Raw genomic sequence first — 57,671 nt, 5'->3', positions numbered from 1 at the left:
GCAGTGGAGGTATCCCCACACCGAGCGGCGCTGATTGAAAAGACAGTTAGCGATTTGCCCGTGGACGTCCATGTGGCAGATGGCCGCAATCCCGGCGTGGGAGAGGGCTTTGACCGCGTGCTTGTCGATGCCCCCTGTTCCGGTCTCGGCGCCCTCCGTCGCCGCCCCGAGGCGCGGTGGCGCAAGGCCGAGTCTGACATCACCGAGCTCAACCAGCTGCAATTCGAGCTCTTGTCTTCCGCATTAAACCTGGTGCGTCCAGGTGGCGTGGTCATCTACTCCACGTGTTCGCCAGATCTGCGCGAAACCCGGGGCATCGTTGACCGCGCCGTGCGCGAACTCGGCGCCGAAGAACTCGACGCACATGCTCTCATTCCTGATATGGGCGATGTGGGCCATGAGAAGTCCGTGCAGATGTGGCCGCATCGCCACGGTACCGACGCCATGTTCTTTGCGGCCCTTCGCCGCGCAGCCAACTAATCGCGATAGACTGGTGGGCATGTCCGCACCGATTATTTCCCCTTCCATCTTGGCCGCTGATTTTTCTCGCTTGGGCGAGGAGTTAGCGGCGATTGATACCGCAGACTGGGTCCATGTGGACATTATGGATGGGCACTTTGTGCCCAACCTGTCTTTCGGCCCAGATATCACGGCCACGGTCCATAGCAACACCGATAAGCCACTAGATGTCCACCTCATGATTGAGGAACCCGAAAAGTGGGTTGAGACCTATGCCAAGGCCGGCGCGCATACGATTATCTTCCACGTGGAGGCCGTCGCCGATGACCAGGCGGCAGTGGACTTGGCCCAGCGCATCCGCGATTTGGGCGTGCGTGCGGCCTTTTCCATCAAGCCAGGCACCGCCATCGAGCCGTGGTTGGATAAGCTGCACCATTTCGATGAGGTGCTCGTGATGTCTGTGGAGCCTGGCTTCGGCGGGCAAAAGTTCATGCCAGAAATGCTAGACAAGGTCCATAAGCTGCGCCGCAGCATTGATGAGCAGGGCCTTGACACCATCATCGAGATTGATGGCGGCATTTCACCAGAGACCATCGAGGCAGCCGCCGAGGCGGGCTGCGACGCTTTCGTGGCAGGCTCAGCCGTATTCAAATCGGACGACCCAGCCGGCATCGTGCAGCAGCTGCGTGATCTGGCGGCTGGTGGCTGATGAGCGCGGAGCTACAAGACAGCACCATCTCCGCAGCGCTGTTGCGCGCGATGGCCGCGGGTGCTGAAGTCCGTGGAACCACGAGCCCTAATCCACCGGTAGGCGCGGTCATTGTGTCCCCAGCTGGGGAGATTGTGGGTGTTGGCGCCACCCAGCCCGTGGGAGGCGCGCATGCCGAGGTCATGGCGTTGCAGGAGGCCGGAGATAAGGCGCGCGGGGCCACGGTCGTGGTCACCTTGGAACCCTGCGCGCATACCGGCCGCACGGGTCCCTGCGCGCAGGCGCTTATCGATGTCGGCGTGGCTCGCGTGTACTACCTCCACGCCGATCCCACTCCGCAGGCAGCGGGTGGCGCAGAAGTGTTGGCGGAGGCTGGAGTGGAAGTCGCCAAGCTAGAAAAGCCCCCGCACGTCGAGGATGCTTTGGTGCCATGGCTATTCGCCGTGCGCACCCAACGGCCCCACGTCACCTTGAAGTTCGCGCAAACGCTGGACGGTTTCACGGCCGCGGCCGATGGAACCAGCCAATGGATTACGGGCGAGGCAGCGCGCGACTGGGTGCATGCCGATAGGGCGCACCGCGATGCCATCGTGGTAGGTACCGGCACGGCGCTGGCTGATAATCCCTCGCTCACCGCGCGCTTTAGCGACGGCAGCTTGCGCGCGCACCAGCCACGCCGGGTGGTCATTGGCAAGCGTGATTTGGCATCGGCGGGCGATGCAGCAAGCCACCTGCGCGAGTTGGGGTACGAGCAGTACGACAGCATCGAAGAAGCTCTCTACGAGCTTTACGCCACCGGTGCCCGCGACATCCTCGTGGAAGGAGGCGCAGGCCTGGCTAGCAGCTTCCTCAAGGCCGACTTGGTGGATGCCATTTCCGCTTATATTGCGCCACTTTTGCTGGGCGAGGGCCGTGGTGTGCTCGCGCACCCCGTGACCCAGACACTGGCAGAGGCCACCCGTTTCCACAGGGTGGGAATGAAGGCGCTGGGTGACGACGTTCTTATTGAGTACGTGCGCTAGACGCTGGACATAGTAGTGAGCGAGAAAGGTTGGAAGTGTTTACTGGGCTAGTACAAGAGTTGGGCACCGTGGATGCAATGGAGCCGCACGCAGACGCGCTTCGCCTGAGCATTCGTGCTCCGCGTACCGTTGCGGGGGCCGCACTGGGCGATTCCATTGCCATTAACGGCGTATGCCTTACCGTGGCGGATCTGTCGGCGGATACTTTTTGTGCGGATGTGATGCAGGAGTCCCTCGACCGCACTGCACTGGGGCGCCTTGCCGAGGGCGATCCGGTCAATGTCGAACCGGCACTGCTTCCCACCACCCGGCTGGGCGGGCACATTATGCAAGGCCACGTGGACGGCACCGCTACGCTGCAGAGCCGAACTAACTCCGAGAACTGGGATGTGCTGCGGTTTAGCTTGCCGTCGGAGCTTTCCCGATACGTCGTGGAAAAGGGCTCCATTTCCGTGAGCGGCACCTCGCTGACCGTGAGCGCCGTGGGCCCAGACTGGTTCGAGGTATCTCTTATCCCCACCACTTTGCGCGATACCATTCATGGCGCCTTGCCGGTGGGAGGAGAGGTAAATCTCGAGGTGGATGTGCTGGCCAAGTATGTAGAAAAGATGCTTCACCCCGAAGCTCAACCCCCTGAGGCTAAGGACTAGACTGCTAGCTTATGAGCGCGAGTGATAATTCCATCCGTCTAGATTCCATCGACCAGGCCATCGCGGATATCGCCGCTGGTAAGCCGGTTGTTGTCATCGATGATGAGGATCGCGAAAATGAAGGCGATCTGATTTTCGCCGCGGAGCTAGCCACCCCGGAACTCGTGGCCTTCATGGTGCGCTATTCCTCTGGATATATCTGCGCACCCTTATTGCCAGACGATTGCAATCGGCTGAACCTACCGCCGATGCTGGCGGTCAACCAAGATGTACGCGGCACCGCCTACACGGTGACCGTGGATGCAGCAACAGGTAGTACCGGTATTTCTGCCACCTCGCGCGCAGAAACCATCCGCCGCCTGGCAGACCCCAGCACCATTCCAGGAGAGTTCACCCGCCCTGGCCACGTGGTACCGCTGTGTGCTCGCCCGGGCGGCGTACTGGAGCGTGACGGTCATACGGAGGCATCCATTGATCTCGCCCGATTGGCGGGCCTGCGTCCGGCCGGTGTGCTGTGCGAGATCGTCTCCGAGGATGACCCCACGGATATGGCGCGCTCGCCAGAGTTGCGTCGCTTTGCCGATACGCATGGGCTCTCCATGATCTCTATCGCGCAGCTCATCGAGTGGCGCCGCCATAATGAAACGCAGGTCACCCGCCAGGTCGCCACTGAGCTACCCACCGAATATGGTCACTTCACCGCCTTCGGCTACCGCCATGAGGTAGACGGGCAGGAACACGTTGCGTTGGTCGCAGGGGAACCTTCCGAACTGCGCGGCGCACGCGACGTCATGGTGCGTGTCCATTCCGAATGCCTAACCGGTGATGCCTTTGGCTCACGGCGCTGCGATTGCGGGCCCCAACTGCATGAGTCCATGCGCCTTATCAGCCAGGAGGGCCGCGGTGTGGTCATTTACCTGCGCGGTCAGGAAGGCCGTGGCATCGGCCTTTTGCATAAGTTGGAGGCCTACCGCCTGCAGGATTCAGGCATGGACACCGTCGACGCCAACCTGGAGCAGGGACTGCCCGAGGACGCCCGCGAGTATTCCGTGGCCGGGCAGATCCTTCGCGATCTCGGCATAGAATCCGCAAACCTCTTAACCAATAATCCGCATAAGGGCGAGGGGCTAAGTGGCTTTGGGGTGGACGCCAGCCACCACACGCCGCTGGCAACCCCTGCCCACGCGGATAATATTGACTACTTGCGTACTAAGCGCGACCGCATGGGCCACGACCTTCCGCAGGTTGCCCAGTGGGACGCCGAACATAAGTAGAACTTTAACGTGCGATTGAAAGGATAGCGATGAGTAAAGAAGGCCTGCCTGATATTGCCCAGGTTGATGGCAGTGGACTGCGCGTTGCTGTGGTTACTGCTACGTGGAACGCAGAAATCTGCGACCAGCTCCATGCCCAGGCGGTGCAGACTGCTACCGATAATGGTGCCGAGGTTGCTGAATACCGAGTGGTAGGTGCCCTGGAACTTGGCGTTGTGGTCCAAGCAGCAGCCCGCTCCTACGATGCCGTGGTGGCACTAGGCTGCGTTATCCGTGGCGGCACCCCCCACTTTGACTACGTATGCGACTCCGTCACCCAGGCGCTGACTCGTATCTCACTCGATGAATCCACCCCGGTAGCTAATGGCGTTTTGACCGTTAACGACCAGCAGCAGGCTATCGACCGCGCCGGTTTTGCAGATTCGGTAGAAAACAAGGGCGCCGAAGCTATGATCGCGGCTTTAGACACCGCACTGCAGTTGCGTACACTAAACGCAGCACAAAAATAACCTCTAGCAATGCGTCAGCGCCCAACGTTTGACCACTAATGTGGCCGGCGGGGCGCACCCCAAAGGAGTATGCACATGAACGAGGCGCAGGCCCCAAAGAATCCGCAGCACAGCCGCCAGCTTAGCGACGCCGAAGTATTGGCCTATACCAGCGCCGATCCCTTCGCACAGACCACGTCTAAACCGTGGGAGTTCACGGCGACCTCGCCCTTCCTGCGCAAGGTGGCTATCGCCTGGGTGATTCTCGTTCTGGCCATCCATATCTTCATGGGAGTCACCTTGGATGTGTCTTTTACCGGTGCGCACGTGACCACCATCGACAAATTCGCCTTCCCTGGCGTTGGTGTTCTCATTTCCGTTCTCTCCTGGATCGCTTTTAACCGTCCCCGCTTGCGTGCCAATGAGGATGGGGTAGAAGTCCGCAATATCGTGGGCACCCGCTTTTATCCGTGGCAGGTGGTCTACGGACTTTCCTTCCCCGTGGGCCAACGTATGGCACGCCTTGAGCTGCCCGAGTTCGAGTTCGTTCCCATCTGGGCGTTGCAGTCCGGCGATAAGGACACCGTCATTGACAACGTCCGCCGCTTCCGCGACGTGGAAGCCAAGTACATGCCCCAGGATTAACAATTGGCTGACCCCACCACCTACCGCCCGGCTCCGGGGACCATTCCCACCGACCCAGGCGTCTATAAGTTCCGCGATGAAAACCGCCGCGTTATCTACGTGGGCAAAGCCAAGAACCTGCGCGCTCGGCTGTCTAACTATTTCCAGGACATCACGCAACTGCACCCGCGTACTCGCCAAATGGTCCTCACCGCCAACTCGGTGGAGTGGACGGTAGTTGCCAGCGAGGTGGAAGCCTTGCAGTTGGAGTACACGTGGATCAAGCGCTTTGATCCACACTTCAACGTCATGTACCGCGACGATAAGACCTATCCTATGCTCGCGGTTTCGGTCGGAGAGACGGTCCCTCGCGCCTTCTTCTACCGTGGACCGCGGCGCAAGGGCGTACGCTATTTCGGCCCCTATTCCCATGCTTGGGCCGTGCGCGAAAGCTTGGACTTGCTTACCCGTGTCTTTCCTATGCGTACTTGCTCCAAGGGAGTATATAACCGGCATGAGCGGCTAGGGCGTCCGTGCCTTTTGGGATACATCGGCAAATGCGATGCACCCTGCATTGGCCGAGTAAGCAAGGAAGACCACCGCGAGACGGTCAACGATCTCGTGTCCTTCATGAACGGCAACACCGGTTCAGTACGCCGCAAACTTACCCAGGACATGGAGCAGGCCGCCGAGAACCTAGAGTTCGAGCGCGCGGCGCGCCTGCGCGATGATTTGGGCGCTATTGACAAGATTATGGAACAGCAGGCCGTGGTCTTCACAGACGGCACAGATGCTGATCTCATTGCTTTTAACTCCGATGAACTTGAGGCAGCGGTCCAGATTTTCCACGTTCGCGATGGGCGCATTCGCGGTCAGCGCGGTTGGGTAGTCGAACGCGCCGGCGATCAGGCGAGTTCAGAGCCTTTGGAAGAAGGAAAACCTGATCCCGCGCTGCCCGCGTTGGTTCAAAACTTCCTCATCCAGTTCTATTCCGATGCAGTAGAGCGCGAGAAACAAGAGGCGCGCGAAGATGCTGCGCTTGCCGCGGACGTGAAGCGGCGCGGGGTGGACCAAGAATCGCACATGAAATCCCGCCGCGTGCAGGTTATTCCACGCCAGATTTTGGTTCAGACCCTGCCGGATGAGCCGGAGCAGGTCATCGAGTTGTTGGAGGAGCTGCGCGGTGCCCAGGTGGACCTGCGTGTTCCCCAGCGCGGCGATAAAAAGCAGCTTTTGGCCACGGTGGAGAAAAACGCCAAGGAGCAGTTGCGTCAGCATAAGCTCAAGCGGGTAGGAGACCTCACCGCACGTTCGGCGGCATTGCAGGATATTCAAGAAGCCCTAGGTATGGAGCAAGCCCCATTGCGCATCGAATGTACCGATATCTCGCATATTCAAGGCACAGATGTGGTTGCTTCCCTGGTGGTCTTTGAAGATGGTTTGCCCAAGAAGTCGGACTATAGGCGCTACCGCATCAAGGAGGCGGCAGGTGATGGCCGCTCGGATGACGTCGGTTCTATCGCAGAGATCACGCGGCGTCGCTTTAAGCGCCATAAGCAAGATAAGCTGGCCCATCCGGATGAGGAAGTAGAAGAGTCTACCTTTGCAGAGGAGAAGGTGGCGGAAGAATCTGCCGAAGCGGGGCGCCGCTTTGCGTATCCACCGCAGCTTTTTATCGTGGATGGCGGTGCGCCCCAGGTGGCCGCGGCTCAAGAGGTATTTGATGAGTTAGGCATCGTGGATGTAACTCTAGTGGGCTTGGCCAAGCGCCTCGAGGAAATCTGGGTTCCCGGCGATGATGAGCCGGTGATTTTGCCGCGAAACTCGCAAGCACTCTTCCTCCTGCAGCAAGTTCGTGATGAAGCCCACCGCTTCGCCATTACTTACCACCGGCAGCAGCGCTCGAAGCGGCTGCGTTCCTCGGTACTCGATTCCGTTCCGGGATTGGGTCCGCAACGGCGCACCGATCTGGTCAAGCATTTCGGTTCGGTGAAAAAGCTCAAGGCCGCCACTGTGGAAGAGATCTGTGAGGTAAACGGTTTTGGTCCCAAACTGGCCCAGACCGTGTACGAGAGTTTGCATGATTCTGCGGGCAATTAAGTGGCATTCTCCTAGAGGCAGCGAATCTTGAAGCGCTAGACTGAAGAGCATGACGCATTTCGAAACTCCACCCATTTTGATAACCGGTATGTCCGGCGGCGGGTTGAGTTCCGCTGCCAAAGTGTTTGAGGACAAGGGCTACTACGTGGCCCACAATATTCCGCCTCGCGCCATTGTTGACCTGCTCAAGCTGTGCAACCAAGAGGAAACTCCAGTGGGCAAGGTAGCAGCCGTAACGGATGTGCGCTCGCGCATGTTCCCAGGGTCTCTGTTAGAGATTATGAATGAGCTTACGGAACTAAATATGAAGCCCACGGTGCTCTTTTTGGATGCTCGCGATGATGTGCTTATCCGCCGGTTCGATTCGGTGCGGCGCACCCACCCGCTGCAGGAGGGGGACACGCTCAAAGTAGGAATCCAACGCGAGCGCCGGGCAGTGGCAGATGTGCGTTCCCATGCGGATATCATTATCGATACGACGAACCTATCCATTCATGATCTCCGCCGTGCCATTGAGGCCGCCTTTGGTGAGATGCAAAATGAAAAGCAGCATGTCACTGTTGAATCCTTTGGATTTAAAAATGGCTCGCCCCGCGATGCCGACTTAGTGGTAGACGTGCGGTTCCTGCCCAACCCCTATTGGGTTCCAGAACTGCGAGGATATCGCGGCACGGATGAACCGGTTGCCCACTATGTGCTCTCGCAGCCAGCGGCGGAGGAATTCGTGGACAATTTCTTGCAGATGTTTTCTACCATGCTGGATGGCTACCGCCATGAGGGCAAGAACTTCATCACGGTTGGCGTCGGTTGCACGGGCGGTCACCACCGGTCCGTTGCCGTCGCAGAGGCTATTGCGGCGCGCCTGCGGGACAATGACACATTAGACGTCAGCACCTTGCATAGGGATATCGCTCGAGGCTAGAGCACAGGAGTTTTAACGCTTTTATGACCAAACCTTCACACATGGTTTGCCTTGGCGGCGGCCATGGACTTTATCAAACCCTTCTGTCCGCACGCTTTAGCGAGGCGGTCGATATTTCTGCCATTGTTACGGTCGCGGATGATGGCGGCTCCTCTGGTCGTTTGCGCCGCGAGCTGGAAATCATTCCACCGGGTGACTTGCGCATGGCGCTGGCCGCCTTGGCTAATAGTGACCCAGTGGGGGACTTGTGGGCACGAACCTTGCAACACCGTTTCGGTGGCAATGGCGCGATGGCAGGGCATGCGGTAGGCAATCTGATGATTGCGGGATTGACGGATGTGCTCGGTGATTATCAAGCTGCCCTGGATACCATCGCAGAACTTACTAATTCACAGGGGCGAGTCTTCCCAGTAGTCAACCAGGCCTTAGAGATTGAAGCTGACGTAGCCGGGCTTGACGACGACCCCCGTGTTATGCGCCAGGTCCGCGGCCAGGTTGCCGTCGCTTCCACGCCGGGCCAGGTGCGTCGCGTGCGCATCGTGCCCGAACGGCCCAAAGCGAATCCTGATGCCCTCGATGCCATCCAGCACGCGGATCTCATTACTATCGGACCAGGCTCATGGTTTAGTTCGGTTTTGCCGCATACTCTCGTGCCGCAGGTAGTGGATGCGATTTCTGCTTCCGATGCGCTGCGCGTCGTCGTATTGAACCTTTCGCCCGAGCCGGGCGAAACTCATGGCTTCTCCGCAGAGCGTCACTTGCATGTGCTCGCTCAACACGCCCCTGATCTGCGAATTGACCGCATTTTGGTGGACGAGACGGCTTTGCCTACCGATAGTGAGCGCGTCTATATTCAGCGTGCCGCGCAGTCCCTTGGCGCTCGCGCTACCTTCGCGGACGTAAGCCAAGTTGATGCCAATGGTCGCAGTATCAATAAGCACGACCCTGAAAAGCTGTCTACAGCACTTCTGGACCTATATTCGGACTATCGCAGCACTAGCGATTAGAACTGGCACCTACTCTTCAGGCTAGCGTGCGGCCGCTCGCGCTCGACCGACTGCGCGGTGACCAAGCGTGCGCGGTATGATGTCAGAAATCCTTTCACCGCACTGGGCTGGGAGCAATGGCTCTAGCCGGTATGCGTACTTTGTGACTGTGAGAATAGAAATGGGGCGAACTAGGTGACCACACCATTGACCGACCAGGTCAAAGAAGAATTGACGGCTGTCGTTGTGCCACGCCAGTCCGCTCGCGCTGCCGAACTCGCGGCGATGTTGCGATTCGCCGGCGAGCTAGATATTTCCGGTGACAGCATGTCCTATGAGTTAGAGCTAGAAAGCCACGCCATTGCGCGGCGCTTCATGAACGCTCTCGATGACCTCTATGGGATTACTGCCGATAGCCATGTAGTCGGCCCGGCAGGAACCACCAAGAAGACTCGCGTAACGGTTCGCATCTCCACGGGCGCGAAAGAGCTGACCCGTCGGCTGGGGCTTATCACCCGCTCGGGCCATGCGGTAGTAGGGCTGCCGCCGCAGGTCATCTCCGGCACCGTGGCCGATAGCGAAGCAGCATGGCGCGGAGCCTTCCTTGCCCATGGCAGCCTCACGGAGCCAGGCCGCTCTTCCGCGCTGGAAGTTACCTGCCCGTGCCAAGAGGCTGCGTTGGCACTGGTGGGCTGCGCCCGCCGCCTTGGTATCTCTGCGAAGACTAAGGAGACTCGCGGTGAAGATCGCGTCGTTGTACGCGATGGTGATGCTATCGGGGCGCTTCTTACGCGTATGGGCGCTCAGGAGACTCGATTGAGCTGGGAAAAGAAGCGAGTTAAGCGGGAGGCGCACGATACGTCTCGGCGCTTGGACAATTTTGATGACGCCAATCTTCGGCGCTCTGCCCGCGCCGCGGTTACCGCGGCAGCACGCGTTGACCGCGCCATGGAGATATTAGGTGACGATGTTCCTGAGCACTTGGCAGACGCGGGCCGTTTGCGAGTTCAGCACCGCGAGGCTTCGCTCGAAGAGTTGGGCCGCTTGGCTGAGCCTCCTATGACCAAGGACGCAGTAGCCGGGCGTATTCGCCGCTTGCTGTCGATGGCCGATAAACGAGCCGAGGAGCTCGATATCCCCGATACCAACCAAGCGATTACAGATGACCTCTTCAACGAATCCTGACGCTCGGAATCACCTACATTAAAAGAACTCCCCGCAGTGCGGATACCAAAGCGGTAGGCGCAGCTGCGGGGAGATTTTTACTGTCTTCCTGGCGGCTAGCAGGTACGCAACCGGCTAGCCAGAAGCGTTAAAGAACTAGGGAACTAGGAACCCTAGGACGTTGGTCATCAAGAACACGATGACACAGACAAAAGCCAGGAAGGCCACGGAGTAGCCCACTACGTTCTTCAGGATGACAGATTCCTTGCCCTCCATATTGACGGCGGTAGCCGCAATTGCAAGGGACTGCGGGGAGATCATCTTGCCCACGACGCCGCCTGCGGTATTGGCCGCGAGCATGAGGTCAGGGTTTACGCTGATTCGTTCTGCCGCTGCTACCTGCAGGTTGGCAAAGAGGGCATTAGCAGATGTATCGGATCCAGTAACCGCGGTACCAATCCAGCCCAGGACTGGGGCGAAGAGCGCAAAGATGCTGCCGGCAGAAGAGACGAACTCACCAATAGCAATAGTCTGGCCGGAGTAGTTCATCGTATAGGCCAAGGCCAGCACCAGGATGATGGTAAGAGCTGAGAACTTCATGCGGCTGACGACGTTCCCAAAAGCGCTCACTGGTTGCCCAAAGCTTAGGCTGTAGCGGCCATTTTCATTGAAGAAGTGGTAGACAACCGCAACGATAATGCCCGAGAGCAGCAGGAGCGTACCTGGGTTGCCAAAGACATTGAAGCTGAAGCTGGTATCCATGAGGTTGCCGTCGGCGTCGACAATTGCGTCATCAAGCAAAGGCCAGGCAAAGTGGAGCTTAAGGAATCCGAAGATAGCGGGGGCAGCGGTTGCCACAGCAAAGACAACGGTCACTACGGCGTAGGGAAGTAGCGCCATCCAGATACGGCGTCCGTTGAGATCGGTGGTGGACTCGGCGGCAGGCAGCTCGAGACGCTCGCGCAACTCCTTGACGCCCTTCGGCTTCCATACCCGGAGGAAGGCGAAAGCACAGCCCAAGGAGACGATGCAGGCGATGACGTTGGTGAGCTGGTACGCAAAGAAAGTCGCGGCCAACCACTGAGCGAACGCGAAGGAAATGCCAATCACGGCAGCGGCTGGGGCAGTTTCCTTGACACCGCGGAAGCCGTCCAAGATGAAGGCGATAAGGAATGGCACGATGGCGGCGATGAGCAGCACTTGCAAGGAAATAAGCGCTGCGATGTCGTGAGTTTGCTCGGCGCTGCGACCGGCTACCTCGCCAGCAGTGGTTACCGGGATACCAACCGCGCCAAAAGCAACCGGAGCGGTATTAGCAATCAGAACTACTGTTGCCGCGCGCAGTGGCTTCACGCCAAGGGCCATGATCATGGTCGCGGTAATGGCTACGGGGGCGCCGAAGCCAGCGAGGGCCTCCAACAAACCGCCAAAACAGAAGGCAATGAGGATAGCCTGAATGCGAATATCGCCATCACCCAGAAGATCAAAGGTCTTGCGCAGGTCCTCGAAGCGCCCGGAAGCTACGGTGATTTCATAGAACCAAATTGCAGTAATGATGACCCAGACGATGGGCAGGAGTCCGAATAGACCGCCACGTACGGCGGAGGACAAGGCCATATCTACCGGCATGGAGAAGCCGACGATGGCAATAATGAGAGATACTGCCAGGGCAACGGCGCCAGAAGTATGCGCGCGTGCCTTAACGCCTAGCAGCATGATAAAGAATGCAATGAGCGGGAGAATCGCCACCAGAGCGGTAAGCCCGAGGCTGTCACCCACAGCAGAGGTATTTATTTCGAACAAGAGAAGTCCTTGATTTCTACGGTGGTCTTGCCCGTAGGAAATTACGGGCACATGAAGCATTCTCACGGTGACCAACGGTGGCGCTAGAGCAGGCAGGGTTGCCTTAAACGCTTTGTGAGCCAGTGAGTAAGGAAAGCATATCGTGCGGTGGGCGTCACGGAAACAATACGGTCGTCTTGATAGGGGTTAGCGGCAGCATTTCTCAATGTCCGATCGGACAGAGGCGGACGCAACTCCTGAAGCTGCACAGTGATATATCTCACGTTAACGGGGTAAACCCAACACAAACCCACGTGTTCGGGCCTATCCAGCGGGTTTGTATGTGGGAAATAAAAAGGATCGGAAAGAGTGTACGCGCTTTTGGATATTCTGTCATCCACTAGTTCATACGGCCGCTGGGAGCCTGCGCTGACAAAAAACGCTCGGTAGTATCGGCAATGTAAGGGAAAACGCTCGGGCGCTTCTCAAACAGAGACTTCATTGAAGAACCCGCGCACATGCCCGTACACACATTTACTCGACTCTTTGAGGAGAAATACAGTGACTATCCGCGTAGGTATCAATGGCTTTGGCCGCATCGGCCGCAACTTTTTCCGTGCAGTCGCTCAGGGTGACAACAACCTCGAAGTTGTTGCAGTAAACGACCTGACCGACAACGCCTCGCTGGCTAACCTGCTGAAGTACGACTCCGTACTGGGCCGCTTCGATGGCGAAATTACTCACGACGATGAGTCCATTACTGTTAACGGCCACCGCATCGTGGTAACCGCAGAGAAGGACCCGAAGCAGCTCAAGTGGGGTGAGTACAACGTAGACCTCGTCATCGAGTCCACCGGCCGCTTCACTAACGGCAACGACGCTAAGGCTCACCTCGAGGCTGGCGCCAAGAAGGTCATCATCTCCGCTCCGGGCAAGGAAGTAGACGCCACCTTCGTCTATGGCGTCAACTCTGACACCTATGATCCGGCAAACCACAACGTCATCTCCGCAGCATCCTGCACCACTAACTGCCTGGCACCGATGGCAAAGGTTCTCAATGACAAGTTCGGCATTGAAAAGGGCCTGATGACCACCGTTCACGCTTACACCGGCGACCAGCGCATCCAGGACGCTCCGCACAAGGATCCGCGCCGCGCCCGTGCCGCTGCAGTAAACATGGTGCCTACCTCCACTGGCGCTGCTAAGGCCGTATCCCTGGTTCTGCCTGAGCTGGACGGCAAGCTGGATGGTTACGCAATGCGCGTCCCGGTTATCACCGGCTCCGCTACCGACCTGACCTTCACCGCTTCCCGCGATGTCACCGCCGAGGAAATCAACGCCGCCCTGAAGGAAGCTGCTGAGGGCGAGCTCAAGGACACGCTCGCATACACCGAGGATCCGCTGGTTTCCACTGACATTGTTACCTCCCCGCACGGCTGCATCTTCGACTCCGGCATGACCAAGGTTTCCAACGGCAACCTGGTCAAGGTTCTGGGCTGGTACGACAACGAGTGGGGCTACACCTCCCAGCTCGTACGCCTGACCAACCTGGTGGCAGACAAGCTCTAAACTAGAGTTCTAGCAATGACGAACCGGCCTGATGCAAGCCTTCACGGCGCTGCGTCGCGGCCGGTATTCTTATATCTATAGCCTTTTAACCCGTCCGAATTATTTAAGGAGTAATTAATGGCTTTCCAGACACTTGACGATCTTCTCAAGGAGGGCGTTGAATCCCGCCACGTCCTCGTCCGCTCTGACTTCAATGTTCCACTTGATGAAGAGGGAAACATTACCGATCCCGGACGTATTAACGCTTCTCTTCCGACCATCAAGGCACTGGTAGAAGGTGGCGCAAAGGTCATTCTTTCCGCACACCTGGGTCGTCCAAAGGGTGAGGTAAACTCTAAGTTCTCTTTGGCTCCAGTAGCTAAAGCGCTGTCTGAGGCGCTTGACCAGTACGTTGCCCTAGCCGGCGACGTCACCGGAGAAGACGCACATGAGCGCGCCAACGGCCTCAACGACGGTGACGTGATGTTGGTTGAAAACGTCCGCTTCGACCCCCGTGAGACCTCCAAGGACGAGGCTGAACGCGGCCAGTTCGCTGACGAGCTCGTTGCTCTGGCAGCCGATAACGGCGCTTTTGTTTCTGATGGCTTTGGCGTTGTCCACCGTGCGCAGGCATCTGTGTATGACGTCGCTAAGCGCCTACCGGCTTACGCAGGCAAGCTCGTAGAGAAGGAACTTTCGGTTCTTTCCACCGTGGCTAAGGAGCCGGAGCACCCGTACGTGGTTGTCCTTGGCGGTGCCAAGGTTTCGGATAAGCTCGGCGTGATTGAAGCACTGGCCGGCAAGGCAGACAAGGTCATCATTGGTGGTGGCATGTGCTACACCCTGCTGGCCGCCAAGGGCTATAACGTCCAAGAGTCCCTGCTTCAAGAAGACCAGATCGAAAACTGCAAGGACCTGCTCGAGCGCTTTGGCGACAAGCTGGTGCTTCCGGTTGATCTCACTGCTGCAAGCAAGTTCGCGGCGGATGCAGAGACCCAGGTAGTCGAGCTCGATAGCATCCCTGAGGGCTGGATGTCCCTGGATATTGGACCAAAGTCCGTGGAAAAGTTTGCAGAGGTTCTTGCTTCTTCCAAGACCGTCTTCTGGAATGGCCCGATGGGCGTATTCGAAATGGAAGCTTTCTCCAAGGGCACTGCTGGTGTAGCGCAGGCTATTATCGACGCCACCGCAAACAACGGTTCTTTCTCCGTCGTCGGTGGCGGCGACTCCGCTGCCTCCGTGCGCATGCTTGGCTTGGACGAGGACGGCTTCAGCCACATCTCCACCGGTGGCGGCGCCTCCCTCGAGTACCTCGAGGGCAAGGAGCTTCCGGGAGTCTCTGTCCTGGAAGCCTAAAACTGCCTGATCAACTTGCCAAAAAAGAGAGGAAAAATTCATGGCACGTACCCCACTTATTGCAGGTAACTGGAAGATGAACCTCGACCACGTCGAGGCCATCGGCTCCGTTCAAAAGTTCGCCTTCTCCCTGCCAAAGGACTACTACGAGAAGGTCGACGTGGCCTACATGGTCCCGTTTACTGATATTCGCACCATCCAGACGTTGGTGGAAGGCGACAAGCTGCAGGTCACCTACGGTGCGCAGGACATTTCTAAGCACGAGTCCGGCGCATTCACTGGTGAAGTATCTGGCAAGATGCTCGCCAAGCTCGGCTGCAGCTGGGTGGTCGTGGGCCACTCGGAGCGCCGTCAGTACCACGGCGAGACCGATAAGCTAGTTGCAGAGAAGGCAGCCGCAGCATTGGACAATGGCATCAGCCCCATCGTGTGCGTAGGCGAGCCGTTGGCTGTACGCGAGGCCGGTACCCACGTGGACTACGTGGTTAACCAGACCCGCGATTCTTTGGCTGGCCTGAGCGCAGACCAGCTTGCCAAGACTGTTATCGCCTACGAGCCAGTGTGGGCGATTGGCACCGGCAAGGTTGCTTCCGCAGACGATGCCCAGGAAGTCTGCGCCGCCATCCGCGAGCTCGTAAAGGAGCTCGCAGGTGAGGAGGTTGCTGCAGGTATCCGCATTCTCTACGGTGGTTCCGTCAAAGTTGATTCCGTTGCAGAGATCGTCAGCAAGCCTGACGTCGACGGCGGCCTGATCGGTGGCGCCTCCTTGGTCGGTGAGGAGTTTGCCAAGTTGGCTGCCAACGCAGCTAATGCCCTGAGCTAACAGGAATTATCACCTGTCACAGGTTGGCGCTAAGGCGCGGGTTGGAATGGTTCCAGCCCGCGCCATCGTGTAGAGTGGGCCGATGTGATTGCTTTGCTGTACGCGAAGCCTAAAAGTACGATTCCGCGCTAGAGGGTGGCGAGAGCTACCCGCAGGGCGCACGTTAGAAATAAGGATTGTCCTCATGGTCTTGGCACTGGAAATCATCTTGGTCATCGCAGCTATTTTGATGTCCATCTTCGTGCTGCTGCACAAGGGTAAAGGTGGTGGCCTGTCCAGCCTCTTCGGCGGTGGCGTGCAGTCGAACCTTTCCGGCTCGACCGTCGTGGAAAAGAACTTGGACCGTTACACCGTGGTCATGGTAATTATCTGGCTTGCGTGCATCGTAGGCCTCAACCTCATCCAGGCATTCGCTTAAGCCACCAGCTAGAATAGCGAAAGCGCCGGTATCGGCTTCCAACCTTCTGGTTCCCTGTGGGAACTGGCGGTGGGGAAGCGGTACCGGCGCTTTTTTGCGTGGCGCCGAGCCACAAGTTCAGCTCGGCTGCGCACTAGGCTGACGTGACTACAGCTCGGAGGCAGCGTCATCGGCAAGGAAGAGGATGGTTTCTTCCTTCCCGTGCACGCCTGCAGCCGGCCATTCTTCGGGCTCAGCGCCTTCAACTACGTGCTTGGCAGCTTCCGCCTTGGCCTCGCCTGCAACAAGAAGCCAGATACGATTAGACTTGTTGACTGCGGGAAGAGTAAGGGTAATGCGCTCGCTCGGCGGCTTGGGAGAGTCGTGAACGGGAACAGCTAGCTCTTCTTGCTCCCGAACCGCCTCAGAATGGGGGAACAAGGAATTGATATGACCCTCTTCGCCCATGCCCAGCAGGTGGAGGTCGAATCCGTTCGGGGCAAATTCCTTCAGCTCTGGCTCATACGCACTCGCCGCGGCTTCCATGGACACCGCGCCCAGATCAAAACCGTGAATATTCTGGTCCGGAATATCTACGTGATTGAGCAGGGCACTGCGTGCTTGACCCTCATTAGAATCTGCGTCAGAGACGGGCACATTACGCTCGTCGCCGAAAAAGACGTGAACGCGCGACCAATCGATGCGCTGGGCTGGAAAATTCTCGCCTTGCTGCTGTGCCGCGAAATCCAAACGAGCTAGCTCGTGGAGAACGCCAATTCCAGCGCCACCGCCGGTTAGGACAACTCGCGCGACCCCATCGTGGTGGAGCCCGCCACCGGCGGCCTGGATGCGGGCTACGGTATCCACGAATTTCAGCGCGGCCTGGGAGATAAGTTCATCCACATCGCTTACGCGGTGAAGAGTTACCATGAGGTATCGCTATCCTTTGCAAAGAATCGGAGTTAAGCCGTTTTAGTGCTTACTGTAGTCTACTTGGGCGAGCGCACGGAGCGCTTGCGCATAAGTCTTATCGGCATCCAGATGGCGCAATTCTTCAGAGAGAACCTCAGCTTGGGAGCGCTTGCTAAGGCTCACCAACGAATCCGGGGAACCTGGAACGCACACACGCACCGTGCGCTCGTCGACGACATCAACGTCGACGTGGCTCGTTTCCCGATTAAACCGCAAGTGGGTCACTGGGAAGTGCGGCTCCTGAGAGTCGGTCACAGTGCGGTGGACGGGGACTGCCAAACGATCGAGGAGCCATCCGGCCGCGAAGTCTGGAGCTGGGTGGCCCGCAGGGCCCGCCACCTCGACGGACTGCACGGGCTCGTGAGGATGGCGGTCCAATGCGGAGGCCACGACGCCGCGCCACAAAGTGATGGCGGCCCAGGACATATCGGAATCGCCCGGCGTGTAACCGGCGGATAAGGTGCGCAGATCTTCGCCCGTGACGCGTCCGTCATAGGCAACGTTGGTGATGCGGCGTTGAGCCAGTTTACCCACCGAGCTGGAAGCTGGGTCAGGCGGGCACAAGGTAGGCCACCAGGCGACCAAAGGGGTGTCGGGAAGCAGCAGTGGAGTAACGACTGCCTCGTCCTGGTTTGCCAAAGCGCCGTGCAACTTCATGATGACCATCTCAGAAGCACCCGCTTCACCGCCCACGCGAAGCTGCGCATCTAAGTGGGTATCTGCCTGCGGGTCGCCCGTCACAACGACCAGAACGCGCGACGGGTGCTCGTGGGAGGCATCGCGCACGGAGGCCAAGATGTTTTCCAGATCATCGTCCTCGCGGGCAGCCACGATGAGGGTGAGTACTCGGCCGGTAGTAAGGGTGTAGTGCTCTTGGGCCTCTACTAGCTTTTTGGAGATTTCACGAGTAGTGGTGTTGGGCAATGGAATAATCATTGTCTGCGTCCCTCCTATGGGCGGCGCCAGGAGTGCCCCCGGCGGCGCAACATTCTATCGGCGGATTCTGGGCCCCACGTGCCAGCGCGGTATTCCTCCGGTTGGCCTGCTTCGGACCAGTAATCGATAATGGGATCCAAAATCGACCAGGAAAGTTCCACCTCTTCGTTGGTGGGGAAGAGCGAGGACTCATCGAGGAGGGCATCCAAAATCAGGCGCTCGTATGCTTCCGGAGATTCCTCGGTAAAGGCCTCAGCATAAGCAAAATCCATATTGACGTCGCGGACCTCCATGGTGGAGCCGGGCACCTTGGAGCCAAAGCGCATGGTGACACCTTCATCCGGCTGCACGCGGATGACTACGGCGTTTCGTCCCAGCGCATCGGTCTGGCCATCAACGAATGGTTGATTTGGCGCTGCCTTGAATACCAGCGCAATCTCGGTCACGCGGCGGCCCAAGCGCTTGCCCGTGCGCAGGTAGAAGGGCACTCCTCCCCAGCGGCGGGAGTTTACTTCCAAGGTGCAGGCTGCATAGGTCTCCGTCGTGGACTCCGGGTCGAAGCCTTCTTCTTCGCGCAAGCCCTTGACAAACTCGGAGCCTTGCCAGCCGGCGGAGTACTGGCCGCGAGCAGTCGTTTTATTGAGTGGATGCACGGCGTGGGTAGCGCGCAGTACCTTGACCTTTTCTGCCTGCAGGGCCTCAGGCTCGAAGGAGGACGGTTCTTCCATCGCAACTAGAGCCAAAAGCTGCAGCAGGTGGTTTTGGATGACGTCTCGAGCCGCACCGATGCCGTCATAATAGCCAGCGCGGCCGCCCAGGCCAATATCTTCGGCCATGGTGATTTGGACGTGATCGATGTAGTGAGCGTTCCACATGGGCTCAAAAATTTGATTCGCAAAGCGCAAAGCCATGATGTTTTGCACCGTTTCTTTGCCCAAATAATGGTCAATGCGGAAGACCGCGGACTCGGGGAAGACGGCGTTGACAATCTCATTGAGCTTGCGGGCCGACTCTTGATCGTGACCGAAGGGCTTCTCAATGATTACTCGGCGCCACGAGTCTTCGACGGAGTTGGCCATGCCCACCCGCTCCAGCTGGTGGCAGATATTGGAGAAGAATTCCGGGGGAACCGAAAGGTAGTATGCCCAGTTGCTGCCGGTGCCGCGCTCGCGATCTAGCTCGCCCAAACGCGCCGAGAGGCGATCGAATCCAGCATCGTCGAAAGAGCCTTGCACAAATTCGATTCCCTGGGATAAATGCTGCCAGACATCTTCATTGAACTCGGTACGTGAGCTAGCGATGACGGCTGAGCGAACGTAGTCACAGAATGCGACCTTGTCCCAGTCACGGCGACCATAACCCACAAGGGTAAAGCCAGCGGGTAGGAGGCCACGGCTCGCTAGGTCGTAGATTGCGGGCAGTAGCTTTTTATATGCTAGGTCACCGGTAACGCCGAAGATGACCATGCCCGCGGGTCCTGCGATTCGCGGTAATCGCTTGTCGCTGGCATTGCGCAAGGGGTTGACCCAAGCGGCTGAGTCGGTCACGAAGAATCCTTCCTGAGTTTATGGGCTTTAAGCTCGCTAATATTCTAGCGGCAGAATGCCCCGCCGAATTCTCGGCGGGGCACAAGTCACACGGCTAGTTTACGCGAGTCGCTCCTTAATGGAAGCAAGCAGTTCCTCCCACGCAGCGACAAACTTATCAACGCCCTCGCGCTCCAGCACTGCAAAGACATCATCGAAATCAATGCCGACCTCTTCTAGCTGGGCAAAAACGCCTTCTGCAGCCTCGCGGCTATCAGATAGGGCGTCGCCGTGGAGGTTGCCCTCGGAGAGAACCGCATCGATGGTCTTTTCCGGCATGGTGTTGACCGTGTGCGGGCCAGCCAGTTCCGATACGTACAAGGTGGCTGGGTACTTCGGATTCTTTACACCGGTAGAAGCCCACAGTGGACGCTGGAGGTAGGCGCCTTCGGGCAAGTCGGCGTCGTTAAGCAAGGCATCCTGGAAGAGAGCATAGGCGCGCTGTGCATTGGCGACGCCCGCCTTACCGCGCAGCGCCAGAGCACTCTCGCTGCCAATAGCTTCCAAGCGCTTATCCACTTCGGTGTCCAACCGGGAAACAAAGAAGGAAGCCACGGAGTGAATGGTGGAGACGTCCTTGCCTGCCTCGGCGGCACGCTTGAGACCGGTACGGAAAGCCTCAATGACATCGCGGTAGCGATCGACGGAGAAAATAAGAGTGACGTTGACGCTGATTCCCTCCGCCAAGGCATCTTCGATGGCCGGAAGGGAACCGGTGGTGGCCGGAATCTTGATCATCACGTTGGGACGATCAACCTTGGACCACAACTCACGCGCTTGTTTAAGGGTGGCAGTAGCATCATCAGAAATGCGTGGGTCGACCTCGATGGACACGCGGCCATCTGCACCGTTAGTAGAGGAGTAGATATCTGCAAAGAGGTCGCAGGCATTCTTGACATCCTCGATGGCCAATGCGTACACCGCTTCATCGGCGGTGGCCTTGGTCTCCTTCAACGTGGAAAGCTCGGCATCGTAGGCGGTGCCGTTGGTCATCGCCGCGGCGAAAATTGCCGGGTTGGTGGTAACTCCCACGATGGACTTAGCGGAAATTATCTCCTTGAGATTGCCCGAAACTAGGCGCTCGCGAGAAAGGTCATCGAGCCAGGTTGAGGTTCCCAGCTGGCCAAGTTCGGAAATGTGGTTCATGATTACTCCTTATCCAGTGTTGGAGGTTTACTTCTTCGCGGCAGCCAGCGATTCCTGCGCCGCTTCAACAACCGCTGCAGTGGTGAAGCCAAATTTCTCAAAGAGTTCGCCCGCAGGAGCAGAGGCGCCGTAGTGCTCGATGGAAATGGTCCGGCCGAAAGAACCGGTGTACTTGTGCCACGGCATAGCGATGCCGGCTTCAATGGAGACGCGGGCCTGCACCTCGCTAGGCAGCACGGACTCGCGGTATGCGTCATCCTGCTCATCAAACCACTCAAGGCACGGTGCGGAGACAACGCGGGTGGCTGTTCCGGCGGCCTCCAGTTCCTTCGCGGCGGCGACGGCAAGCTGCACCTCAGAGCCGGTAGCGAGGAGGATCACGTCCGGCGTTTCCTTGGATTCTTCCACGAGAACATAAGCGCCGCGGCGCACACCATCATGAGCCTTTTCCTTGGTGCCTTCCAGCACCGGAAGTCCCTGGCGACTCAGTGCCAGGCCCTTTGGTGCGGCCTTGTACTCGAGAGCTGCGGCCCAAGCCTGTGCGGTTTCGTTGGCATCGGCCGGGCGAATAACGGACAGGTTCGGGATAGCGCGAAGGGCAGACAGGGTTTCTACCGGCTGGTGGGTTGGGCCATCTTCGCCTAGGCCGATGGAGTCGTGGGTCCAGACATAGTAGGTATCGGTAGACATTAACGAGCCCAGGCGGACAGCCGGGTACTGGTATTCGGAGAAAATAAGGAAGGTGCCGCCGTAAACGCGGGTATTGCCGTGCAGAGCAATACCGTTCATGATCGCAGACATCGCGTGCTCGCGAATGCCAAAGTGGAGGTTGCGGCCATATGGCTGAGCCGACCACATATTGGTGGTAATGGCTGCGGGGCCGAAGGAGTCCGCGCCCTTAATCACGGTGTTATTGGAGCCGGCAAGGTCAGCAGAGCCACCCCACATCTCAGGAAGAGAAGCGGCCAATGCTTGGATGGTGGCCTCAGAAGCCTTGCGGGTGGCCAAAGACTCGCCTGGTTCCCACACTGGCAATTCAGCGTCGAAATCTTGAGGTAGTTCGCGCGCCTGCATGCGGTCAAAGAGTGCCTTATTCTCCGGATTAGCTGCAGCCCATTCGTCGAACTTCTTCTGCCACGCGGCGTGCTTCTCGGCGCCGCGCTCGCGCAGCTTGCGGGTGTGCGCGATGACCTCGTCGTCGATGTGGAAGCTGCGTTCCGCATCGAAGCCTAAGACCTCCTTAGTGGCAGCGACCTCGTCGTCGCCCAGTGCAGCGCCATGAACGCCGCCGGTATTCATCTTATTCGGGGCCGGGTAGCCAATGACGGTCTTCACGCGGATAAAGGACGGGCGCTCGGTCTCTGCCTGGGCTTCCTTGACGGCCTCCTCAATGGCTACGACGTCTTCGCCGGATTCGACCGTTTGGACGTGCCAGCCGTAGGCCGCGTAGCGGGCGACCACGTCTTCGTTGAAAGCAATATTCGTATCGTCCTCAATAGAGATGCGGTTATCGTCCCAGAAGACAATCAAGTTGCCCAGCTTTTGAGTACCCGCCAGGGAAGAAGCCTCAGCGGTAACGCCCTCCTGCAGGTCACCATCGGAAGCAATGGTGTAGACGTAGTGGTCGAAGGGAGATTCGCCGGCCGGTGCCTCTGGATCGAAAAGGCCGCGCTCTTTCCGTGCCGCCATGGCCATGCCAACGGAGGAAGCAAGGCCTTGGCCAAGGGGGCCAGTGGTGATTTCCACGCCATCGGTGTGGTGCACCTCAGGGTGGCCAGGCGTGCGCGATCCCCACGTGCGCAGCTGCTGGAGATCGTCCATCTCCAAGCCAAAGCCGCCCAGGTAGAGCTGGATGTACTGGGTGAGGGAAGAGTGACCAACCGATAGAACGAAGCGGTCGCGGCCGGCCCAGTGCACATCGGCGGGATCGTGGTTAATGACGCGCTGATACAAGGTGTAGGCGAGGGGAGCGAGGGACATTGCGGTGCCTGGGTGGCCGGAACCGCATTTTTGTACAGCATCTGCGGCTAGTACTCGCACGGTGTCGACGGCGCGGGTGTCAAACTCCGACCAATCCTCCGGGTAACGGCGCTCGACCATAGTTTGGAGTTCTGGGGACAACTTATCTTTCGACACTGGAAAGCCTCGCTTACGTCTAGGCAAAAAGTACTTAACTTTATTTAGTCTAGTAATTTTTTAACCGGCGGTGCGTAATTATAGAAAGCTAGGCATAAACGGTATGCTGGCATGGCTAAGTGGAGTGCGCGTAGGCGCTAGAGCGCGCACTGAATCTAGCGGCCATAGGCCTGTTTTCTTTCGCCCCGGCGCCGAAAACTGTGAGTGAGAGAACTGGAACTTTTTCAAGGGCATGTGCGACCGCTAGGGGTGACCGCGCGCAGGAAGTGCGCGGGACACAGTTCACCAACGTTCAGATAGTGGAGGAATCCCTTGGAGACCATCAAGGCCTATTTTGCGCTAACGAAACCGAGGATCATTGAACTCCTCCTCGTGGCCGCAATCCCGGCGATGCTCCAAGCGCAACGCGGCGTGGAGGCCGTTTCAGACAATATCTGGCTTATCGTGTCGACTATTTTCGGCGGTTGGATGGGCGCTGCTGCCGCCCACACGTTTAATAACGTCGTGGACTACGAGCTGGATCAAAAAATGCAGCGCACGAGAGCCCGCCCGTTGGTAAGGGCCAAGATTTCTAAGCGAAACGCAGCAATTTTCGCTTGGGTAATGCTCATCCTTTCCGTGCTGTGGTTGGGCGTCCTAGCTCATTCCTGGCTGGCGGCCTTCTTCGTGATTTTGACGAACTTTTTCTATGTCTTCGTCTACACCAAATTTTTGAAGATGCGCAATGCTCAAAATATCGTCTGGGGCGGTTTGGCCGGCTGCATGCCGGCGATGGTCGGCTGGGCGGTTATCCGGGATAACGCTCCTGCTGGAGAGCCTGACCGCTGGTGGCAGGCAATCGTGCTCTTCCTCATCATCTTCTTCTGGACTCCCCCACACACGTGGGCGCTGGCCATGAAGTACAAGGAGGACTACCGCAAGGCCGGCGTGCCGATGTTGCCCGTAGTGGCTGATGAGAAGGAAGTCACTCGACAGATCGTGTGGTATACCGTGGGCACGGTTATCGTGACCCTACTTATCGTCCCCGCTGCATCGTGGATTTACTTGGTTGCAGCTCTTGCCTCCGGCGCGGTATTCTTGTGGCTGGCTATACGCCTGCACAAGGGAGTCAAGAACGGTGCCAGGGTTAAGCCGATGCGCCTGTTCATTTACTCTAATAACTATCTGTCGGTGCTCTTTATCGGGTTGTCTATCGATGCAGTATTGGGTTGGGAGCCACTAGGCAGGATGCTCGGCTGGTCGGCCACGTTATTCTAACTGCGCCTAGATACCCAAGGATAAGAAGGCGAAAGCGCGGGAAGGCAAAATGCGTTCCCGCGCTTTCGGCGTTTGTGGGCCGGTTTAGGCTTTGTCGCCAGCTTGGACGCGCAGCACGATGGAACCGGTAGTCTTGCGCTCTTGGAGGTCGCGGTGAGCCGCAGCGGCATCTTCCAGTGGGTAGGAGGCCGTGACGTTGAAGCTCAGATCGCCGTCGATAACAGCTTGGACGACCGCCTGGGCACGCATTTGGAACTCGCCTTCTTGGGCTGTCCATGCGCCGATGGAAGGCCGAGTGAGGAAGATAGACCCATGCTTGTTTAACAGCTGCGGGTCGATAGGCTCAACTGGGCCAGAGGCGGCGCCGAATAGCGCGACGGTGCCACGGGGGCGTACTGCTTCGAGGGACTCGTGGAAGGTCGCCTTGCCGACGCCGTCATAAACCACGTCAACACCCCTATCACCGTTGTAGTGACGGACCTGCTCGGCGAGTCCGTCGCCATAGCGAAATACCTTATCCGCACCGGCTGCGTAGGAGAGTTCCTCCTTTTCGTCCGTGGACACCACCGTATAGACGGTAGCACCGAGCGACGATGCCATTTGGGTGAGGATCTGGCCTACACCGCCGGCGCCGGCAGTAATCAGGCAGGAAGCGCCTTCACCCAGTTGATAAACGCCATGCGCCAAATAGTGTGCGGTAATGCCCTGCAGCAACATAGAGGCAGCGACTTTTGGCTGGAAATCATCCGGGACCGCCACTAGTCCCTCGCGTGGGACGCAGACCTGTTCGGCGTAGGAGCCAAAAGCCTGGTTCCAGGCCACCATTGTGCCCTCGGCAATTTCCCCCTTGGGGTCGTGGACAACGCGTCCGGTGCCTTCGAATCCGGGAATGAACGGGGTGGCCGCGTTATAGATACCCTCACGATAATAGGTATCGATGTAGTTGACGCCAGCCATGATGACGTCCACCAAAACCTCGTCGTCATTAGGGGTGGGGGCGGGAACTTCGGTATAGCGAAGTACTTCTGGTCCGCCGGTTTCTGTGACCTGAATTGCGTGCATATAGCCAGGCTAGCGCAAAAAGCCGGCCGAGTGCAGTGCCTCGGCCGGCCGTAAGCATTATGGGCTAAGCAGTCGCTCGCTCTTGTTCAAGAGAGGTTTGGCGCGCCGCGTACTTCTCATCGCCGCTGGGAGAGCCGGTGATGAGATCCGCGGTGCCGTCGGTGCGGCGTACACCGTGTGCCCATAGCAGGGCGGTATACGCGGTGACGAAGGAGGAGAGGCCAATATGGAAAGGGACAGTCCAGCGCGGAATGCTCATGTAGAACTGGTAAACGCCTACTGCCCACTGAATGAGGATGCATACAACGAGGACCCAGCCAGCCTTCTTAGCGTCTTGAGGTGCGCGGTTCTTGTAAAGAAGGAAGACGGTAATAACCGTAAGCGTCAGGTAGATGTACATGCACATGGCGTGGGTGACGGCCATGGCTTCGGTATCTACCTGCAGGCGGCCTTCCATTCCCACCCCGGAATCGCCAGAGTGAACGCCCGAACCGGTAACCATCGTGCCGGTGATGAGCACAATGCTCAGGGCAACGGTAGCGACCGCTGCGAGGACGCGAATCGCTTGAGGGAAGCGAGCGCGTGGCGTTCCGTCATCGGGTTCCACAATGCGGGAATAAAGCATTGCCGCCAGCCATACCAAGAGCATCGAAGGTAGGAAGTGCAACGCCACGGACCACCAGCGGAGGTCTAGGTGGACAGAGATACCGCCGATGACCGCTTGCAGTACGATGCCAGCGACGTTGAGCCATGCGTACACCTTGAGCTCTGCGCGGCGACGCGCCATGCGCATGGCAACGACGGCGGCGATAGCCGCTGCGGTTACGACGAAAGTAAGCAGGCGGTTACCAAACTCGATGGCCTGGTGGAGAGCAGGCGCAGCGCCTTCCATAGGGACAAGGGAGCCTGGTTGGCATTCCGGCCAGGTGGGACAACCCAATCCCGAGCCGGTCACGCGGACAATGGAACCAGACACGGTGATGCCACCCTGGCACAAGAGGAGGATGAGCGCGATGAGGCGCTGCTGTTGCAGTGTAGGGGCGGCTTCCTTAAAGAAGCGCTTGATCTTTGTCCAGTAATTCACGCATAGCATCCTACTAGTCGGGAGATTTCGGGCATAAAAATTTCTCTCGTTTCGAAAGGAACCGGACAAAAGTCACATTTAGCCATCGAAGCGGAACCATCGGACCGCAGCGAACGACGCCACCGCAAGCCACGCCAACAAGGATAGGAGCTCGAGGCCAGGGAAGACGGAATTAGAGGCGTCGGTAAGCGCGCCTGCTAGGGCGACGGTCGGCACCGCGTTGAGGATGCCATTATCGCCCAGTCCCTGGGAGTAGAGGGTCCATCCGACTACGCCGAGGAGCAGGAACCAGATGAGATTGGCCAGTGCGAGCACCACCTCAGAGCTGAGGGTGCCGCCGAGCAGCAGCCCCATGGCGGTAAAAGCCGCAACGCCAAAAAATAGCGAAAGCATCATGAGCAGCACCCCGCCCAGGCTGATACGGAGACCCAGGATATAGGCAGCTATGCCCAAAACGAGGATTTGGAATACCACCATGGTGAGCACGCCGAGGATCTTGCCGCCAATAATGGCCCATGCGGGCACACCGGACGCGCCGGTGCGTTTAAGGGCCCCGTAGCGCCGGTCAAAGGCAAGTGAAATGGCCTGACCTGTAAAGCCTGCGGAGGTGGCCGCTACTGCAAGCACCATGGGAAAAACCTCGTGCAAGCCATGTCCGGTGAGCGACTCTAGGTGGGCCGCGCCAATGAGCAGGGCCAGCGGTATGATGACGCTCAGCAATTGCTGTTCGCCGTGGCGCAGCATGAGTTTTGCTTCCATCTTTCCTTGCGCGAGCAACATGGCGCCGGCACTAGCCCGTTTGGGGGCCGGGGTAAAGGTTCCAGTGTTAAATGTAGTGCTCATGTGGTGGCTTCTTTCCGCAACGCAGTTGATTGAATTCGATCCTGGCGGAGGGCGCAGCTAGCTGCGCAAATGGCGCCCGGTAAGGTCAAGGAAGACCTCCTCTAAGTTGCGGTGGGCTGCGTCTAAGCGCCGCAGCAGGACTCCTTGGCGGGCAAGTTCGGCGCTCAGCGCGGCAATCGTCTCGGGTGTGCCGGCTTGGGTCAAGCGGTAATGCAGCGGCCGGGATTTGGTCGCTGGAATTCCAGCCTCAGCCAAAGCCTCCATATCAACATCGATATCGGTGCTGAAACTAAGCCCTGCCGAGTCCGACTGGGCGGTAAGTTCCGCGGGGGAGCCGTGGGCTACCAGCTCGCCATGATCCATGATTGCCACTCGGTCCGCTAGTGACTCCGCTTCATCCATGAGGTGGGTGGTAAGAACAATGGTGACGCCATCGCGCCTCAGGGCTCGAACAAGGTCCCAGACCGCCAAACGGGATTGTGCATCCATGCCAGCGGTGGGCTCATCGAGAAAAACTAGCTCGGGCCGACCGATGATTGCTAGGGCGAGGGAAAGTCGTTGCTGCTGCCCGCCGGAGAGTCTGCGATAGGGAGTCCGGGCTACTCCTTCCAGCCCGAGCGTTTCCAGTAGCCAGTGCGGGGAGAGGGGATGGGTGCTGTAGCTAGCGGAAAGTTCTAGCATTTCCAGAACACGGATGCCGGAGTAGGAACCGCCACCCTGCAACATTATCCCAACCTTTTCGCGCACCTTGTCCGGTGCGGAACTCGGGTCTAGCCCGAGGACGTCGATTGTGCCGCTGGTGGGGTGGATAAAACCCTCTGACATCTCGATCGTCGTGGACTTTCCGGCGCCATTGGGGCCAAGGAGGCAAAAGACCTCACCTGTGGCAACGCTAAGGCTTAGACCGTTAACGGCGGTGGTGGAGCCATATTTTTTCACCACGTTGTCCACGGTGAGGGCTGGGCGATCGGCTGAAATGGAATTCACGTGGGATTAGTTTAGGACACGGATTCCGCTGCGCCGCACTGCAACCCACCACAGGGCGGTGATGACGGCGAAAGTGCAGGCTGCCGACACGTAGATGACAATGATAGTGCTGGGCGGCAACCCGAGGCCGCGCGGCAGTACAAAAAAGCTCATAGCTGCCGAATAGGCCACGACGCAGAAACGGAATATAAGCCGGTTGGCCCATGCGGCCAAAGGCAGTACCGCCCACAGGATGTACCACGGATGGACGACGGGAAAGAAGATAACCAGCACTAAGGAGGCGGTGCCGAGTCCTCCCACAGGGTGAATGCGGCCGCGCAACGTTGCAAAGAGCATGCGGGTCATGAAAGCTACTGCCACCAGCACGCCAAAGGTACGGGTTACGGTGAGAATAGCTTCGGTGTGGTCACCTAGACCCAGCAGCATTCCGATGAATCCGGTGCCCACGCCTACGGCGGTGGAGGTAGAAAGCCACGAGCGGATGGAGGCCGCGCCGCCTTGTCCCGTGATCCACCCCAGGCCAATGCCGGTCAAGGCGCTAATGAGGGCAATGGTTGCAATTAAAATAACTAGCTGCAGGGCAACGGCGTAGGCCAAGGCCTTCCAGGGTGGTGCACCGTCCTTGTCTATCAGGTGGCGGGCATAGGCCATCCCTACAAAACCTAGTCCAATAAAGCCGGTTACCTTGACCATTCCGGCGCAGGACAGACAAAATCCAGAAGCTATTAGTGCTAGGTAGGCACCGCGCGTGGACTTTTCCAGCTTGTCGACGCCCCGCAGGCCCAGCTCCATACCCACTAGGAGCAGGCCCAACATGATGGACTCATTATGGATTCCGCCCACCAGATGCAAGATAGTGAGTGGGTTGAGAATGCCGAGCCATAGGGCAGATTCTGGAGATACCCGGCAGCGCCGCGCGAGACAGCTAATTGCCCACCCAGCAACCATTATGCCGGCGATGGATAAGAGCCGGTGGGCGATTACTCCCAAGAGGATGGAATTTGAGGTAACTGCGCTCACCACTCCAGCGAGCCCGAGCGCTACGGGGCCATAAGGGGAGGGGGAGTTAGCCCAGATAAACGGTACGGATCGGGCGAGCTCATCACCCGCGCCAAGCAATTGCACTGGTCCTGCAGAATACGGATCCATGCCCTGCATCACGATGGAACCGTTGGCCAAGTAGGAGTAGATGTCCTGGGTAAAGAGCGGGGCGGTAAATATCAGCGGGATGACCCAGCCGGCCCACGTGCGCCACAGCTGGTGTGTGGTGACGAGCCGGCGGGCGCGCGTTGGGGTGAGGGCACCTTCCTGGGGTTGGCGCAGCGGAGTGCCTACAAAAGGGGCCAGGAAAACCCAGGCGGCGACCAACAGGCCCACTCCCACCATGACTATGGCAGAAGAAGTCTGCAGCATGCGGGACATGAGGGAGCCAAAAGGCACGTTGTCATAAGGGTTTCCCACTACTGGGAGAGCGCCGGCTCCCAACGCGCCGAAGGCGATAAGCAGAGAACCCACTGTGCCCACCCAGCGCAGGATAAAAAACGTCCGCCATTGTGCGGTGGTGGTGCGCTTTAGGCCATCCGCATTGGCAGGGACAAAATCAAAACGCGAATCAGGTTCCGCGGCTCCGGTGTCCTCGGCGTGTAGTCGCGCAGACCGAGAACCAGCGGTGCCCAGCTGCGGCAGCTCGGCCTTGACGCCGGAAAGAAAGCCGCGGAATTTGCCTGTCATGGGATAAGACCTTACGCGAATCCTCCGCCCCAACCCCAGCAGGCCCGCCCTTTTAGCGCGCGCAGCACCGCCGGTTGTGGCGATGAGAAAAGCTAGCCACCCCCGTGCCACGCCGAAGAATGGCCAATGGTGGCATTCCGGAATGAATTAAGGAACACTAGTGTTGTCTAATAAAGGAGGCACAGTTGGACTGCGGTGCGACTCGCGGAATTACGGGAGTCGGTTGCAGGGCGGCTGTAAGTGAGCGAAGCACGAAGGGAGGTCCCGGCATGAGCACACCTCAGCGCGTAGAAACTACGCACAAGGCGGCTAAGGAATCCCGCACTACGGACGGCGATACCCGCCGGCAAGTGATGCTGTTGCTGCTGAAGGACGGGCCCGTTACCGCTTCCCACTTGGGTGAACGCCTTGGCCTTTCTGCTGCCGGAATCCGCCGGCACTTAGACAATTTGGTGGAAGAGGAACTGACGGAGGTTGTGCGCCGCCGCCCAGTTACCCGCAATTCAGCGGGTAGCGGCTCTGGTCGCGGGCGACCAGCCAAACACTTCCGCCTCACTGATCGTGGCCGGGCGCAATTCGGCCACGCCTACGATGATTTGGCCTCTGATGCCTTGACGGCGCTACGCGCCGTTGGCGGGTCTGAGGCTGTTAAGCACTTTGCCAAGGTCCGCTTCGAGCGACTCGTTGCAGACGTGCGTCCCTTGATAGAAGAGGGCGAATCTGTAGAGGACGTGGCCCGTAAGCTGGCTGAGGTCTTGGATGGGCACGGGTATGCCGCCACGGTGGACCGCGCTGGTCAGGGAGTGCAAATCTGTCAGCATCATTGTCCGGTCTCCCATGTGGCGGCCGAGCATCCGGAGCTGTGTGAGGCGGAACAAGAAGTCTTTTCTGCTCTATTAGGCAAACACGTACAGCCTTTGGCCTCCATTGCTGGCGGTCACGGGATCTGTACCACGAACATCCCCTTGACACCCGTTAATACAAATACTGAAAGGAGCGAGTCATGACCCAGGCACAATCGGCACCCGAGAACAAGATGACCGATGATGAAATTATTGATTCCATTGGTGCATATGAGTACGGCTGGCACGACTCGGACGCGGCTGGTGCTTCTGCTCGCCGCGGCTTGAACGAAGATGTAGTACGCGATATTTCCGCCAAGAAGGGCGAGCCGGAATGGATGCTTAACCAGCGCCTGAAGGCACTCAACATCTTTGATAAGAAGCCCGTTCCCACCTGGGGTGCGGATTTGTCTGGCATCGACTTCGACCAGATTAAGTACTACGTGAAGTCCACTGAGGAGCAGGCCCAGACCTGGGAAGACCTCCCGGACGACATCAAGGCCACCTACGATAAGTTGGGCATTCCAGAGGCTGAGAAGCAGCGCCTCGTTGCCGGTGTGGCAGCCCAGTACGAGTCCGAGGTTGTCTACCACCAGATCCGTGAGGACCTGGAAAGCCAGGGCGTTATCTTCGTCGATACTGATACCGCACTGCGTGACTACCCTGAGCTTTTCAAGGAGTACTTCGGCACCGTTATCCCGGCCGGTGACAATAAGTTTTCCGCGCTGAACTCCGCTGTGTGGTCCGGTGGCTCCTTTATCTACGTGCCCAAGGGCGTGCACGTAGATATTCCACTGCAGGCTTATTTCCGCATCAACACGGAAAATATGGGCCAGTTCGAGCGCACCCTCATCATCGTCGACGAGGACGCTTATGTTCACTACGTCGAGGGCTGTACCGCTCCTATCTACAAGTCTGATTCCCTGCACTCCGCAGTAGTGGAGATCATCGTGAAGAAGGGCGGCCGCTGCCGCTACACCACCATTCAGAACTGGTCCAGCAACGTCTACAACTTGGTGACCAAGCGCACCAAGGTAGAAGAAGGCGGTACCATGGAATGGGTCGACGGCAACATTGGCTCCAAGGTCACCATGAAGTACCCGGCCGTATGGATGACCGGTCCTTACGCCAAGGGTGAGGTTCTCTCCGTTGCCTTTGCTGGTGAGAACCAGTTCCAGGACACGGGCGCCAAGATGACTCACATGGCTCCGCACACCTCTTCCAATATCGTGTCTAAGTCGGTTGCCCGTGCCGGCGGTCGCGCCGCTTACCGCGGCTTGGTGCAGGTTAATCAGAACGCGCACCATTCCACCTCTAACGTCGAGTGCGACGCGTTGCTGGTGGACAATATCTCGCGTTCGGATACGTACCCGTATAACGACATCCGCAATGATCACGTCACGCTGGGCCATGAGGCAACCGTTTCCCAGGTTTCTGAGGAGCAGCTGTTCTACCTGATGTCCCGCGGTATCGCGGAAGAAGAAGCAATGGCGATGATCGTGCGTGGCTTCGTTGAGCCGATTGCTAAGGAGCTGCCGATGGAGTACGCCCTCGAGCTCAACCGCCTCATCGAACTGCAAATGGAAGGATCGGTCGGCTAAAGAAAATGGTCGCTTCGAACGAATTCAATCCGGATAAGATTACCAAGGGTGATGTCTTTACCTCCACCAACGTGGAGGACTTCCCGGTGCCGCACGGCCGCGATGAGGTGTGGCGCTTTGTCTCCCTGCGCAAGCTCCGTGGACTGCACAATGGCGAGTTCGCTGAGGCAGTGGCACAGGACGTCACCGTGAGCGAACATCCCGGCGTAAGCTCCGAGACCGTCGCACGCGATGACGAGCGCTTGGGCCGCGTTGGTACCCCGTCTGACCGCGTTGCGGCACAGGCGTGGACTTCTATGCCTGAAGGCCAGGTTGTCACCATTGACGCCGAGGCTCAGGTGGAAGAGCCCGTGGTCATTACCTATACCGGCAAGGGCGAGGGCGTAACTTCCTTTGGCGCCACCTCCATCGAGGTAGGCCACCATGCGGAAGCCACCGTTATCTTGAAGTACGTCGGTTCTGGCACCCACGCGGATAACGTCGAGTTTATCGTGGGCGATGGCGCTCACCTGACCGTCGTTGTTGACGTTGATTGGGAAGACGATGCCGTACACCTGTCTAACCACGTGGCACAGCTCGGCCGCGACTCTGTGCTGCGCCACAACTCCGCCATCTTTGGCGGCGAGGTGGTACGCATCGTGCCTCGCGTGAACTTCACCGAGCAAGGCGGCGACGCAGAGCTGCTGGGCGTCTACTTCGCTGACGAAGGCCAGTACTTTGAAAACCGGATGCTGGTGGATCACTCCGTCCCTAATTGCCGCTCCCACGTCCTTTACAAGGGCGCACTGCAGGGCACCAAGGACAATGAGGCCCGCACCTGCTGGGTGGGCGATGTCCTTATCCGCTCCAATGCACAGGGCACCGATACCTACGAGACCAACAACAACCTGATTCTGACCGAGGGCGCTCGCGCGGACGCAATCCCTAACTTGGAGATTGAGACCGGTGAAATTACCGGTGCAGGCCACGCGGCCACCGTTGGTCGCTTCGATGACATCGAGTTGTTCTACCTGATGTCTCGCGGCATTCCAGAGGCTGAAGCCCGCCGCCTCATCATCCGTGGCTTCTTCAATGAGGTCATCCACCGTATTCCGGTGCAGTCCCTGTCCGAGGAATTGGAAAACCGTATTTCCGAAGAACTGGAAAAGATCTCCGCCTAAATCTTTCATAGAAGGAAAACCACACACATTATGTCTACTCTGGAAATTAAAAACCTCCACGCCCAGGTGCTGCCGACGGAAGAAGGCGGCGAGCCGAAGGAAATCCTCAAGGGCGTTAACCTGACTATCAACTCCGGCGAGATCCATGCGATCATGGGTCCGAACGGTTCCGGCAAGTCCACCTTGTCTTACACCATCGCCGGCCACCCAAAGTATGAGGTTACCGAGGGCGAGGTGCTTCTCGACGGCGAAAATCTGCTGGAGATGCCCGTCGACGAGCGCGCTCGCGCCGGCCTCTTCTTGGCGATGCAGTACCCAACTGAGGTACCAGGCGTAAAGGTCTCTCAGTTCATGCGCTCTGCAGTCACCTCCATTCGCGGTGAAGCACCGAAGCTGCGTGAATGGAACAAGGAGCTTACCCAGGCCCGCGAGAATTTGAAGATTGATAAGTCCTTCATCTCCCGCTCCGTCAACGAAGGCTTCTCCGGCGGTGAGAAGAAGCGCCACGAAGTCATGCAGCTGGATATCCTGAAGCCGAAGTTCGCAGTTATGGACGAGACCGACTCCGGCCTAGACGTCGACGCTCTGCGCATCGTGTCTGAGGGCATCAATAGCTACCAGAAGGAAACCAATGGTGGCATCTTGATGATTACCCACTACAAGCGCATCCTGAACTACGTTAAGCCGGACTTTGTGCACGTCTTTGCAGACGGTCAAGTCATCAAGACCGGTGGCGCTGAATTGGCAGATCAGCTCGAGTCTGACGGCTACGACCAGTTCCTGAAGTAAGGACCGACCACGGGCCGGTCAACCGCGACTATCTAAAGAAGATTCATGACTGGATTTGATGTAAACGCAATTAGGGAACAGTTCCCGATTCTCCAGCGCACGGTGCGTGGTGATAAGCCACTGGTGTACCTGGATTCGGGCGCTACTTCCCAGCGCCCGCTGCCGGTATGGAAGGCGGAGGAGGAGTTTGTGCTGCACACGAACGCTCCTGTCCACCGCGGTTCCTATCAACTGGCAGAAGAGGCCGATGATGCCTACGAGTCCGCGCGACAAGCTATCGCCGCATTCGTGGGTGCGGACCGCGACGAAATCGCCTTTACCAAGAACGCCACCGAGGCCCTGAACGAAGTTGCCTATGTGCTGAGCGACGAGCGTGCGGGAGACCTCTACGTGGGCGAGGGCGACACCGTCGTGATCACCGAATTGGAGCACCACGCCAACTTGGTGCCGTGGCAGGAGCTCTGCGCTCGCACTGGCGCTACGTTGAAGTGGTATTCCATGACCGAAGACGGCCGTATCGATCTTGATTCGCTCGAGCTCGATGATTCCGTCAAGGTAGTTGCGTTTACTCACCAATCCAATGTCACGGGTGCCGTGGCGGACGTGGATGAACTGGTGCGCCGCGCCCGCGCGGTGGACGCCATGGTCGTCCTCGACGCCTGCCAGTCGGTGCCACACATGGCGGTGGATTTCCACGCCTTGGACGTGGATTTCGCGGCCTTTTCCGGCCATAAGATGTGCGGCCCCAGCGGCGTGGGTGTGCTGTACGGCAAGGATGAGCTGCTCAAGAAGCTGCCACCCTTCCTGACCGGTGGCTCCATGATTGAGATCGTCAAGATGGAAGAGACCACCTTTGCCGAGCCCCCGACGCGCTTTGAAGCGGGCACGCAGATGACCAGCCAGGTGGTTGGCCTTGGCGCAGCGGTGAAGTTCTTGGAAGAAGTGGGCATGGACAATATCCACGCCCACGAAAAGAAGCTCACCGAGCGTGCATTGCGCCAGCTCAAGGAAATCCCTGGTCTGCGCATCATCGGTCCAGAGACCACCGAAAATCGCGGTGGCGCCATTTCCTTCACTGTGGAAGGCGTTCACCCGCACGACTTAGGCCAGGTCCTCGATGACCACGGTGTGTCCATTCGCGTTGGCCACCACTGTGCGTGGCCACTGCACCGTGCCTGCGGCGCACAGTCCACCGCCCGCGCTAGCTTCTACCTTTATAACACCGAGGAAGAAGTAGATAAGCTGGTGGACGCAATCAAGGCTGCCCGCGAATTCTTTGGAGTTGCCTCATGAACCTAGATTCCATGTACCAGGACGTCATCCTGGATCACTATAAGAACCCCCAACACGCCGGCTTGAGGGAGCCGTATCAGGCCGAGGTTCACCACGTGAACCCGTCCTGCGGCGATGAGCTCACCCTGCGCGTGCGGCTTTCCGACGACGGCAAGACCGTAGAGGACGTCTCCTATGACGCGGAAGGCTGCTCCATTTCGCAGGCTTCCACCTCGGTTATGGCTGAAGAGATCGTGGGGCTGCCGCTTGCGGAAGCCAATGAGAAGCTGGCCGAGTTCGAAAAGATGATTACCTCTCGTGGCCAAGAAGAGGGCGATGAAGACCTCATCGGTGACGGCGTCGCCTTTGCCGGTGTGTCCCAGTACCCAGCGCGCGTAAAGTGTGCGCTCCTCGGATGGAAGGCCTTCCAGGCTGCATCCGCCGATGCACTAACTGAAGTGGAGAACTAGATGACCGAACCCGTAGATCCTTATCAGAACGAGAACTCTTCATTCTCCGGCAGCGGCGAGCGCCCGGAGCAGACTGAAGAGCAGATTTCTAAGGCCTTTGATGTCACCGAATTCATGCGTGATGTCATTGACCCCGAGCTCGGCATTAACGTCGTTGACCTGGGTCTCGTCTATGACCTTTGGTTCGAAGAGGACAATGGCAAGGAGATCGTCATGATCAATATGACGCTGACCTCGCCGGCGTGCCCGCTGACCGATGTCATTGCAGAGCAGGTCGAGGACATCGTCAAGGCCAATAAGCTGGCCGATGCCGTCCGCATCAACTGGGTATGGATGCCGCCATGGGGCCCGCAGATGATTACTGAGGAGGGCCGCGAGCAGCTTCAGGCCCTCGGCTTCGCGGTCTAAAATCGCGTATTAATCACACGCCCCCAGCAGCGCATTTCTCGGATTAGGGAAGTGGCTGTTGGGGGCGTTAGTGCGTCTTAGCGTTGGCCGTGTCAATTGCTAGACTATTTCTTCGTGATTGTAACCAATGATTTCGAAGTCAGGGTAGGAGCGCGCACGCTTCTCGACGCCCCCGGGCAGCACCTCCGCGTGCAGCCCGGCGACCGCATCGGCCTCATCGGCCGCAACGGCGCGGGCAAGACGACGACCATGCGCATTTTGGCAGGGGAGACGGAGCCTTATGGCGGCTCTGTGACCCGCTCGGGCCCCATTGGTTATTTGCCCCAGGATTCCCGCGAGGGAAATATCGAGCAAACGGCGCGCGAGCGCGTTCTTTCCGCACGCGGCTTGGATGATCTCAAGCGCCGAATGGCCAAGCAACAAGAGCTCATGGAATCGGCCACGGACGAAAAGTTCCGGGATAAGGCCATCCGTAAGTATTCCCGCTTAGAGGAGCAGTTCGAGTCGCTCGGCGGCTATGAGGCTGATTCCGAGTGTGCGCAGATTTGCGATAATTTGGGCTTGCCGCAGCGTGTTTTAGATCAGAAGCTTAAGACTCTTTCGGGCGGCCAGCGCCGCCGCGTGGAGCTGGCACAGATCCTTTTTGCCGCTACTGAAGGCTCCGGCAAGTCCCAGACCACTCTGCTCTTGGATGAGCCGACTAACCATCTGGATGCGGACTCCATTACGTGGTTGCGCCAATTCCTGTCCAAGCACGAGGGCGGGCTCATTATGATTTCCCACGACGTCGAACTGCTTGAGGCCGTGTGCAATAAAGTATGGTTCCTCGATGCGGTCCGCGGCGAGGCCGATGTGTACAACATGGGCTATAAGAAGTACCTTGATGCGCGTGCTACCGATGAAGCGCGGCGTCGCCGAGAGCGCGCCAATGCGGAGAAGAAGGCGTCTGCACTGCAAAAGCAGGCGGCCAAACTCGGTGCCAAGGCAACCAAGGCCGCCGCGGCAAAGCAGATGCTCCACCGTGCTGAACACATGATGAGCGAGCTCGATGAGGTTCGCGTGGCCGATAAGGTGGCCAATATCAAGTTCCCCGAGCCGGCGCCGTGCGGCAAGACGCCAATGAATGCCAAGGGCCTGACCAAGATGTACGGCTCGCTAGAGGTTTTCGTGGGCGTAGACCTCGCTATCGACAAAGGCTCTAGGGTGGTCGTTCTCGGCTACAACGGTGCAGGTAAGACCACCCTGTTGAAATTGCTGGCCGGTGTGGAGCGCACCGATGGTGAAGGTGGCATCGTCAGCGGCCACGGCCTGCGTATCGGCTACTTCGCGCAGGAACATGACACCATCGACCCAGATAAGTCCGTGTGGCAAAACACCATCGATGCCTGTCCTGACGCGGATCAGCAGGAGTTGCGCAGCCTGCTTGGCGCCTTTATGTTTTCCGGCGAGAAGTTGGAGCAACCTGCGGGCACCCTCTCCGGCGGCGAGAAGACGCGCCTTGCACTGGCCGCCTTGGTCTCCAGCCGCGCGAATGTCCTGTTGCTAGACGAGCCGACCAATAACTTGGACCCAATTTCGCGCGAGCAGGTGCTTGATGCACTGAAAACGTATACAGGCGCTGTGGTGCTGGTGACGCACGATCCGGGTGCGGTTAAGGCACTGGATCCGGAACGCGTGATCATCATGCCCGACGGTGATGAGGACCTGTGGTCCGATGACTATATGGAGATCGTGGAGCTAGCTTAGGGATTTATGAAGACACTGCTGGAGAGGATGCCCGCCTGGCGGGAGAAGTTTTGGCTCATCCCCGCCGTGGCGGTGGCCATAGCCGCGATCGGCGCGGAATTGCTCATTGCGGTTGGTAGCAATTTTGATGTGTCGGCCACGCCCTTTTATGACGGCAGCGCCGATAGCGCGCAAGGGATTTTAAGCGCGGTAGCAACCTCGTCACTCTCCTTGGCCGGCACCGTCTTTTTCATCACGCTGACCGCGCTATCCGGTGTCGTCACGGTGATGGGCCCGCGCCTACTACACGAGTTTTTAAAGGATCGCTCCATTCAATCCACGTTGGCGATCTACCTGGCAACCTTTATTTTTGCGCTCCTATCCTTGCGCGCGGTCCGTACCGGCGGCGGTGGGGAAGAAGAATATGTTCCTTCCCTCAATGTAGCCGTCACGGTCCTGCTGGCCATCGGCTGCGTTGTCTTCCTTATCTACTTCATCGTGCACATTGCGCAATCGATTAGCATGTCCCACGTGGTGCACGTCGTTGCCCAAGACGTAGAAAGCCACATGCGCCGGCTCATCCGCCGCGGTGAGGAGGAAGAGAAAGTAAAAGCGCCGGGGCCAGAGTTCTACACGAACGCGCAAGAGCGCCGCAGTAGTGGGACTGGCTATCTCAAATTCGTGGACTATGACGCCATTGCTCAGGCTGCGGCGCGGGAGAATTGCGCGGTGCATCTGGGCGTGGCACCGGGAGATCTAGTGCTGGAAGGCGAGGTCATTGCCCACGGCGTGCCGCGTTTGCCGGAAGATATGGAGCGTCACATCGTACTCACCCAGCACCGCGAAAACGCCTCTGCCCACGACCCTCGGTTTACCGCCCGGCACCTTGCAGAAATTGCTGCCCGCGCTTTGAGCACCGGCGTTAATGATCCATTTACTGTGATTGATATCATTGACCGCTTTACCCAGATCCTCACCGTGATTGGGGATAAGCGGCTTCCGCAGGGCATTGTGCATGTGGGCGGCGAGTTTCGGCTGGATTATCAGACCTTCAGCTATGCCGAAATCGTCGAGGCGATGTTTACTCAGATTCGGCGCGACGCAGCCGATAATGCGGAGATTTACCTCAGCATGCTGGATAACCTCGCTAAGGTGGTTGCCCTTCTTCGCACAGCGGAACGCCGGCGCGTGCTTGACGACACCGCACGGGCCATCTACTCCGATGCCCGCCGCCAGGTAGGCGGCGAGGTGGAGCTGCAACAGTTAGAGGATTCCTACCAGCACTTCCAGGCCAACCTAGCTGCGTGGGCGGAATCCGATAAGCCGGGTGAAGAGCACGCCGCGGAGTAGCCCGCGGCGCGGTTGTCGCTGGCGCTAGTTGCGGAATCCATGCACCGGCGCGGGGATGAAACCGCCGCGGTTAATGAACTGCGCATTTCCCACTTGATTGACCGGGATGACAGGGGCGTAGCCAAGAAGCCCACCGAAGCTGACCTCGTCGCCTACCTGGGCACCAGGTACCGGAATGACGCGTACTGCGGTGGTTTTATGGTTCATCACGCCAATGGCGGCCTCATCAGCGATCATGCCCGAGATCGTCGCGGCAGAGGTATCGCCCGGCAGGGCAATCATGTCGAAGCCAACCGAGCAAATGGCGGTCATGGCCTCCAGCTTGTCCATGGAAATGGAGCCGGACTTGACCGCATCGATCATGCCTTTGTCCTCGGAAACGGGGATGAAGGAACCAGACAATCCGCCCACGCGGGAACAAGCCATCATGCCACCCTTCTTAACGGCGTCGTTAAGCAGAGCCAAGGCTGCTGTGGTGCCGTGGGTGCCCACCTGGTCTAGGCCCATGTGCTCCAAGATGTGCGCAACCGAATCGCCCAATTCGGCGGTGGGGGCAAGAGAAAGGTCGATGATGCCGAAAGGAACGCCCAGGCGCTCCGAGGCCATGGTGCCTACTAGCTGCCCGGCGCGAGTGATCTTGAAAGCAGCCTTCTTCACCTCTTCTGCAACCTGGTCTAAGCTGGCCCCCTCGAGCGAACCCAGGGCACGGTCGACCACACCCGGGCCAGAAACGCCCACGGAGACCACACAATCGGGTTCCTCAATGCCGTGGAAGGCGCCGGCCATAAAGGGATTATCTCCCACGGAGTTAGCAAAGACCACGAGCTTGGCGCACGCAATGGCGGAATCATCCTTAGTTAGCTCGGCCGCTTCCTTGATGACCTCGCCCATCTTCTTGGCTGCATCCATGTTGATGCCAGCGCGAGAGCTGGCGATGTTTACGGAGGAACACACGACGTCCGTAGTAGCCAGCGCCTCCGGAATGGAGCTGATGAGTTTCTGTTCCGCGGTAGTAGCCCCCTTTTCTACCAAGGCGGAATAGCCGCCCACGAAGTTGACGCCAACCTCTTTTGCTGCCTTGTCCAGCGCCTTTGCCGCATCAACGGGGTTTCCCTCTACGCCGGCCACCACCAACGAGATGGGGGTTACGGAGATGCGTTTATTGACGATGGGGATACCGAGCTCGCCCTCGATGCCTTCGCAAACCTCGACGAGGCGCCCTGCCTGCTGGGTGACCCGGTCATAGATGGCCTGGCAGGTAGCCTCCATGGTGGAGCGAGTGCATCCGAGGAGGGAGATGCCCATGGTCACGGTGCGGATATCGAGACGATAGTTCTCAATCATCTCGATGGTGTCCAAGATATTGGTGGTATTAAATCGCGTACTCATATTAAATTTCGTTCATGGCGGTGAAAAGGTCTTCGGACTGAATGCGGATGGACTGATGCTTTTCCTCCGCCACGGGGCGCATGCGCTCCTTGATGGTCTGGATCGTGACTTTGTCCGCATCGAATTCGACGCGCAGGATCATGGTGAAGTATCCGCCCATAAGGGTCTGGGAGACGTCGATGACGTTGATATCGAGTTCTGCAAGGGTAGTGGTCACCGCGGCGATGATGCCGGTGCTATCGGCACCGGTGACGGTCATAATGGCATACATGCATGCAATTCTATCTTCTTGCCGGGCCCGCCGCGATGGTTTGTGCGTGTCAGATAGGGGAGGGCGTCTGCACGCCGGCTGCGCCGTTGTTACGGTGGGGAGGTATGACTAATAAGAAGAAGATTCTGTACATCGGTGGACACGGCAAGGTCGGACAGCTCACTGCCCCTAAGCTGGTTGATGCCGGCCACGACGTCCACTCCCTCATCCGCAACCCAGAGCAGAAGGCCGAGATTGAAAAGCTCGGCGCGACCCCGGTTATGGCGGATATTACTGAACAAACCGTGGGGCAGTGGGCAGAGCTTTTCGCCGCTTATGACGCTGTAGTCTGGGGCGCCGGCAATGGCGGCCGAGGTGGGGCAGACCTCACCTGGGCCGTCGACCGCGATGGCGCCCTCGCTACCCTCGACGCGATGGACAAGTTGCAGCAGGAGGGCAAGAAAGTGCCTGCCTATGTGATGATCTCTTACGTCGGCTCCCAGGTAGCAACCACGGATCCTGCCGATGAGAAGTGGTATGCCTATGTGGAGTCTAAGAAGGAAGTAGACAACCGCCTTGTACAGGCCAGCTACCCGCACCTCATCCTCAAACCAGCGATGCTGACCGAGGAACCAGCCAAGGGCATTGAGCAGATTGAGGATAAGATGCTGAAGGAGTCTTTGACTTCTTCCCGCGAGCTGGTTGCGGACGTCATCGTCGAGGCCCTTGGCCGCGAAAACCTGCCGGAATCCCCGCTTGCCTTCGTTGATGGCGACAATCCCGTAAGCTCCATCAAATAAGGCGCTAGACTGGCTGGCATTATGACTGTTAAGCCACCAGCTGTACTTATTGATTGCGATCCTGGCATCGATGATTGCCTCGCCCTCATGTACTTGGCGGGCCTGCATCATGCCGGTGAGATCGAGCTGGTGGGCGTTACCACCACGGCCGGCAACGTCGAGGTCCACCAGACCGCGGCTAATGCCCGCTGGATTATGGACCTTTGCTCGCTTGCCGACGTCCCCGTAGCCCCCGGCGTACCCCAACCCCTCAAGGTGGATCTCACCACCACCCCTGAGACTCATGGCCCGACAGGGCTGGGCTACGCACATGCCCCCGCTGCCGCCGCCAGGCTGCCACAGCACGATTGGCAGCAGGTATGGGAAGAGGCATTAGCCACCCACGACGATCTGCAGCTGATCGTTACTGGACCGGTCACCAACCTTGCTGCTTTCGAGGCAACCCATCGCGAGGCTGTCGCGCGCTTCGGTGCCATCACAATCATGGGCGGCGCGGTCAATTACCGCGGAAACACCACGCCAACTGCCGAGTGGAACTTTTGGGTGGATCCAAACGCTGCATCCCAACATTTTCATTCAACTGCCCCGCGCGTTCTCACCACGCTGTGTTCCCTCGAAGTAACGGAACAGTTTCTCATCACCCCGCAGCGCCTAGACGCGGCCTTGGAATTGTTAGGGGAGCACCCCACAGCGCAAATCCTGCCGGACGTGCTGCGATTTTATTTTGAATTCCACCAGGCACAAGGGGAGGGATATCAAGCTCAAATCCACGACCTCTTGACCTGCATGATTGCACTCGGACGCGTCCCTTATGAAACGACAAAAACGACCGTGGACGTCGAGGCGGAATCGCCACTGCTGCGTGGCACGAGCGTTGCGGATTTGCGCAACCATTGGGGCCGCGCCCACAACGCGCGGCTGGTAACAAGCGCAGACATGGAGGCCGCACACCACGAATGCGCGCGGGGATTGACGCTATTGGCTTCGCATTAGTGGCTTTTAACACGCAGAGCCTCTACTATTATCCGCGGCGCACGTGCCGTGCGAGATCGCTTTCCGAGGTGACATAGGAAAGCAGCACCATCCGCGGTCGGCGCTTACTTTGCCCATTTTTCGGTATGTGGATTTGGACTTTTACTGTGTCACAGCTTTCTCTCACCCCCGCCCGCAAGGTTATGGTCATCGCGGGCGCACTCATCGTCGCCGCAACCTGGATTTATCTGGTTCTTCTGCGTCCTACTGATTGGGAATCCGTTGCCGGTTCGACAGAGGCGCTCATTACCCTCGCCGGCTACCTCGTTGGTGCCGCGCTTCTTCTAGCCGGCACCGTTCCGGCACTACCGGCGCGAACCATCGCCATCATCCCGGTAGCGCTAGTGCTCAATATTGTTGTCGGCGAAATTATCGGTTCTATCGGCGTTCCGCTGTATATCGACTCCGTAGGAACAATCCTGGTAGCCGCGCTCGCCGGACCCATCGCCGGATTGGCTACCGGTACATTGTCCTCCGTCGTATGGGGGCTGTTGAACCCTGCCGCTCTGCCCTTCGCCGCCGTGTCCGCCGCCACGGGGTTCCTCTCCGGAGTGGTAATCAAGAAGGGCGCTTTCACTAAGGTGTGGTGGGTCATTCTCAGCGGCGCCATTATCGGAATCATTTCCGGCATGCTCGCCGCACCAGTGGCTGCCTTTGTTTATGGCGGTACCGCAGGTCTTGGTACGGGCGCGGTTGTTTCGCTCTTCCGCGAATTGGGCAATTCCCTCATCGCCTCGGTTACGCTCCAGTCCTTTATTTCGGATCCCCTGGATAAGGCACTGGTCTTCCTCATTGTCTGGGCAGCGGTCAAGGCACTGCCGCAGCGCACCCGAGAATCCCTTCAGCCACGTTAATGCAAGGCCTTCATCCCGCCACCGTTATCACGATCGCGGCCTGCGGCTGGATTCTTACTTTGGCGCTGAATACCCCGGTGGCGTCGGCAAGCGTAGCCCTCATCGCCCTAGTCTGCGGTACTGCCGCTACCCGCAACGCCTCCGTAATTTTGACAACTGTTGCGCTAAGCGCCCCAGCTGCCCTTTCCATGCTGGTCATTCACGCCCCTTACGGTGATGACCCAGTGCTGCCGCTGGTAACAAGCGACGGCCTGGTGCTCGCCGCCACCCTCACCCTGCGGTTCTGCGCCCTCATGGCCTGCTTCATCGCGGCCATGGCAGTGCTGCGCATTGCTGATATCGCCAAGTGGCTGCAAGTTTCGCGCGCTGGCCACAAGGTCGCGTATATCGTCGGAGCTTCCCTGCAAACCCTGCCCCAAGGTGCGCATGCTTGGCGTTGCGTCCGTGAAGCCAACCAGCTCGCCGGCATCACCGTGTCCTGGCGCAATACCATCTCGCGCGTCATTATTCCTGTCATCGCTCGCCTCCTTACCCAAGGAACCCAACGTGGCCAGGCCCTAGCCGCCGTCGGATTCGACCAAGAAGGGCAACGCACCCTCCTGCGTCCTGTTGCCGATTCCATGGTCTCTCGCGTCATACGCCTGGTCATTCCACTAGTTAGCTTTGCGGTGGTGATTACTACATGGATCTAGCCCGCATTAAGCCCACCCCTGGGGCCATTTATCAAGTACTCGTCGAACCTGATACAGCCGTCGAAGACGTTGCCGTGCAACTAGCGGAACACCTATCTACCGAAGCCATTATCGGCACGGATGCCTCAGCACAGATTAGCTTCCTGCGGGAAACTTGCATCGAAGAAGTAGTTTTAGGCCTCGAAAATGCCGGCGTGCCTGCCCCTGAAATGCAGCGGCGCGGGGAGCGAATGCTTCGCGCTGTAGGATTGTCTGACTATTGCGAACATGACCCAACACAGCTATCCGGTGGCCAAACACGCAGGCTTGCGGCTGCCTGTGTCGCCATTCGCGAGCCAGAAGTCATGGTTGTGTGCGAACCTGCAGCCGGGCTAGACGCAAACTCGCGCACGCAAGTGATTCGCCTCTTGCAGGAGTTGCCCGAAACCTGCGTCATTTCTATATCCAGTGCTTCCTGGCCAGAATTGGGTGGGCACATCATAGGAACAGACCCGCTCGTAGCGGCCGTCGACTTACCGCGGGTTTCTGCAAGCCCCCGGACAGGGAGTATCGGTCCGCTAACGGCATGCAGGAGTGCAGCAAAGAAGAAATGGTGGCACTTTTCTCAGCCCCGTGGCACTTCCTTCAGCGTCGGACCGGTAGAAATCCCTATCGCGAAATCTGCGGTTACGTGGCTGCGAGGCGATAATGGCAGTGGCAAGACCACACTCCTGCGGGCTGCTGCTGGGCTCGATGGCGCCGGAGCTGTCCCGAATCCACCCGCTCTTGCCTTGCAATCGCCGTTTGATCAGGCGATATTTCCAACGGTGGAAGAACTCGTCCCCAATGACACCTTGCGCAACCTGCTGGGACTCAATCCGGCAGATCATCCTCTCGATCTACCATCGTCTCGCCTGCGGCTTGCGCAGATTGCCCACGTGATCGGGCAGCAGCGACCGGTGGTCCTGCTCGACGAACCAGAGACCTTGCTTTCAGCTGCCGACCGCTGGCTCATGCACCAAATGATCCACCACGCACTGCAGTCCGGCAGCGCCTTGGTGGTTACTTGTCACGATCCTAAGTTTGTGGCTGAAATAGAAACCTATGCCGAAGTAACGGAAAAGACACTGCCGGCGCAGCAGCTATAAGCGGATACAAAATTGCTCCCGGCTATTTCGAACATCAGCTAAGACGCTGCCGGGAGCAAAAGTAGTTGTATGGGGGTTACTGTGGGCTCACCTGAACACCGCGGATGGATTGCTCTACTAAGTCAAGAACATTTTCCAGCTCCGCGGTATCGCCCAAGGCAAGCCGATTAATGAATCCGTCCATAAATACCTCAAGATAGATGGCTAAGGTATCGATTCCTACATCATCTCGTAGGCGACCCTTATCCGCATTAGATGCCAATCGTGCGCGAACGGCTTCATCACGAACCGATTGATTTTCTTTCCACCGAGCGGCGAACGAGGGGTCAGTGCGTAGCAGGGAAGTGATTTCCAAGCGAGTGGCTAGCCAATCGTGGCGCTCAGGATGGTCGAGCATCTCCCGCATGACTTCTACCAAACCATTTTGAGCCACGACTTCGGCTTGACGAGCGGCATCTTCTTGCGCCAAGGCAAGGAATAGTGACTCTTTGTCACCGAAGTGGTGAAAAATTGCGCCACGCGACTTACCCGTCGCTTGTTCGAGTAGCCGAACAGTCGCTCCCTCGTACCCGTGCTCTGCAAAGCAGCGGCGGGCACCTACGAGAATGTCGTGCCGGCGGCGGCTAAGCTCAGATTCGCTCACGATGGGCATAGCAGGGAACTCTCCTTAATGGGGATGTCTAAAGATTGCTTAATTAGTAATTTTAAATAAGAAATAAAATCGACGTGACGAAACGCGGGGCCGCATTGCCCTTCCTGGGGAGGGCGGTGCAACCCCGCGTTGTCGACTGAACTTAGTCCTTTAGCCCCCTCGGGTAGGCTGAAGGACTGCGCGAAAACGCTTAGTTCTTGACCATCTGACGCAGAACGTACTGCAAGATGCCGCCGTGGCGGAAGTAGTCAGCCTCACCCGGGGTGTCGATGCGAACGTCAGCATCAAACTCCACGGTCTCGCCGGATTCCTTGGTAGCGGTTACGTGGACGGTCTTCGGGATGGAGCCATCGTTGAAGGCGGAGATGCCCTCGATGTCGAAGGTCTCCGTACCATCCAAGCCCAAGGACTCGTGGGACTCGCCTTGCGGGAACTGCAGTGGGATAACGCCCATGCCAATCAGGTTGGAACGGTGGATACGCTCGAAGGACTCAGTGATAACAGCCTTCACACCAAGCAGGTTGGTGCCCTTGGCTGCCCAGTCGCGGGAAGAGCCAGTGCCGTACTCCTTACCAGCAATGACAACGAGCGGAATGCCGGCTTCCTTATAGTTCTGGCAAGCATCGAAGATGAAGGCCTGCGGGCCGCCTTCCTGGGTGAAGTCACGGGTGTAGCCACCGGTGACGTCGACCAGCTGGTTGGCCAGGCGAATATTCGCGAAGGTACCGCGCATCATAACCTCGTGGTTACCGCGACGGGAGCCCAGGGAATTATAGTCCTGGCGGGCAACGCCGTTTTCATCGAGGTACTGCGCAGCCGGGGTACCCGGCTTAATAGCGGAAGCAGGGGAGATGTGGTCAGTGGTGACGGAGTCGCCCAGCTTTGCCAGAACGCGCGCACCCTTGATGTCTTCAACCGGGTTCGGCTCGGTTGGCATGCCATCGAAATAAGGAGCCTTGCGGATGTAGGTGGAATCCTCATCCCACTTGAAGGTCTCGCCCTCCGGCACGTCCAGGTTGCGCCAAGCGTCGTCGCCCTTGAAGACGTCGGCGTAGTCAGCCTCGTACATCTCGCGAGAGATAGCGGACTGGATGGTGTCCTCAATCTCCTGCGGGGATGGCCAAATGTCCTTCAAGAAGACATCGTTGCCTTCCTGGTCCTGGCCCAGTGGCTGTGCATCAAAGTCAAAGTCCATGGTGCCGGCAATGGCGTAGGCAATGACCATGATTGGAGAAGCCAAGTAGTTCATCTTGACGTCCGGGGAGATACGGCCCTCGAAGTTGCGGTTACCGGAAAGGACCGCGGTGGCAGCGAGGTCATTTTCGTTGATGGCTGCAGAAACCTCATCCGGCAATGGGCCGGAGTTACCAATACAGGTGGTGCAGCCGAAGCCGGAGAGGTAGAAGCCCATGGCTTCGAGGTCCTTCCACAGGTCTGCACGCTGGAAGTAGCCATCAACAACCTGGGAGCCAGGAGCGCAGATGGTCTTAACCCATGGCTTGGACTGCAGGCCCTTTTCTGCTGCCTTACGGGCGATAAGGCCTGCGCCCACCATGACGGATGGGTTAGAGGTGTTGGTACAGGAAGTAATGGAGGCAATGGCAACCATGCCGTGGTCCAAGGTGAACTCGCCACCGTTTTGGGACTCAACGGTAATTGGGTTGGAATGACGGCCCTTCGCGCCAGTAGCCGAGGACTCGCCGTGACCCTCACGAGCCTTGTTCAAGCCGCCGGTGACGTCTTCCATAGCCGGAGCGCCGCCTTCTGCGGACATGCGCTTTGCCTCGGCAGTGGATTCGTCAACGCAAACCTCGTCGGTAGTGTAGTTAGCCAGATCCTTGCGGAACTGCTCCTTGGCCTCGGTCAGCAGGATGCGGTCTTGCGGGCGCTTCGGGCCGGCAATGGAAGGAACAACGGTGGACAGGTCCAGCTCGAGGTACTCGGAGTACTTTGCCTCTGGAGCGTCCTCCTCCAGCCACATTCCCTGTGCCTTGGCGTAGGCCTCGACGCGGTCGATCTGCTCCTGCGGGCGGCCGGTGAGCTCGAGGTACTTGGTGGTCTCCTCGTCAATCGGGAAGATCGCAGCGGTGGAACCGAACTCAGGAGACATGTTGCCGATGGTGGCGCGGTTTGCCAGCGGGACAGACTTAACACCGTTGCCATAGAACTCAACAAACTTCTGCACAACGCCGTGTTCGCGCAGCATCTCGGTGATGGTAAGAACGACGTCGGTTGCAGTAACGCCGGTAGGAATCTCACCGGTCAGCTTGAAGCCTACGACCTTCGGGATAAGCATGGATACCGGCTGGCCGAGCATGGCAGCCTCTGCTTCGATGCCGCCGACGCCCCAGCCAAGAATGCCCAGGCCGTTTTCCATGGTGGTGTGGGAGTCAGTACCGATACAGGTATCCGGGTAAGCGAGGCCCTCGTTGTCGAATACAACGCGGGACAGGTACTCGATGTTTACCTGATGGACGATGCCGGTTCCCGGAGGAACAACGCGGAAGTTGGAGAAGTTCTCAGCACCCCAGCGGAGGAACTGGTAGCGCTCTTCGTTGCGCTGGTACTCAATTTCAACGTTCTTTTCCAACGCATCGGTAGAGCCGAAAGCCTCAACGATGACGGAGTGGTCAATGACCATTTCGGCCGGGTTGAGAGGGTTAACCTGATCCGGGGTGCCACCCAGTGCGGAGACGGCCTCACGCATGGTAGCGAGGTCAACAACGCAAGGAACACCGGTAAAGTCCTGCATGAGGACGCGTGCTGGGGTGAACTGGATTTCGGTGTCCGGCTCTGCCTCCGGATCCCAGTTTGCCAAGGCGTTGATGTGGTCCTTGGTTACGTTCTTGCCGTCCTCGTTACGCAGCAGGTTTTCTGCCAGCACCTTGAGGGAATAAGGCAACTTCTCCAGACCGGAGACGGTGTTGATGTCAAAGTAGTCATAAGACTTACCGTTGACATCAAGGGTCTTCTTGGCCTCGAAGGAGTTCAAGCTTTCAGTCACAGGGAGCTCCATTCCTTGTTAATAAACAGTGTGTTCTGTTTGGTACTCGTCGCCAGTCGTCACCGCGGGGCAGTGCTCGGCGCCACTGGTCACTAGTGTGACGCGACGCGACCATGGGGCCCGCTGTGTTGAAGGCGACAAAGAACGCGATGGTTCACCTAGATATTGTAGAGGCTAAAACCTTCGGTCGCTGCCATTGTAACAGTACAAGCGTTCTGTTTTCACCTTTTCTGAAAAATCGGCGAGTTGAGGAAATGGGTTCCCGTGATCTGACCGTATCTTGGGGAGACGAAGTTAGTTTAGGAGCCCTATATAAGGAAGAGATGCATATGGTGCCCGCGGGCGTAGATGTAGCTGATTTGGCAGGTCAGCTCAAAGTGGACGGCGTGGCCTACACGTCCCCAATGCTCAGCCAAGATGCACTGCTCAACGCGGAGGTAGCTCAAGGGTTGCGAGACGGTGACGGTGTGGCCGTGGTTGATGTGATAGCAGATCGTGCGCCTGATGTCCGTGACATTGCCCAAGAGCTCCAAGACGCGACAGGTTTGAATACTGTCATCGTACAAACCCCTCGCCATGTTTCTTCCGTCAGTGACACTTATAGCCGCGCTGACATTGAGTCGGTACAGGCGCAGATCCCGCCTGGAGTTGAACAAGTAGACCTTCTGTCTGAGTACTACAGGGGACTAGACCAAATCAGCTTCCCGGTGGGCCCAGCGGTGGGGGCGGTTGCCGTAATCGCCGTGATTGTATTCGTTAGCTCTTTCCTAGCGGCCGGCCGTCGCACGCCCTAATAGTTGAAAAGGATCTACGGAAATTGGGGGTGCGAGTCGGACGAGTGAAGAAAGCCGGGCGAGAAACGAGGAACTTGGCTTTCCAAAATTGAACAAATGCTCCTCGAAAATTAAGTTTGTTCGAAAAAGTATCGCGTTATTGGGTGAAACTTTTGCGGGCCATTAATGTACGAAAATTTCGGGCAACTGGCCCGAAGGCGTGTACTGAAGGACTCTGGGTGAATGCGGATGGCACAGTTTCGTTCACTCACGGTTTGTTGAAAGAGTCGGTTGTGGATCGGGGGTAGAAGTTCGGTCGGGACTTAGCGTGAATCGGGTACCTAGTTAGGGATCGTGAATGGGGCGGGGGAGTGGTCAAAGTAAACCCTTAGGGGTTGACAACCGGTGGGGGAGTGGTTCAGTCGCCCTAGTCGCGGCCTGGTTGGGGGTTAGTGGAGCGTATAGAACCCCGGGTAGATGGTGACTAAAGTCACAATAACGGGATGGTAACAAAATCATTGCAGGTTAGGTGCACATGTTGAGTCATGTGAATTAACTTGACTCACGTGAATTGCGGGAAAATTGTGCGAAACGGGCGTGTCGTGACGTAAGGTTCGGTTGTCGACTCAGGAGACATTTCTTGCTTCCTGAGTTCATGGGCTTAGCCTTGACTGTCACGAGAGAACTCGCACGGGTATGTGGGGAAGCACGCCTCGAGCGAAAGTTAGAACGTCGAGTGGCCGTTCTTGGGAGTCAATGAACCGGGACCCATCGAAAGTGATTAGGGACGCAGGCAAAGAACTTGAGCGATTGCAATGTTCGAAAAATTACACATCAACCCACCTTCCGTTTATGAGGTGAGACGGGTTCATTAGAACTCCACCGTGTGGAAATTTTGGTGCGAACCTTTATACGGTTAAGGCTGAAGGCCTGTCGTCACAGAAGGTGCGTACGGAGAGGTCCATAGGGATAGGGTCCGGGAACACCGAATCACTCCACAAGGGTCAGCCTCGTGTGGCCTGTTCATGGTTTGTGGCTGCTTGCCCTCGACGGCTCGGTAGTGCTCAAAAGGTTAGACCTTTTGGCCTCCAGTTGGCGCCGCGGCGAGGTCCGCCAGAACCCGTAGAGCAGTTCTCACAGTGCTCAGTGCAACGAAGACGTGATCGGGGCATACGGAACCGCGGGTTGTAAAACGCACCCTGGAGCGTATGTCGCGCGCAGCGCAAGAGTAGAAGTGGATTTAACAGTCCGTGGGACTTTGTTTGAACAGAGGATAGTTGTAGACCATCTGTGTCCGACTTGTCGGGCTCGTGCAAGTAGACCTTTAGGCTTTCTTGCCGGGGTACGAATTGTCTGGATGTCGCTGTTGTGGGGAAACAGTAGCGATTTGAGGCGGCCAAAATTGGCGCGGCAAGTCCACAACTTTCTTTAGTTCCTACATGGAAGCCCTAAGGCTGCTGAGGGTCCACCGAAAGTGCACACCCGGAGTGAAGTCTCAGCCAAAGTAGGCAGTCCATCAATAATTACCGCTCTAGTGTCTGAAGGCACCAGGGGGTTAGCTTCGTGTATCTATTGATACCGACTCGAGGCGAACCTCTGGGCCACCCAAAAAGGCATGCGATAATGCCTGTGTTTGTGCGAAATATGCAGGCGGGGAGCCCGGGCATACCTATGTCCGGAGGTCTTCATGGACCCTCACTAAAGGAGCAGCGTGGGCCCAAACTAGGAGTATTTCAGTGGCCACCATTCGCCTTCCGCGCATTCGACATGTTCGCGCTTTCATTGCTGCAGTAGCAGGTACCGCAGCTATTTCAACACTTTCCACCGTAGCCCCAGCGGGCGCCGATGAAGTATCAGCGCCAAACCCAGGTACGGTCCAGGACCAAAACTCAGACCACGTAGCAATTGACCGTGCGGTTGCCAACGCAGATTCACTGCAGGGCGCTGTAGAGGAATCCCGGGCAGAGCTAGGTCGCGCGGAAGCAGATGTTTCCGCAGCGGAAGACCGTATTGCTCAGATTCGAACCCAATTGGAACAAGTGAACGGCGAGCCGGGGACTAATGAAGAGTATGTTGCCAGCTTGGAAGATGAGCTGCGCCAGGCGGGTGAGGAAAAGCGAGAAGCCGAGAATCGTGTTGCGCAGGAGCGCCGAGAGCTGGCCCAGAATGAAGCGCGACTAAACGCTACCCAGAGATTTGCGGAAGCCACTTTTGCCCGCCAGCAGCAGGCTGCGTCCCAAGGGGAGGTAGCGAGCGGGGTGCAGCTCTCGCAGCAGGATTCTCTTCCAGTTGCCCCAAATCAAGGCGATAATCTTGATTCTAGGCTGTCAACAAATGCTTTCTCGGTCAAGCCTCATGACTTGACGAGAAAGGTCAAGCCGCAAGACTTTACAGATGAGGTAGTGGATCAGGGACCGTCCAAGGTTCCGGGCAGTGCGGACGTTGCCGATGATCCGGAGGATCCATCCGTTGCTGAGCAGGCGAAGACTACTCCAGAAGCGGACTTTGGAAACGCCCTCAATAAGGGTGCAACGCCTACGTTCCAGAACGTCGATTTCGGCACTGGGTCCTCTGTGAACGATGCGCTCGGACTTGCGAATGATATCGCTGCAGCCGTTGATGAGGACGATGTGCGCACCCTCATGCAGGGCTCGTCTGACCTACTAGGTTTGGGCAGCCCGAATACTGCACCTGCCGCCAGTGTTGACGCTCCCGAGGTGGATGAGGTGGCTGAAGTAGAGGAAAGCACCACCGGTGCAGATGCGGGCCGAGACGCTCAGATCGAGGCCGTCATTTCTCGCGCTGAGTCTCAGGTCGGCGTCCCTTATGTGTGGGGTGGCGGCGATAATAATGGTCCTACTGGTGGGCTTCGCGATGGTGGCGTGGCTGATTCCTTCGGGGACTTTGGACAGTCTGGCTTTGATTGCTCGGGGCTAGTCAAGTACGCCTACGCGGCAGCCGGCCTGGACCTTCCTCACTACACTGGTGCGCAGTACCAGCAGGGTAAGAAGGTTCCCCGCGAGAACGCACAGCGCGGTGACCTTATCTTCTACGGACCTGGTGGAAGCCAGCACGTAGCTATCTACCTAGGCGACGGCCAAATGATTGAAGCGCCACAGTCTGGTCAGACTGTTTCAGTAGTTCCGGTTCGCTGGGGTGGCGCTACTCCCGATGTCGTGCGCCTTCTCTAATCTCCAACTTTTGGTTGGTATGGTTTAGGGCATGACTGACGCACAACAGAATGCCCAAAACTTCGACGCCCTCCTCGTTCTTTCTTTCGGTGGCCCGGAAGGAAACGAGGAGGTCGTTCCTTTTTTGGAGAACGTTACCCGAGGTCGGGGTATCCCTCGCGAGCGGCTAGAAGTGGTGGGCGAGCATTATTACCACTTCGGAGGGGTAAGTCCGCTCAATGCACTTAACCGCGAAATCATCGATCATCTCGATGGAGAGCTGAAAAAACGCGGACATAATCTACCGGTCTACTTTGGCAATCGAAATTGGCATCCCTTTGCTAGTGAGACTGCGGAGAAGATGTCTCGGGACGGGGTGCGCAAGGTAGCTGTCTTCGCTACCTCTGCATGGGGTGGGTACTCCGCATGTCGGCAATATGATGAGGACATTCAGCAGATGCGCGAGCATCTGGCGGAGCAGGGTTTGCCGGACATTGAATTTACTAAGATTCGCCAATTCTTCGATCATCCGAAGTTCGTGGCCGAAATGGCAGCCGCTGTCACGGAGGTCTGGGGAGAGGTTCCGGAAGAAAAGAAGAAATCCACTCGCTTGCTATTTACCGCCCATTCAGTTCCCGTTGCACACGATAACGCGGGCGGAGCGGAAGGGGATAAAAACCTTTACTCCCGCCAGGTGGCTGAGGCGTCGCGGTTGGTGGCCGCACGGGCCGGTATTTCTGATTATGACCTTGTATGGCAGTCACGTTCGGGTAATCCCCGCACTCCGTGGCTCGAGCCAGACATTGTTGATCACACCACTGATATCCACCACAACGAGGGCATCGACACGGTCGTGGTATGCCCGATTGGCTTCATCTCCGATCATATGGAGGTTATTTGGGATCTTGATTCCGAGCTGCAGAAGGCAGCCGAAGAGATGGGTGTCAAGGTCCTGCGCACCCGTACAGCGGGTCCGACTCCACGTTTTGCGGAGATGGTTGTTGATCTCATCGATGAACTAGAACAGGGCCGCGAGTGGGAGACCAGCGGGAGTGTCACGGTGCAAGGGTGCACAGTCAATGGTGAGCCGTGTGCAGCGGGGTGCTGCGATATTCGGTCCCGTTAACGAGCAAATTCTCCAAGCGCATAAGACACGCCCGTCATGCGGGCCTGGCGGATGTGACGCCACAAGCGAAGCAATTGTGGATCAAGGCTGTGGTCATTGATGCGGTCAGTGACGGTTTCGATGATCGCGGCTACTCGGTCAGCCCGGGCAAAGAGCTTGGCTGACCGGGCTGGCGTTGAACGGGGGAGCCCGGGGGTGTCATAGAAGTCGCTCAGAGTTCCCACGGTGAGGCGTGGGTTGGGCAAGGCCTCGATGCTATACCCGGTTGCCGCGATGAGCTCGGCGGACTCATTGGTTGCTTGAGAAAGGAGTGCGTCGGCTTCACCGGGGCTTAGCCAGGCGGGCGCGGGGAGCTGCTGCTTTTCGACGACCACTTGCCACGCCGTATGGCTGTGGCGAATGTGGGGGATGAGGACTAAGTTACGCAGGGGATCATTGGTGCGAACTATGATTGCTCCGGTAGAACTTTGTGTAGCCGCGCGATAGGAGTCCGATCCCGCCGGCAATGCAGGCGGCTCGCCTGGCCCGGACAGTGCGAGGCGCACGATAGGCTCTGCACGTACACCGCGATGAGCGGTAAGCTCGGAGGTCTCCGCGCGCAGCATGGCTAACACATCGACGAAGGGGGATTCGTCCAAGCATTCTGGACGTCCGCCTAGTTCCGTAAGCGCGTCCAGCAAGTCATCGGTGGTTTCATGTCCCCACAGCCACGAGCCAAGCCAGACGGCGGTGTTTTGTAAAGGTGACCATACTTCGGCGCGCATATCCATGGCGAGCCAGTCTAGTAGATAGACTAACGGGCCATGAGTTTTGATCCTTATGGCGGAGATATTTTTGCTGGCCACTCGCGGTCGAAGCCGCGCCAGTACCCAGAAGTGCCAGCCGAGCCCGGAATGGTAGTGGAAGTGCGCGGCGATGACTTTGTGGGGGCTGTTATGGGCGTGGATAAAACCGTTTTCGGTGAGGTGGTACGCCTTGAGGATCGCCATGGCGTAGAACGGGTCTTTAACCTGGTTAAAGGCGGGTTTCTAGTGGAAGGCAAGCCAGTAACGCTTACCCGGTACGTCGAAAAGCAGGCTCCCCGTAAGTCCAACTCCGGCTCCCGCCGCGTAGAGAACGTGGAGGCCAAGGTTGCCGCGCCATCGCGCATTTGGGTGGAAGGCGTGCATGATGCCGCCATTGTGGAAAAAGTGTGGGGTCACGACCTGCGTGTGGAAGGCGTGGTAGTCGAATACCTCGAGGGTTTGGACAACTTGGAGGCGCGCCTCGCAGAGTTTCAGCCAGGGCCGGGCCGCAGGGTCGGCGTATTGGCGGATCACTTGGTTCAAGGCTCTAAGGAAACCCGATTAACGGAAACCGTGGGAGAGCATGTCCTGGTGACTGGACACCCCTTCATCGATATTTGGGCGGCGGTAAAGCCGCAGCGCGTTGGCCTGCGTGAATGGCCAGATGTACCCTACGGCGAGGATTGGAAGACCGGTATTTGCCGCCGCGTAGGGTGGAGCGACCCGAAGGATGGGTGGCGTCATGTCTATAACGCCGTACATTCCTTCCGCGACCTAGACTCCAGCCTGATCGGCGCCGTGGAGCGCCTCGTGGACTTCGTTACTACACCTGAGTTGAGCAAGTCCGACTTGCTCTAGGGGTGGGCAAGGTTGGCGCGTTCAATTAGGTTGACGGCCAACTGCCACCCCGCCATCTCCGCGCTCCAGCCGGCCGCCTGGAGGCGTTGCGACATGGCTTGCTTGGAAATTCCTAGCTCTTCGGCGGCCTCATTCTGGTTGAGTCCTGCGCGGACAAGCGAGGTTGCTTCGCGCCCTTCGATGGTGCGCTTGTGCAAAACGTAGCCAAGCAGGGCAAAGGCGGCCGCGATGTCGCTCGCCTCCGAGGCGCGGCCGCGCTTATTGAGTTTGGCGTAGACCTGGCCCATGCGGGCGGACTTCCGCAATGCAGCGGTTGCTACTTGGCGCGCGCCTTCCTCATCTTCCTGGTTGCCGGGGCTAATGCCGATGCCGATGGCCCAGTCGCCGTCGGCAAGCAAGGCCATGACCACGTCGCACACTGCTGTTGCTGAATCAACTACGGCGCAAATATCTTCCACGCCGAGCACGTGGAACTCGCCCACACCATTGAGGGTGGATAGAGCCGTTGCAGAGCGTTGGACCAACTCTGCGCGACGCACGGAGCGGCCCCGGTAGCGAGCGTGGACAGCAAGCACAGAAAATCCTCCTTCAGGAACCAATTGCGAAATAGTCTACCGCTCGTACTTGACTTATGGGCGAGTGGGTAGACGTGAATCCATATACAGCCCGCCCATACCGATGGCGGCAAAAGCTACCATGGCGACAATGATGCTGGGCGAGGTGTGCCCTGTGAGGGCATCGCCGAAGAAGACGCCGAGGGCAGTAGTCGGGATGGAACCGAGGAGGGTGGCCACGGTGAAATGGCTAAGCTTCACGGGCGTTAGTGCGGCAACATAATTCAGGAGACTGAAGGGGACGCCGGCCACCATTCGCAGCGAAGCGATGGCCAGCCAGCCGCGCCGCTCCAAGTGGGCATTGATTTTAAACACTGCGGGGTGAGTTAGGTGCGGCCGGATCCAGTCTCCGAGGAGCGTGCGGACGATGAGGAGCGACAGGGCCGCAGACACCGTCAAGGCGCATAAGGAGAGGGCGAGGCCCTTCCATGGGCCAAAAAGTATTCCTGCGGCTACCGTCCAAAACGTCCGGGGGAATGGAAGCTGCGTAAATATGACATAACCTAGGGTGAAAAGGAGGGGGAACCACGCGCCATAGCGGGTAGAGGCGTCGCGAAGCTGGGACACGTCCGGCAGATCGAAGAAGTAAAGGAGGGTGACGCCGGTGGCGATGGCGGCGAGGACGGCTACCCAACGACGCATCGACCACTGGGAAATTGACCGCCAAGCGGACCGAGCGAGCGATTTGAGGAAATGGCCGAAGCTGCGCGCCCAACTCAAAAGTGTGGTCATGGGGGAGATCGTAGTCCTTGTGGGCGGGCTAAAGGTCAGAAAGTGTGTCTGGGATCGGTGTTTTATAGTCACTGTCCAGTGTGTTTGTTGAAAGTATAGGCTTCACAACCGTATATCGCTGTCCTTGACGGTTAATCCCCGGTGTTTCTACC

The 57,671-nt window shown here is 58.1% G+C and carries 52 protein-coding genes (1 of these 52 running past the window's edge); 34 read left to right on the top strand and 18 right to left on the bottom strand.

Annotated features, from left to right (window positions below):
* From QP934_RS06410 to whiA, 11 genes are all read left to right on the top strand, one after another.
* On the top strand, positions 1 to 480 hold the 3' end of the coding sequence (locus QP934_RS06410) for an RsmB/NOP family class I SAM-dependent RNA methyltransferase (RefSeq protein ID WP_419127105.1). 1,074 nt of this gene lie to the left of the window's left edge; 480 of the gene's 1,554 nt are visible here — the last part of the coding sequence; its start codon lies beyond the left edge, outside the window; the stop codon is at positions 478 to 480.
* A 19-nt stretch (positions 481 to 499) separates the two neighbouring features.
* Positions 500 to 1,168, top strand: coding sequence for a ribulose-phosphate 3-epimerase (gene rpe / locus QP934_RS06405; RefSeq protein WP_419127104.1), 669 nt, complete (start codon positions 500 to 502; stop codon positions 1,166 to 1,168).
* A complete protein-coding gene (gene ribD, locus QP934_RS06400) occupies positions 1,168 to 2,190 on the top strand; it encodes a bifunctional diaminohydroxyphosphoribosylaminopyrimidine deaminase/5-amino-6-(5-phosphoribosylamino)uracil reductase RibD (protein ID WP_419127103.1) in 1,023 nt (340 codons plus the stop codon). The genes rpe and ribD overlap by 1 nt, the downstream gene beginning before the upstream one ends.
* Positions 2,191 to 2,225: 35 nt before the next feature.
* The gene (locus QP934_RS06395) at positions 2,226 to 2,840 is read left to right on the top strand and encodes a riboflavin synthase (RefSeq protein WP_419127102.1); all 615 of its coding nucleotides are present in this window, start codon (positions 2,226 to 2,228) and stop codon (positions 2,838 to 2,840) included.
* An 11-nt stretch (positions 2,841 to 2,851) separates the two neighbouring features.
* Positions 2,852 to 4,114 (top strand): bifunctional 3,4-dihydroxy-2-butanone-4-phosphate synthase/GTP cyclohydrolase II, encoded by a 1,263-nt coding sequence (locus tag QP934_RS06390; RefSeq protein ID WP_419127101.1) that lies wholly within the window; start codon positions 2,852 to 2,854, stop codon positions 4,112 to 4,114.
* 29 nt (positions 4,115 to 4,143) lie between these two features.
* Complete coding sequence (gene ribH, locus QP934_RS06385) at positions 4,144 to 4,623, top strand: 6,7-dimethyl-8-ribityllumazine synthase (protein WP_049378203.1); 480 nt, start codon at positions 4,144 to 4,146, stop codon at positions 4,621 to 4,623.
* A 75-nt stretch (positions 4,624 to 4,698) separates the two neighbouring features.
* Positions 4,699 to 5,247: a PH domain-containing protein gene (locus QP934_RS06380; protein ID WP_419127100.1), complete on the top strand. Its 549-nt coding sequence runs from the start codon at positions 4,699 to 4,701 to the stop codon at positions 5,245 to 5,247.
* Positions 5,248 to 5,250: 3 nt separating this feature from the next.
* Entirely contained in the window at positions 5,251 to 7,326 is a 2,076-nt protein-coding gene (gene uvrC, locus QP934_RS06375; RefSeq protein WP_419127099.1) for an excinuclease ABC subunit UvrC, read from the top strand.
* 40 nt (positions 7,327 to 7,366) lie between these two features.
* Positions 7,367 to 8,248: an RNase adapter RapZ gene (gene rapZ / locus QP934_RS06370; protein ID WP_299137368.1), complete on the top strand. Its 882-nt coding sequence runs from the start codon at positions 7,367 to 7,369 to the stop codon at positions 8,246 to 8,248.
* Positions 8,249 to 8,271: 23 nt separating this feature from the next.
* The gene (locus QP934_RS06365) at positions 8,272 to 9,255 is read left to right on the top strand and encodes a uridine diphosphate-N-acetylglucosamine-binding protein YvcK (protein ID WP_337887489.1); all 984 of its coding nucleotides are present in this window, start codon (positions 8,272 to 8,274) and stop codon (positions 9,253 to 9,255) included.
* 174 nt (positions 9,256 to 9,429) lie between these two features.
* Positions 9,430 to 10,419 carry a DNA-binding protein WhiA gene (gene whiA / locus QP934_RS06360; RefSeq protein WP_337887490.1) on the top strand — a complete coding sequence of 330 codons (990 nt, stop codon included), beginning with the start codon at positions 9,430 to 9,432 and terminating at the stop codon, positions 10,417 to 10,419.
* A 135-nt stretch (positions 10,420 to 10,554) separates the two neighbouring features.
* Here whiA and QP934_RS06355 read toward each other — a convergent pair whose 3' ends face one another.
* On the bottom strand, positions 10,555 to 12,201 hold the full coding sequence (locus QP934_RS06355) for an L-lactate permease (RefSeq protein WP_419127098.1): 1,647 nt from the start codon (positions 12,199 to 12,201) through the stop codon (positions 10,555 to 10,557).
* 540 nt (positions 12,202 to 12,741) lie between these two features.
* Between QP934_RS06355 and gap the strand changes: the two genes are divergently transcribed.
* The 4 genes from gap to secG all read left to right on the top strand — a co-directional run bounded on the left by gap (position 12,742) and on the right by secG (position 16,325).
* Positions 12,742 to 13,749, top strand: a complete 1,008-nt coding sequence (gene gap, locus QP934_RS06350; RefSeq protein ID WP_198493099.1) for a type I glyceraldehyde-3-phosphate dehydrogenase — start codon at positions 12,742 to 12,744, stop codon at positions 13,747 to 13,749.
* Positions 13,750 to 13,866: 117 nt separating this feature from the next.
* Positions 13,867 to 15,084, top strand: coding sequence for a phosphoglycerate kinase (locus QP934_RS06345; protein WP_337888207.1), 1,218 nt, complete (start codon positions 13,867 to 13,869; stop codon positions 15,082 to 15,084).
* 40 nt (positions 15,085 to 15,124) lie between these two features.
* Positions 15,125 to 15,907: a triose-phosphate isomerase gene (gene tpiA, locus QP934_RS06340; RefSeq protein WP_419127097.1), complete on the top strand. Its 783-nt coding sequence runs from the start codon at positions 15,125 to 15,127 to the stop codon at positions 15,905 to 15,907.
* Between the two features lie 184 nt (positions 15,908 to 16,091).
* Positions 16,092 to 16,325: a preprotein translocase subunit SecG gene (secG, locus tag QP934_RS06335; protein ID WP_005324856.1), complete on the top strand. Its 234-nt coding sequence runs from the start codon at positions 16,092 to 16,094 to the stop codon at positions 16,323 to 16,325.
* A 147-nt stretch (positions 16,326 to 16,472) separates the two neighbouring features.
* On the opposite strand, the gene pgl is transcribed toward secG, so the two are convergent.
* From pgl to tkt, 5 genes are all read right to left on the bottom strand, one after another.
* Entirely contained in the window at positions 16,473 to 17,234 is a 762-nt protein-coding gene (gene pgl / locus QP934_RS06330) for a 6-phosphogluconolactonase (RefSeq protein WP_337887492.1), read from the bottom strand.
* A 42-nt stretch (positions 17,235 to 17,276) separates the two neighbouring features.
* Positions 17,277 to 18,212 (bottom strand): glucose-6-phosphate dehydrogenase assembly protein OpcA, encoded by a 936-nt coding sequence (locus QP934_RS06325; RefSeq protein WP_284596822.1) that lies wholly within the window; start codon positions 18,210 to 18,212, stop codon positions 17,277 to 17,279.
* 14 nt (positions 18,213 to 18,226) lie between these two features.
* Positions 18,227 to 19,759, bottom strand: a complete 1,533-nt coding sequence (gene zwf, locus QP934_RS06320; protein WP_299137354.1) for a glucose-6-phosphate dehydrogenase — start codon at positions 19,757 to 19,759, stop codon at positions 18,227 to 18,229.
* A 99-nt stretch (positions 19,760 to 19,858) separates the two neighbouring features.
* On the bottom strand, positions 19,859 to 20,944 hold the full coding sequence (gene tal, locus QP934_RS06315) for a transaldolase (RefSeq protein WP_340418967.1): 1,086 nt from the start codon (positions 20,942 to 20,944) through the stop codon (positions 19,859 to 19,861).
* Between the two features lie 27 nt (positions 20,945 to 20,971).
* Positions 20,972 to 23,044 (bottom strand): transketolase, encoded by a 2,073-nt coding sequence (gene tkt, locus QP934_RS06310; protein WP_419127115.1) that lies wholly within the window; start codon positions 23,042 to 23,044, stop codon positions 20,972 to 20,974.
* A gap of 348 nt (positions 23,045 to 23,392) precedes the next feature.
* Between tkt and QP934_RS06305 the strand changes: the two genes are divergently transcribed.
* A complete protein-coding gene (locus QP934_RS06305) occupies positions 23,393 to 24,337 on the top strand; it encodes a heme o synthase (protein ID WP_419127096.1) in 945 nt (314 codons plus the stop codon).
* An 84-nt stretch (positions 24,338 to 24,421) separates the two neighbouring features.
* Here QP934_RS06305 and QP934_RS06300 read toward each other — a convergent pair whose 3' ends face one another.
* The 5 genes from QP934_RS06300 to mptB all read right to left on the bottom strand — a co-directional run bounded on the left by QP934_RS06300 (position 24,422) and on the right by mptB (position 30,044).
* On the bottom strand, positions 24,422 to 25,399 hold the full coding sequence (locus tag QP934_RS06300) for a quinone oxidoreductase family protein (RefSeq protein ID WP_419127095.1): 978 nt from the start codon (positions 25,397 to 25,399) through the stop codon (positions 24,422 to 24,424).
* Between the two features lie 64 nt (positions 25,400 to 25,463).
* Positions 25,464 to 26,492: a COX15/CtaA family protein gene (locus QP934_RS06295; RefSeq protein WP_419127094.1), complete on the bottom strand. Its 1,029-nt coding sequence runs from the start codon at positions 26,490 to 26,492 to the stop codon at positions 25,464 to 25,466.
* Positions 26,493 to 26,561: 69 nt separating this feature from the next.
* Positions 26,562 to 27,326 (bottom strand): ABC transporter permease, encoded by a 765-nt coding sequence (locus QP934_RS06290; RefSeq protein ID WP_259886744.1) that lies wholly within the window; start codon positions 27,324 to 27,326, stop codon positions 26,562 to 26,564.
* Positions 27,327 to 27,383: 57 nt separating this feature from the next.
* Complete coding sequence (locus tag QP934_RS06285; RefSeq protein WP_337887496.1) at positions 27,384 to 28,313, bottom strand: ABC transporter ATP-binding protein; 930 nt, start codon at positions 28,311 to 28,313, stop codon at positions 27,384 to 27,386.
* A gap of 6 nt (positions 28,314 to 28,319) precedes the next feature.
* Positions 28,320 to 30,044, bottom strand: coding sequence for a polyprenol phosphomannose-dependent alpha 1,6 mannosyltransferase MptB (gene mptB / locus QP934_RS06280; RefSeq protein ID WP_337887497.1), 1,725 nt, complete (start codon positions 30,042 to 30,044; stop codon positions 28,320 to 28,322).
* A 269-nt stretch (positions 30,045 to 30,313) separates the two neighbouring features.
* On the opposite strand from mptB, the gene QP934_RS06275 reads away from it, so the two are divergent.
* The 9 genes from QP934_RS06275 to QP934_RS06235 all read left to right on the top strand — a co-directional run bounded on the left by QP934_RS06275 (position 30,314) and on the right by QP934_RS06235 (position 39,661).
* Complete coding sequence (locus QP934_RS06275) at positions 30,314 to 31,051, top strand: helix-turn-helix transcriptional regulator (protein WP_198493087.1); 738 nt, start codon at positions 30,314 to 30,316, stop codon at positions 31,049 to 31,051.
* Positions 31,048 to 32,487, top strand: a complete 1,440-nt coding sequence (gene sufB / locus QP934_RS06270; RefSeq protein WP_005324837.1) for a Fe-S cluster assembly protein SufB — start codon at positions 31,048 to 31,050, stop codon at positions 32,485 to 32,487. The genes QP934_RS06275 and sufB overlap by 4 nt, the downstream gene beginning before the upstream one ends.
* A gap of 5 nt (positions 32,488 to 32,492) precedes the next feature.
* Positions 32,493 to 33,647: a Fe-S cluster assembly protein SufD gene (sufD, locus tag QP934_RS06265; RefSeq protein WP_005328395.1), complete on the top strand. Its 1,155-nt coding sequence runs from the start codon at positions 32,493 to 32,495 to the stop codon at positions 33,645 to 33,647.
* A gap of 30 nt (positions 33,648 to 33,677) precedes the next feature.
* Positions 33,678 to 34,436, top strand: coding sequence for a Fe-S cluster assembly ATPase SufC (gene sufC, locus QP934_RS06260; protein WP_198493085.1), 759 nt, complete (start codon positions 33,678 to 33,680; stop codon positions 34,434 to 34,436).
* 45 nt (positions 34,437 to 34,481) lie between these two features.
* Positions 34,482 to 35,729, top strand: coding sequence for a cysteine desulfurase (locus QP934_RS06255; protein ID WP_204609000.1), 1,248 nt, complete (start codon positions 34,482 to 34,484; stop codon positions 35,727 to 35,729).
* A complete protein-coding gene (gene sufU / locus QP934_RS06250) occupies positions 35,726 to 36,178 on the top strand; it encodes a Fe-S cluster assembly sulfur transfer protein SufU (RefSeq protein WP_005324831.1) in 453 nt (150 codons plus the stop codon). The genes QP934_RS06255 and sufU overlap by 4 nt, the downstream gene beginning before the upstream one ends.
* The gene (locus QP934_RS06245; RefSeq protein WP_005324830.1) at positions 36,179 to 36,586 is read left to right on the top strand and encodes a metal-sulfur cluster assembly factor; all 408 of its coding nucleotides are present in this window, start codon (positions 36,179 to 36,181) and stop codon (positions 36,584 to 36,586) included.
* A 114-nt stretch (positions 36,587 to 36,700) separates the two neighbouring features.
* Complete coding sequence (locus QP934_RS06240) at positions 36,701 to 38,332, top strand: ABC-F family ATP-binding cassette domain-containing protein (protein WP_419127093.1); 1,632 nt, start codon at positions 36,701 to 36,703, stop codon at positions 38,330 to 38,332.
* A gap of 6 nt (positions 38,333 to 38,338) precedes the next feature.
* Entirely contained in the window at positions 38,339 to 39,661 is a 1,323-nt protein-coding gene (locus QP934_RS06235) for a DUF2254 domain-containing protein (protein ID WP_419127092.1), read from the top strand.
* A gap of 24 nt (positions 39,662 to 39,685) precedes the next feature.
* Here QP934_RS06235 and QP934_RS06230 read toward each other — a convergent pair whose 3' ends face one another.
* Both QP934_RS06230 and QP934_RS06225 read right to left on the bottom strand, forming a co-directional pair.
* Complete coding sequence (locus QP934_RS06230; protein ID WP_284766504.1) at positions 39,686 to 41,050, bottom strand: PFL family protein; 1,365 nt, start codon at positions 41,048 to 41,050, stop codon at positions 39,686 to 39,688.
* A 1-nt stretch (position 41,051) separates the two neighbouring features.
* Complete coding sequence (locus tag QP934_RS06225) at positions 41,052 to 41,321, bottom strand: ACT domain-containing protein (protein ID WP_198493077.1); 270 nt, start codon at positions 41,319 to 41,321, stop codon at positions 41,052 to 41,054.
* 104 nt (positions 41,322 to 41,425) lie between these two features.
* Here QP934_RS06225 and QP934_RS06220 point away from each other — a divergent pair, with 104 nt between their 5' ends.
* The 5 genes from QP934_RS06220 to QP934_RS06200 all read left to right on the top strand — a co-directional run bounded on the left by QP934_RS06220 (position 41,426) and on the right by QP934_RS06200 (position 45,805).
* Positions 41,426 to 42,100 (top strand): NAD(P)H-binding protein, encoded by a 675-nt coding sequence (locus QP934_RS06220; protein WP_419127091.1) that lies wholly within the window; start codon positions 41,426 to 41,428, stop codon positions 42,098 to 42,100.
* A 21-nt stretch (positions 42,101 to 42,121) separates the two neighbouring features.
* On the top strand, positions 42,122 to 43,093 hold the full coding sequence (locus tag QP934_RS06215; RefSeq protein WP_419127090.1) for a nucleoside hydrolase: 972 nt from the start codon (positions 42,122 to 42,124) through the stop codon (positions 43,091 to 43,093).
* 125 nt (positions 43,094 to 43,218) lie between these two features.
* Positions 43,219 to 43,986, top strand: a complete 768-nt coding sequence (locus QP934_RS06210) for an ECF transporter S component (protein ID WP_340418974.1) — start codon at positions 43,219 to 43,221, stop codon at positions 43,984 to 43,986.
* A complete protein-coding gene (locus QP934_RS06205) occupies positions 43,986 to 44,678 on the top strand; it encodes an energy-coupling factor transporter transmembrane component T (protein WP_337887507.1) in 693 nt (230 codons plus the stop codon). Before QP934_RS06210 ends, QP934_RS06205 begins: the two co-directional genes overlap by 1 nt.
* Positions 44,669 to 45,805 carry an ABC transporter gene (locus tag QP934_RS06200; RefSeq protein ID WP_419127089.1) on the top strand — a complete coding sequence of 379 codons (1,137 nt, stop codon included), beginning with the start codon at positions 44,669 to 44,671 and terminating at the stop codon, positions 45,803 to 45,805. The genes QP934_RS06205 and QP934_RS06200 overlap by 10 nt, the downstream gene beginning before the upstream one ends.
* Before the next feature lie 76 nt (positions 45,806 to 45,881).
* Here the strand turns inward: QP934_RS06200 and QP934_RS06195 are convergent, their stop codons facing one another.
* Together QP934_RS06195 and can are read right to left on the bottom strand one after the other, a co-directional pair.
* Positions 45,882 to 46,457, bottom strand: a complete 576-nt coding sequence (locus tag QP934_RS06195) for a TetR/AcrR family transcriptional regulator (protein ID WP_419127088.1) — start codon at positions 46,455 to 46,457, stop codon at positions 45,882 to 45,884.
* A gap of 190 nt (positions 46,458 to 46,647) precedes the next feature.
* Positions 46,648 to 49,461 (bottom strand): aconitate hydratase, encoded by a 2,814-nt coding sequence (can, locus tag QP934_RS06190; protein ID WP_225746927.1) that lies wholly within the window; start codon positions 49,459 to 49,461, stop codon positions 46,648 to 46,650.
* A 254-nt stretch (positions 49,462 to 49,715) separates the two neighbouring features.
* Here can and QP934_RS06185 point away from each other — a divergent pair, with 254 nt between their 5' ends.
* The 3 genes from QP934_RS06185 to QP934_RS06175 all read left to right on the top strand — a co-directional run bounded on the left by QP934_RS06185 (position 49,716) and on the right by QP934_RS06175 (position 54,530).
* The gene (locus QP934_RS06185; RefSeq protein ID WP_419127087.1) at positions 49,716 to 50,255 is read left to right on the top strand and encodes a DUF6676 family protein; all 540 of its coding nucleotides are present in this window, start codon (positions 49,716 to 49,718) and stop codon (positions 50,253 to 50,255) included.
* 1,715 nt (positions 50,256 to 51,970) lie between these two features.
* Positions 51,971 to 53,425 (top strand): NlpC/P60 family protein, encoded by a 1,455-nt coding sequence (locus tag QP934_RS06180; protein ID WP_419127086.1) that lies wholly within the window; start codon positions 51,971 to 51,973, stop codon positions 53,423 to 53,425.
* A gap of 31 nt (positions 53,426 to 53,456) precedes the next feature.
* The gene (locus QP934_RS06175; RefSeq protein ID WP_419127085.1) at positions 53,457 to 54,530 is read left to right on the top strand and encodes a ferrochelatase; all 1,074 of its coding nucleotides are present in this window, start codon (positions 53,457 to 53,459) and stop codon (positions 54,528 to 54,530) included.
* On the opposite strand, the gene QP934_RS06170 is transcribed toward QP934_RS06175, so the two are convergent.
* Positions 54,527 to 55,300, bottom strand: a complete 774-nt coding sequence (locus QP934_RS06170) for a hypothetical protein (protein ID WP_419127084.1) — start codon at positions 55,298 to 55,300, stop codon at positions 54,527 to 54,529. The two genes, QP934_RS06175 and QP934_RS06170, sit on opposite strands and share 4 nt — an antisense overlap.
* Before the next feature lie 33 nt (positions 55,301 to 55,333).
* On the opposite strand from QP934_RS06170, the gene QP934_RS06165 reads away from it, so the two are divergent.
* Positions 55,334 to 56,173: a DUF3097 domain-containing protein gene (locus QP934_RS06165; RefSeq protein WP_200435636.1), complete on the top strand. Its 840-nt coding sequence runs from the start codon at positions 55,334 to 55,336 to the stop codon at positions 56,171 to 56,173.
* Here the strand turns inward: QP934_RS06165 and QP934_RS06160 are convergent.
* Together QP934_RS06160 and QP934_RS06155 are read right to left on the bottom strand one after the other, a co-directional pair.
* Positions 56,170 to 56,748, bottom strand: a complete 579-nt coding sequence (locus QP934_RS06160; protein ID WP_419127083.1) for a MarR family transcriptional regulator — start codon at positions 56,746 to 56,748, stop codon at positions 56,170 to 56,172. The genes QP934_RS06165 and QP934_RS06160 overlap by 4 nt on opposite strands.
* Before the next feature lie 54 nt (positions 56,749 to 56,802).
* On the bottom strand, positions 56,803 to 57,519 hold the full coding sequence (locus QP934_RS06155; protein ID WP_419127082.1) for a TVP38/TMEM64 family protein: 717 nt from the start codon (positions 57,517 to 57,519) through the stop codon (positions 56,803 to 56,805).
* Positions 57,520 to 57,671 lie beyond the last annotated feature (152 nt).

The organism is Corynebacterium sp. MSK122 (genome assembly GCF_030229435.2).
Classification (GTDB): Bacteria; Actinomycetota; Actinomycetes; order Mycobacteriales; family Mycobacteriaceae; genus Corynebacterium; species Corynebacterium marquesiae.
Note: the sequence above shows the minus strand (reverse complement) of the source record. Positions and strands in the feature narration are given on the sequence as shown.

What these genes read in the sequence shown, in the direction of transcription:
- rpe (WP_419127104.1), top strand. Translation starts at nt 500, where the DNA reads ATGTCCGCACCGATTATTTCCCCTTCCATCTTGGCCGCTGATTTTTCT.
- ribD (WP_419127103.1), top strand. Translation starts at nt 1,168, where the DNA reads ATGAGCGCGGAGCTACAAGACAGCACCATCTCCGCAGCGCTGTTGCGC.
- QP934_RS06390 (WP_419127101.1), top strand. Translation starts at nt 2,852, where the DNA reads ATGAGCGCGAGTGATAATTCCATCCGTCTAGATTCCATCGACCAGGCC.
- ribH (WP_049378203.1), top strand. Translation starts at nt 4,144, where the DNA reads ATGAGTAAAGAAGGCCTGCCTGATATTGCCCAGGTTGATGGCAGTGGA.
- QP934_RS06380 (WP_419127100.1), top strand. Translation starts at nt 4,699, where the DNA reads ATGAACGAGGCGCAGGCCCCAAAGAATCCGCAGCACAGCCGCCAGCTT.
- QP934_RS06365 (WP_337887489.1), top strand. Translation starts at nt 8,272, where the DNA reads ATGACCAAACCTTCACACATGGTTTGCCTTGGCGGCGGCCATGGACTT.
- QP934_RS06345 (WP_337888207.1), top strand. Translation starts at nt 13,867, where the DNA reads ATGGCTTTCCAGACACTTGACGATCTTCTCAAGGAGGGCGTTGAATCC.
- tpiA (WP_419127097.1), top strand. Translation starts at nt 15,125, where the DNA reads ATGGCACGTACCCCACTTATTGCAGGTAACTGGAAGATGAACCTCGAC.
- secG (WP_005324856.1), top strand. Translation starts at nt 16,092, where the DNA reads ATGGTCTTGGCACTGGAAATCATCTTGGTCATCGCAGCTATTTTGATG.
- pgl (WP_337887492.1), bottom strand. Translation starts at nt 17,234, where the DNA reads ATGGTAACTCTTCACCGCGTAAGCGATGTGGATGAACTTATCTCCCAG.
- QP934_RS06325 (WP_284596822.1), bottom strand. Translation starts at nt 18,212, where the DNA reads ATGATTATTCCATTGCCCAACACCACTACTCGTGAAATCTCCAAAAAG.
- tal (WP_340418967.1), bottom strand. Translation starts at nt 20,944, where the DNA reads ATGAACCACATTTCCGAACTTGGCCAGCTGGGAACCTCAACCTGGCTC.
- tkt (WP_419127115.1), bottom strand. Translation starts at nt 23,044, where the DNA reads ATGGTCGAGCGCCGTTACCCGGAGGATTGGTCGGAGTTTGACACCCGC.
- QP934_RS06300 (WP_419127095.1), bottom strand. Translation starts at nt 25,399, where the DNA reads ATGCACGCAATTCAGGTCACAGAAACCGGCGGACCAGAAGTACTTCGC.
- QP934_RS06295 (WP_419127094.1), bottom strand. Translation starts at nt 26,492, where the DNA reads ATGCTATGCGTGAATTACTGGACAAAGATCAAGCGCTTCTTTAAGGAA.
- QP934_RS06290 (WP_259886744.1), bottom strand. Translation starts at nt 27,326, where the DNA reads ATGAGCACTACATTTAACACTGGAACCTTTACCCCGGCCCCCAAACGG.
- mptB (WP_337887497.1), bottom strand. Translation starts at nt 30,044, where the DNA reads ATGACAGGCAAATTCCGCGGCTTTCTTTCCGGCGTCAAGGCCGAGCTG.
- QP934_RS06275 (WP_198493087.1), top strand. Translation starts at nt 30,314, where the DNA reads ATGAGCACACCTCAGCGCGTAGAAACTACGCACAAGGCGGCTAAGGAA.
- sufB (WP_005324837.1), top strand. Translation starts at nt 31,048, where the DNA reads ATGACCCAGGCACAATCGGCACCCGAGAACAAGATGACCGATGATGAA.
- sufD (WP_005328395.1), top strand. Translation starts at nt 32,493, where the DNA reads ATGGTCGCTTCGAACGAATTCAATCCGGATAAGATTACCAAGGGTGAT.
- sufC (WP_198493085.1), top strand. Translation starts at nt 33,678, where the DNA reads ATGTCTACTCTGGAAATTAAAAACCTCCACGCCCAGGTGCTGCCGACG.
- QP934_RS06255 (WP_204609000.1), top strand. Translation starts at nt 34,482, where the DNA reads ATGACTGGATTTGATGTAAACGCAATTAGGGAACAGTTCCCGATTCTC.
- sufU (WP_005324831.1), top strand. Translation starts at nt 35,726, where the DNA reads ATGAACCTAGATTCCATGTACCAGGACGTCATCCTGGATCACTATAAG.
- QP934_RS06245 (WP_005324830.1), top strand. Translation starts at nt 36,179, where the DNA reads ATGACCGAACCCGTAGATCCTTATCAGAACGAGAACTCTTCATTCTCC.
- QP934_RS06235 (WP_419127092.1), top strand. Translation starts at nt 38,339, where the DNA reads ATGAAGACACTGCTGGAGAGGATGCCCGCCTGGCGGGAGAAGTTTTGG.
- QP934_RS06230 (WP_284766504.1), bottom strand. Translation starts at nt 41,050, where the DNA reads ATGAGTACGCGATTTAATACCACCAATATCTTGGACACCATCGAGATG.
- QP934_RS06225 (WP_198493077.1), bottom strand. Translation starts at nt 41,321, where the DNA reads ATGTATGCCATTATGACCGTCACCGGTGCCGATAGCACCGGCATCATC.
- QP934_RS06220 (WP_419127091.1), top strand. Translation starts at nt 41,426, where the DNA reads ATGACTAATAAGAAGAAGATTCTGTACATCGGTGGACACGGCAAGGTC.
- QP934_RS06215 (WP_419127090.1), top strand. Translation starts at nt 42,122, where the DNA reads ATGACTGTTAAGCCACCAGCTGTACTTATTGATTGCGATCCTGGCATC.
- QP934_RS06210 (WP_340418974.1), top strand. Translation starts at nt 43,219, where the DNA reads ATGTGGATTTGGACTTTTACTGTGTCACAGCTTTCTCTCACCCCCGCC.
- QP934_RS06205 (WP_337887507.1), top strand. Translation starts at nt 43,986, where the DNA reads ATGCAAGGCCTTCATCCCGCCACCGTTATCACGATCGCGGCCTGCGGC.
- QP934_RS06200 (WP_419127089.1), top strand. Translation starts at nt 44,669, where the DNA reads ATGGATCTAGCCCGCATTAAGCCCACCCCTGGGGCCATTTATCAAGTA.
- QP934_RS06195 (WP_419127088.1), bottom strand. Translation starts at nt 46,457, where the DNA reads ATGCCCATCGTGAGCGAATCTGAGCTTAGCCGCCGCCGGCACGACATT.
- QP934_RS06185 (WP_419127087.1), top strand. Translation starts at nt 49,716, where the DNA reads ATGGGTTCCCGTGATCTGACCGTATCTTGGGGAGACGAAGTTAGTTTA.
- QP934_RS06175 (WP_419127085.1), top strand. Translation starts at nt 53,457, where the DNA reads ATGACTGACGCACAACAGAATGCCCAAAACTTCGACGCCCTCCTCGTT.
- QP934_RS06170 (WP_419127084.1), bottom strand. Translation starts at nt 55,300, where the DNA reads ATGGATATGCGCGCCGAAGTATGGTCACCTTTACAAAACACCGCCGTC.
- QP934_RS06165 (WP_200435636.1), top strand. Translation starts at nt 55,334, where the DNA reads ATGAGTTTTGATCCTTATGGCGGAGATATTTTTGCTGGCCACTCGCGG.
- QP934_RS06155 (WP_419127082.1), bottom strand. Translation starts at nt 57,519, where the DNA reads ATGACCACACTTTTGAGTTGGGCGCGCAGCTTCGGCCATTTCCTCAAA.